Origin of the sequence: Prosthecobacter debontii, from assembly GCF_900167535.1 — a bacterium.
GTDB classification, from domain to species: domain Bacteria; phylum Verrucomicrobiota; class Verrucomicrobiia; order Verrucomicrobiales; family Verrucomicrobiaceae; genus Prosthecobacter; species Prosthecobacter debontii.
Genome location: NZ_FUYE01000021.1, coordinates 1 through 57671 on the forward strand (window position 1 = coordinate 1; position 57671 = coordinate 57671).

A 57671-nucleotide genomic window follows, 5' to 3' on the forward strand; every position below is an offset into this window, starting at 1 on the left:
AATAACCTCTGCTCGTAAGTCTGGTGGTCATGGCACAGTGGAACCACCCGTTCCCATTCCGAACACGGAAGTGAAACGCTGTTGCGCCGATGATAGTTGGACGATAGGTCCTGCGAAAGTAGGTCGCCGCCAGTTTATAAACCCCCTCCCTTCTCACGAAGCCGAGGGGGTTTTTTGTTTTGTTTTTAGCCTAGGCCCCGTGGCTCCGAGCTGCACTGAAAGCTGGGCCGAATGATTCAGAAGGGCTCCTCCCCACGATCCCATTTGGACGAGGCTATGGATCGCAAATAGTTAGAGAAGTCAGGAATCTTGCGAAGCTGCCTCTCTCAATGCTTAAGCAGAGTTCAACGATCCATACTTACAGGCTAACAAACGATGATCAATAGTAGGGGCCTACAGCTTTACTGGCTCACTCTCCACTGCAATTGTTGAGCAAAACGCCATCTCTTACAGGGAGATGGCGTTGGAGAAGTTCACGCCGAAAAAACGTACCCTTCACCGAGCTGCGTGAATCGCTTTTACCACTTGCTCTCCGAGAGCCTGCGAGCCTTCGGCGGTGTAGTGGACGTTGGCAGGCTGGATCTGGATTGTTTTGAGTTGTGGCAGTGCAAAGGTGTAGAGATCGTTCACCTGCACGCCGAGTTCTTTCATGATGCGTAGGGCTGCTTCGTTGTAGCGGATGACATCGGCATTGCTACGGAAGACTTTCATCGGCTCCTCAGGGCAGGGAGTAGTGGTGGCGAAAATGAGCTTGGCGCCGGTGGCTTTCAGTTTCCCCACGATCTCGCGCAGGTTCCTTTCATAGACTTCCACGGTGTTATTGACCGGATCGCTGGCTTGATCGGAGACCTTGCCATCGGCTTTCATGTGCTTCACGTCATGGAGGCCCCAGTTGAAGTGAATGACGTTCCATTTGCCGCCGTCGATTTGCAGCCAACGGTCGATGTTAAGGACGCCTGACTTGGTGTCGCTACAGTTTTCAGCCTTACCGTTCGCAGCCATGGGGCGCAAGACCGTCATCGCATCTGCCAAAAGCTTTTGGACGACGGGAGTGTAACCAATCGAAATCGAATCGCCTAGAATCAGTACGCGCGGTTTGGGGGCATCTGCGGCATGATTGAGGAGACTGAATCCAAGGCTGCTGGCGGCGAGGGTAAAGAGAAAAGGAAGACGCTTCATAGCTAGGAGCAGTGGAACGTCGTTCCGGCTCCAACCTTACGGTAAAGGGGAAGAATCAGAGTCGAGCGATGCGGCTCACTCTCATGAGCCCTCCCATGCAATCCCATCAGGATTTAGGCGTCGGCGCTGCAGTGCTGATCCACAGGCCCTCGGTCGTGACTTTCACCTGACGAATGGCTTTCAGAATGGTGCCGATAGGTTCGACTTTCCGATAGGGAGCGATCCAGGGCCAGATTTCCATGCCAGTGATGAAGCCATCGGGCACGTCTTTGCCGGGGACTTTTACATCCACGACCTTAGCGTCGAGGCCTTCTTCATGCACATGCATATACCAGGTGAGTTGGCCGATGAGGTAGCGCTTTTTATCTTCCCAGAACTTCAGGTTGTTCAGAGGCAGGCAGACATCGCCAACCACGCCGTCTTTCTCTGGGAGCGTGGCGGTCACCCGCAGCAGGCCAGCATAGCTGCCGTAGCCCGTGTCTGGCGCGGTGGCGATGATGGCATTGAGGTCGGCGAGGGTGAGGGATAGCTCCGCAGGTTGATGGGCACGGGCTTTCTCGGCAAAGGCCTGGAGCTTCTGATCCAGGGTGGCTTTGGCTTCCGGGGTGATTTCCACCAGTGGGAGTTGGATCGGCTCAGGAACAGTGATTTTAGCGATCTCCTTGTCTTGAGTGACCAGGGAGTAAAGGCTCCAGCCGATGATGCCAAAGAAGATGCAGGCTGCCATGACCATGATGGCGCAGCCGTAGAAGGGGTTGAAGGGGGCGGTGGGGACTTTTTGAACAGAAGCCATGAGTAGGTCGGGGAGCGGACTGTGGCTCAGCCTGGGGCGGGAGCCAAGCGGGAATCACAGACCTTTACCTGAGCCTAGGCGCACTTGCTCAGGGGTCAGGAGCTCTGCACCTTTGATCAGGCGGCAAAATTCCTTTTTGCTGAGCTGGGTCTCTTTGCCATCGCGGCCTTTGAGATCGCTCATGGTTTTATAGACGATGTAGAGCCGATCCCAGTGGGTGATTTTGAAATAGAGTTCCCCCTGTTTCCAGATCTGGTCCTGCTGCAGTTTGATTTTCATCACTCTCTGTAAGCACGGCTGTCGGAGGCTGCCAGTATGATTGCAATGAAATGATGGGGGTGTTGCTGCGTTGTCATGGTCTTACCTTTTTCCGACCATGCTTAGACACGCTTTTTCGAGAATTTTGTTGGCCGTATCCGCGCTTGTTTGCGCTGCTGCCGAGTTACCTGCAGCCGATCGTCCCAACATCATCTGGATCATGGCTGATGACTTGGGGTATGGAGACCTGGGTTGCTTTGGGCAAAAGGTCATTCAGACACCGAATCTGGATCGCATGGCGATGGAAGGGATGAAGTTTTCCCACTTCTATGCAGGCGCCACTGTGTGCGCCCCCTCTCGCAGTGTGTTGATGACCGGGCTTCATCATGGCCACACACGCGTGCGGGGAAATGCAGGCAAGACCAATCCCGCCGCACAAGCTCTGAAGGAGGGGGATGTTACCGTGGCCAAGGTCCTGAAGGATGCAGGTTACAAGACCGCGCTCATCGGTAAATGGGGCCTAGGTGATGTTGGCGAGGCTGAAACCGGGCTGCCCCGCAAGCAAGGGTTCGATTACTTCTATGGCTACCTGAACCAGACGCATGCTCACAATCACTTCCCGGATTATCTGTGGAGAAATGAGACAAAGGAACCTCTCTCAAACATTGTGAGCCCTTTGGGTGAAAATGGCGGCGGCTATGCCACGGATCCCGTGCACTTCTCTGATGACCTCTTTGCCGATGAAGCCTTGAAGTTTGTCGAGGAAAACAAAGCTTCCCCCTTCTTCATCTACTGGAGTCTGGTGGTGCCGCATGCGAACAATGAGCGCACTCGTGAGTTGAAGGACGGGGCTGAGGTGCCGGACTATGGACCCTATGCCGACAAGGACTGGCCGAATCCCGATAAGGGACAGGCGGCGATGATCACTCGCTTGGATAGTTATGTCGGCCGGATGCTGAAGCTGCTGAAAGCGCAGGGATTGGCGGAAAAGACTCTGGTGATCTTCACCAGCGACAATGGTCCGCACAATGAGAGCAATCACGATCTGACTCGTTTTGCCCCCTCAGGGCCTTATACCGGAATCAAACGCAGCCTGACCGATGGCGGTATTCGTGTTCCGCTGATTGCTTGGTGGCCTGGGAAGATCAAAGCGGGACTGGAAACTCGCCATGTCGCTTCGTTCGCAGATTGGATGGCGACTGCGGCCGAGTTGGCCGACGCCAAAGTGCCTGAGAAGACGGATTCCATCAGCTTTGTGCCCACGCTCATGAGCAATGGGGCCAAGCAGGAGCAGCATGAGTTCCTCTACTGGGAATTTCATGAAGGTGGTTTCAAACAGGCCGCTTTGTATCAGGGACGTTGGAAGGGGATTCGTGCGGAAGGCTCCGACGCACTTGTCGCGCTTTATGATCAGCAGAACGATGTCGAAGAGAAAACCAATGTGGCGGCTGAGAATCCAGACATCGCGGCGAAGATCGGCGAGTATCTGAAGACGGCGCGAACAGATTCAGCGGATTGGGAGCCGCGCTGGAAGGCGGAAGGGAAGAAGAAAAAGAAATAGCACGACCTGAGTGCCCACAGGCTTTCCACATTCGACTTATGAAACATTGCGTCCGATTCATTCTGGCTGGCTGTTTGGGGTTGTGTTTTTTTCAACACCTCCAGGCCGCCCCATCCAAGGCTCCAGATGTCAGTCGGCCTAACATCATTTTCATTCTGGCCGATGATTTAGGCTACGGAGACATCGGCGCTTACAAGAAACAGCCTTCGAAGATTCCGACCCCAAATGTGGATCGCCTCGCGAGGGAGGGGATTCGTTTTACGGATGCGCATTCGCCAGCTTCCGTGTGTTCGCCAACTCGCTACGCCTTGCTGACAGGGCGCTATGCGTGGAGGTCGAGCCTGCAATCGGGGGTCGTGCTGCCATGGGGCGAGCCCCTGCTGAAGCCGGGTCAGTTGACAGTGGCCGAGATGCTCAAAGAGAACGGTTATACCACGGGCTTGATTGGCAAATGGCATCTTGGCATGTCTTGGCCGACTAAGGATGGCAAGCCTGCGGCGGCGGGTGAGGATCGCTTGAGCAATGTGGATTTCACGCAGCCTTTCAAAGGCGGGCCGTTGGATCATGGTTTCGATCATTACTTCGGTGTGGATGTGCCGAACTATCCGCCCTACTGCTTTTTGAAGGATGATCGCACCGTCGGCATCCCGACGTTGCCAGATACGGGGCGGGTGGATGGCTTTAACCGCCCCGGTCCTATGATTCCCGGCTGGAAGTTGGTGGATATCTTGCCAGAGCTGAATCGCCAAGCGGTGTCGTTCGTTGAGCAGTCGGCTCAAAGCGGCAAGCCCTTCTTCCTCTATTATGCCCTGACTTCACCGCATTATCCCGTGGTGCCAGCCAAGGAGTTTCAGGGCAAGACGACTGTGGGAGATTATGGTGACTTTGTGTTTCAGACCGACTGGTGCGTGGGGCAGATCCTTGAAGCGCTCGAGCGTCAGGGCGTTGCGGAGAACACGCTGGTGGTCTTCACCAGTGACAACGGTCCTGAGATAACAGGGGAAGTGAAGCCCGGCGTCTATGACCGAGTTTTGCAATACAAACACCACAGCCTGGATGGGCTGCGTGGAGCCAAGCGGGATCTCTGGGAAGCTGGGCATCGTGTGCCTTTCGTCGCGCGTTGGCCTCGCAAGATCGAGGCTGGGCGGGTGAGTGAGGAGACGATCTGTCATGTGGATTTCATGAGCACTGTGGCTGCGATTCTGGGGACTGAATATGCCAGTGACACGGCCGTGGATAGCCACAACCTGCTGTCTATTTTGTGGAATGAGCCGTTAGGCCGGCCCGTGCGTGAAGCTACCGTGCATCACAGTGGCTCGGGGCGCTTTGCCATTCGCAAAGGCGAGTGGGTGCTCATCGCCCACATCACCGGGGATGACAATCGCCAGCGTGGCGAGCCTGAATGGCTGAAAAAGCAGCGCGGTTATCTGCCCCACAATCAACCCGGGGAGCTGTATCATCTGAAGGAGGACTTGATCGAAAAAAACAACCTCTATGCAGAGAAGCCGGAGATCGTCGCCGAGCTGCGCGCTCTGCTGGAGAAGTATGTGAAGGAGGGCCGCTCAACCCCGGGTCCAGCCCAAACCAATGATGTGCCTGTGATCATCGACAAACCTATTCAAAAGCCTGCTGCCGGTAAAAAACAATAATCATCCATGAAATATCTCGTTCTCGTTTTTTTAGGCTTGGTCGGGCTGAGTCATGCGGCTGACCGGCCGAACATCCTGTGGGTCACCAGTGAGGATAATAGCCCGTATCTGGGATGTTATGGAGACAAGCTCGCGGTCACGCCTCACTTGGATAAGCTGGCTTCAGAGGGGCTCCGCTATCGGCACGCTTACTCGAACGCGCCAGTGTGCTCCACCGCACGCACCACGCTGATCACGGGTATGTATCCCACCAGTCTCGGTGTGCAGAATCACCGCAGCAGTGTAGCCATTCCGGCGGACTTCAAGCTCTACCCGCAATATCTGAGAGAGGCGGGTTACTACTGCACCAATAACAGCAAGACGGATTACAACGTGGCAGGAGCAGGGAACAAGATTTGGGACGATAGCAGCAAGAAAGCTCACTATAAAAATCGCAAGCCGGGGCAACCCTTCTTCGCCATTTTTAACTTCACTTCCAGTCATGAAAGCCAAGTGGCTCCTAAGCCCGGGAAGACCGAGTTCCGCATCGATCCCAAAGAGATGCAACTCCCACCGTATCACCCTGATACGATGACGATCCGTAAGGATTGGGCGAACTACTATGACCAGATCACGGTCATGGATCAGCAAGTCGGAGATGTTCTGGATGAACTGGAGCAAGCCGGGTTGGCCGAGGACACCATTGTCTTTTATTATGGGGACCATGGAGGCGCTTTGCCTCGTGGGAAACGTAACATCCATGACTCCGGCACACGGGTGCCGTTCATCGTTCGCATCCCCAAAAAATGGCAGCACCTCGCCCCAGCTCAGCCTGGAGAGTGGGTCAATGATCTTGTGAGCTTTGTGGATTTCCCTGCTACGGTCTTCAGCCTGTGTCAGGTTCCGATTCCCTCCCAGTTTCGTGGTATGCCTTTCCTGGGGGAAAAGAAGACCGTTCGCGATCATGTCTTCCTTTATCGCGGACGCATGGATGAACGTTATGATACCGTCAGAGCCGTGTGTGATGGTGAGTTCCGATACGTGCGCAATTTCTCGCCGCATCGTCCCTGTGGGCAGCACTACACCTATCCCTTCGATGTGCAGCCAAGTATGGGGTCATGGTATGAAGAATTCGCCGCAGGCCGTTGCAATGACGTCCAGTCGGCCTACTGGCTGCCCAAGGCTTCTGAAGAGCTGTATGAACCGGAAAGTGACCCTTTTGAGATTCATAATCTCGCTAGCGATGCCGAACAAAAAGCACGACTGGAAAAGATGCGTGAAGTGTTGCACCAGGACATGCTCTCTACGCGGGATACTGCCTTCATTCCTGAGGGGATGTATGAAAAGTTGGCGGGAGAGAAGACGTTGTATGAATTCGCACAGAGTGCCGCCTATCCCTTAGAGCGCCTAATGGACATCGCTGAGGCTGCGAGCTCACGGAATCCATCCCACGTGCCTTCCTACATGGGGGCGCTGACGGACAAAGACCCGCTCATCCGCTACTGGGCGACCACCGGTTGCCTGATCCTGAAAGACAAGGCGGCCGAGGCGAAGGAGGCGTTGAAGCCCTTGCTCCAAGATGAATCTCTGGATGTGCGTGTGGTGGCTGCTGAGGCCCTGAGTTATCTCGGCGAAAAAGACGCGGCTCTGACCACCGTCACGGAGGTGATTCGCACTGGCAATACTTATGAGTCTCTGGCTGCGCTGAACACCCTGGAGTATCTCTGGCGCGCGGGTCACATCACCCTGAAGCAGGCTCAGGAGGCTGTGCAAGGGCTGACGCTGAAGGAGCCGAATAACCGCATCCCTAAATACCTGCTGTCTCTTTCTGAAAAATGAAGACGTTCTTGCTCCTGCTTAACCTATCCCTGATTGGCGGTCTTGCTGCGGCGGATCGGCCTAACGTGGTGTTGATCATGGCCGATGATTTCGGTTATGAGTGTGTGCAGGCCAATGGTGGGGAATCTTACCCAACTCCGAATCTGGATAAGCTAGCGGCAGGAGGTTTGCGCTTCGAGCACTGTCATGTGCAGCCCCTCTGCACTCCTACCCGGGTGCAGCTCATGACTGGGCGCTACAACATTCGCAATTACCTCAGCTTCGGCAAGCTGCCCAAACAAGAGACCACCTTTGGTCAACTCATGAAGCAGGCCGGATATGCCACGGGTATCTGTGGCAAGTGGCAGCTCGGGGCGGAGCCGGATCTGCCTCAGCACTTTGGTTTCGATGAAGCCTATCTCTGGCAGCATACCCGTCGGCCACCGCGCTATGCCAATCCCGGGCTGGAGCACAATGCTAAGCCCTTGGACTTCCAGCATGGCGAGTATGGACCTGAATTGGTGAATGACTTCGCGCTCGATTTCATCACGCGGCATCAGACGGAATCCTTCTTTTTGTATTACCCGATGATCCTCACTCACGATCCTTTTCAACCCACCCCGGATAGTCCCGATTGGGACCCCACCACGCAGGGTGAAAAGGCCAAGCAGGCGAACAAACACTTTGCCGATATGACGGTCTTTATGGACAAGATGATCGGTCGGCTGGTGGCGAAGTTGGAGAGTCTGGAACTGAGTGACAACACACTCATTCTCTTCCTCGGTGACAACGGCACCTCCACGAAGATCACCAGCCGCTATCAAGGCGCAGACTACCACGGCGGAAAGGGCGATACCTCACGCCGAGGCACCCATGTGCCCATGATTGCCTCTTGGCCGCGAGTCATTAAGCCAGGCGTGAATGACCATCGGTTGGTTAGCAGTACGGATTTCCTGCCCACCCTCTGCGATGCTGCCGGTGTGTCTGTGCCTCCCCAGATGGATGGCATCAGCTTCATGCCGGAATTGAAGGGTGAGAAAGGGCAGGGGAGAGACTGGCTCTACACGTGGTATTCACCCCGGCAGAAGCAAGACCTAAAGGTCAAGGAATGTGCCTTTACTCAGCAGCACAAGCTCTACCGCGATGGATCGTTTTACGATCTGGTGAAAGACCCCGACGAAAAGCACCCATTGACGGTAGCCGACCTCACGGGAGAAGCCGCCCAAGCCGCCGCTAAACTTGGGGCCGTGCTTGAGCAATTCAAGGACGCTCGGCCTCATGAACTGGATGAAGCCTTCATCCAATCGGGGGGGGGCAAAGAGCCGAAGGCTCAGCGTAAGAAGAACAAAAAGTAATCACGATTTGCTACTGATTCAAAGTCGGTGGATTGCTATTTGCTTGACTGCGCAAATAATCTTTTGTTGGTAGTAGCGTGCTGCTGTCTCTACTCGTTATCGCTGCTTTCGTGGTCGCCTACTCCAATGGGGCCAACGCCAATTTTAAAGGCGTCGCTTCCTTGTTTGGCAGCGGCACGACGAGCTACCGCACGGCGGTGCAGTGGGCGGCTGTGACGACCGCAGCCGGGGCCTTGGCGGCGGCCTTTTTGACCGGTCAGATGTTGCAGGCCTTTTCTGGGAAGGGACTGGTGACAGATGCGCTGGTGACGGACCCTGTTTTCCTGCTGGCCGTGGCCAGTGGTGCGGCCTTGACCAGCAGTTTGGCCACTTGGTGGGGCTTCCCGGTATCGACAACGCATGCTTTGATCGGTGCACTGGTTGGGGCGGGTTGGATCGCCAGTCCTGAGGGAGTGAATCTCAGCCATCTGTGGAAGACTTTTGCGATGCCTCTGCTGCTGGGACCCGTGGCTGCCATCGTCTTGGGCACCTTGCTTTATAGCGTGCTGCGGCCGCTCAAGCTGGCTCCCGATCATCGCACTCGCACGCTGGACGCACTGCATTTCCTCAGCGGTGGTGCGGTCTGTTTTGCACGTGGGATGAATGACACGCCGAAGATGGCAGCTCTGTTGGCCAGCATGGCCTTTTGGGCAGATCTGAAAGGACTCCTGCTGGTGGCTGTCGCCATGACTCTGGGGGGCTTGATCAGTGCTCGACAGGTGGCGGAGACGCTGGCCCATAAGATCACGGGCATGAATCCAGGGCAGGGCTTCGTGGCCAATCTCACGACATCGCTCCTCGTTGTCACGGGTTCCATTTACGCACTGCCTTTATCCACGACGCATGTCACGGTGGGCTCATTGTTAGGCATTGGTATTGTTACTCGTCAGGCCCACTGGCGCACGATCATTCCTGTCTTGCTGGCGTGGATTACCACCTTGCCCTGTGCTGCTCTACTGGCGGCACTCGTCTATCTCGGTGGCCGAGCTGTGTTTTAGCCTTCTCCACCTTTTTTTATCATGAAACCCATCCTCACCCTCCTGGCCACCCTGGCCTTGCTGACAGCTTCGCTTCGGGCCGAGATCGGCCTCATCAGCCCGGCTGACGCCAAGGCCCTCATCGAGAATCCCGACGCGGCCAAGCGCCCCATTGTGCTCGATACTCGTGGCGGTTACAAAGACTACTTCCGTGGTCACCTCCCCACCGCCCACCACATCAACTTCGACACGCTCCGTGGCACCGATCATGCCGTGCCTGTGCAATACCTGCCGGAAGACATCACGCGTGCGCTTCTGCTGCGTGCAGGTGCCGACAAGAACCGCACCCACATCATCTACGCCACCGGTGAGAAGCTGCCGAATGACGAGATCCTCAGCGCCAGCATGGTAGCGCATGTGCTGGAGAAAGCGGGGATTGAAGACATCCGCATTCTCGATGGCGGATTACCCGGTTGGCAAGCTGCGGGCTTTGCACCCACTCAGGAATACTTTGGCAATCCCACGGGTAGTCTTCCCGAGAAAGGGCATCCCGAGATCGCAGCCACCATTGACGATGTCCTCGCGGAGAAAGATCAGCCCGGTGTCATCCTCGTAGATGCTCGCCCTCAGAATGAATACCTGGGCCAAGATGAAATCTGGCTGCGCAAAGGTCACATTCCCGGCGCTGTCAGCTTCCACTGGGCTCGTCTGATGGCATCGGATAATACCCACAAGTTTAAACCTTTCGCAGAAGTGAAAGCGGAGCTGGAGAAAGCCGGGATAACCCCCGATAAAAAAGTCATCTGCTACTGCGGCACTTCGCGTGAAGGCAGCCTCGTCCGTTTTTATCTGGCTCACGTCGCCGGTTACCCCAACGTCCGCCTCTATGAAGGGGCCTGGAAAGAATACGTCTGGGTAAAGAACAAGTCTCTACCTGCCGAAACCACCGCTCCGACAGTGAAGTAGATACTGATGTCTGGGAATCGTTTCTGAGTCGCTTTCTTCTTGCGACTACGTCGGGTTGTATGGGTAGCCAGACATTTTTTAATTTGTCGATCTGTTTATACGAATCGATGCGCTCGGCTCATGGTGTAGCCTTGGGCAATCGGTCACAAAATCTGACCAGTGACGTCCACGCTCAGGTGTGCGTTTAATGGGCTCTCTTCTGACAACCCTCCTATGCCGATCTCACATTCTGAAATTCTTCAACTGAAGCGCTGGAATACTCCGACCATCTACAATGGCTGGGAACAAATCACCAAGGCCGATGTAGCTGCGGATGGGGTTAACCTGGAGGAGACGCGGGATTTCATGCCGCAGATGGGGCCGATGGTGGGCTATGCGGTAACGGTGGTGATCCAGCCTTCCAGTAAGGCTCCTCGCGAAGCAAATCCAAATGCCTGGGCTGAGTATCGCCGCTATGTGGCCAGCCTGCCGGGACCGAAGATCGTGGTGGTGCAGGATCTGGATAAGCCCGCCGTCATCGGCTCCTTTTGGGGGGAGGTGAACAGCAATGCACATCGCGCTCTGGGGTGTGTGGGAACCATCGTGGATGGGGCCATCCGGGATGTGGATGAGATGACCAACGCGGGTTTCAAAGCTCTGGCGCGGCGCTTCTGCGTTGGCCATGCGCATGTGCATCCAGTGCGCTGGGGCTGTGAGGTGGAGGTGTTTGGTCGCAAGATCCAGCCTGGGCAGCTGATTCACGCGGATAAGCATGGCTTTCTAGCCATCCCGTTAGGCGAAGAGGAAGGTTTGCTAGATGCCTCGCGCTTTATGGATGCCAATGAGTGCGAGACAGTGATCCCGGCGGCTCGCGGCAGTGTGGGTTTGCCCATGGATCAAGTGATCGAAAACCTGAGTGCCGCAGGCAAGCAATTCGGCGAAAATGTGCAGAAGAAATTCCGCAGGCAGGGGGAGTGGTGATCGGTCTTCAGCAGGTCGTTGGTTGGCTTAGGCGGCATATGAGACCAAAGAGTCCGGCTGAAGCTGGGGCTCCGAACTTGGGCAGTTGAGCTTTCGTTCGTATCCCCAGTATCTGGACTGATGGCTGAATCGCTAAGGATTTGCACGGCGGAGACGTTGTTGGGAAGTCTCTTATGCCACCTTACGCACCCGATTCTGAAACAAGTCATGCGGATGGTCGCAAACAGAAGCGTGGTTGTGTGATGACGTTTTTGGTTTGGCTGGCCTTGATGGGGGCCTTCTTCGGGATCGGGAAGCTGCCGCCTGTCGAGCGGGAGAAGTGGGAGTGGGTATCGATCATTCTCAGCATCGGCCTCATCTTTGGGGTGCCTGCGATAGGGATCATCCAGGCTTTGGCTCTCAAATCGTATTTGGATTGGAGCAGCGCGGGCAGGGGAGGCAAATTTTTTTATCGAGTGCTGATCTTTCTCGGCTGCTGGTGCTTTGGTCTGATTGCCCTGGGGGTAGCCTTAATCTCGATCATATCGATTTTTGAGACAGAAAAAACAATCCTGTGGTGGCAGGTGGTGGGAGTGCTCGTTTTAACCTTCCTCATCGGGTGGGTGGGAGTGTTCCTGCTGTGGTATCCTTTCAGTCGTAATCGAGAGAAGACGGAAATTCAGGAGAGTGAGGATTGGGCGCTCTATCAGCAGCGGCTGATTCACCCCGAATTTGCAGCCTTAGAGCAGCAGACGAGTCTGCTTTTACCCGCTGCCTATCGGGCGTTGTTCGAGCCGGAGTCGCCTTGGCTAACGAAGTGTTGGACCCTGTATCCTCGTGGGTTGGCGGATGACGAGGAGATTTACGAATGGCTGCAGCTCATGCCAGCACATCCATCGTCGTTGCGGAGCTATCTGGGCAAGCCGGAGCCTTTTTTATGCTTCGGTGAAGGAGAAGAGGAATGCGAGTTTTGGCTCCAGCTTGGCCCCGAGGATCCTTCCGTGTGGCTGCATTTCCCCGAAGCCACCCTTTCGACTCATCAAACCACGCAAATCAGCGAGCGGTTCTCTGAGTTTCTGGCTTGGCCACGGGAGGAGAGCTAGCTATTGAGAATATCACTCCTCTGACGAAAAGTGAAAGGAGTGGAAAATGAAGGGTGGGCGCGTCGTTCCATGGCTTATGTTTCCCTACCTTGCTCTTGCAGACGAAAAGCCCTGGCAGCCTGGACCTTATGAAGGTGTGGAATTGAAGATCCTGCATCAGCATGAAGAAACCCGTGGAGTGGTGGTGCTGAGGAAATTTCATGCGGGTGTGACCGTGCCGGCCCATACACATCCTGCGGCCAATGAATGGGCCTGGATTGTCTCGGGAGAGTGGCAGGAAGGGGAGACGGTGTATCAAGCAGGCACCTTGTTTCATGCTCCGAAAAACACTCAACATGGACCGCATGTGGCGCTGACCGAGGTAGTGAGCCTGACCGTGTTTGATGGACCTCTGACCGTAGTGTGATTGAATGAGGTCATGATAAAGATGCGTTATTTCATCGGGCTGATGGGAGTGGCTTGGCTTGGCGTGAGTTTCTCTCATGCAGAGGAGGCTCCCCCGCCTCTGGGGGAGATCTCTGCCCGGTCTTTCGTGGATCAGGCCGCTCTAATAAGCCGATACACGACGGAGCAGTATGCCCATCAGTCCTCCCTGAAGATCGTGAAAGGCATCGGCTATGCGGTTTACCAATGCAATGAAACGACGCCGGAGGAGAACAAACCGGGGCAGATTGCCCGGATGGCGGTGTTTAACATCCTGAATCCCGCGGCGACGGCGACCTGGGTGGATGTGGCGGCTGCTGGGGAATCCTCCAACGGGCTCTCTCTAGGCGGAACGTATGTTTCTGCGCCGATGCTGCATGTGCTCACTGACCAGACTCTGAGGATCTTTTTCACGGGTCGTTTCGGGGGAGATCCTGTGTCTGGCTACCGGATCTTTTACAAGGACCACGATGTCTCCAGCGGGAGGCTGTCAGGGCTGATGGCGGTGCGTTGTTCCATTGCCAAAGATGCTGCTCAAGTGATGGATCTGGCAGTTCCTGCCATTCAGGCCCATTTGGACTTTTTGTTCGGCCGAGGTTTCGGAGAACAGTTTGCTAAGGGTATCAACACGGCCTGTGATTTTTTGACGTTTGATGGGCAACTTTACAGCACCATCCAGATCAAAAACTCGGAGCAAGGCGTCACTAAACTTATGACCAATGTCCTGATGCGCAGCAGCGATCAAGGGAGCACATGGGAACTGTTAGGGGCTCCTGATCCGCGGCAGCTAAAGACGGAGGTAAAGATCCTGGCGGAGCCTGCCATGACCGAAGACAACGACTTCATCTACCTGCATCTGCGCAGCAATGTACAGGAAAGCGGTTACGTTTTGAGCAAAGTCGGGAAGACTGATCTGTATGCTTTTGATGAGCCCGTGAAGAAGTGGACTTACGGTATCGGCAGGCCGACGATTGCTGATTTTGGTAAACCTATCGGCATGGTGGCCATGTTTACAGCCCCGAGTGTGTCCATGGGCGGTGCCTCGATCACCCGAAACACCTGCGACGTGGTCATGATTGATCGCAGTTACAGTCGTTATCGGCGGGCTTTTTCGGTGACTGACTACAATGCGGTGAATACACCTTTCATGCATCTCTACCATGATGAGGTGTATGTCACTTACTCGACGGGGAGACGACGCTTGTTACCCAAGTATGGCACCTCGGAGATCGTTTTTAGCAAGCTCAAGCGGGAGTTTTTCGTGCCGCTGAAATGAACGGAGGGATGTCCAGCTATGAGTTGGCCTATTCACCCTTTAAGCACTCAGCCGTTGGTGATCGATCAGTGAGTTGGACTGGACCTTGAGCGGCGCTTGTGGTTGCCCCCAGACTTCCTGGCAGATGCTGACCAGAGAGCGGATGAGGGTTTCATCGGCGCGGTCACGTCGGTAGGCGATGTGCAGGGGCATGGCATGGCGGAAGTGAGGCCAAAGCTCGACGCGATCGCGCAGAGGGGACTCCTCCACATGGCGGATGGAGAGCACCGAGAGAGCGACACAACGCGCCACGAGGCTGAGCGAGGCCTGATCCTCACTGACCTCGAAACGCTTATCGAGCTGGAGTTGGTGTTGTCGCTCCAGGCGCTCGATCAGGCGGTAGTAAGAGCATAGCGTGGAGACGAAGACCCAAGGGCGAGACTGGAGGCGACCCCAGTCAGCCTCCTGAAACTCGGACGACCATTGTTTGGGAATGACAATGCCGATGGGGACGTGGGAGAGCAGAGTGCCCTCAATCTCTTCATACTCATTTTCTCCTTCGTAGAAACCGGCATCGAGGTCGCCACGAGCAATGGCGGCGAGGACGGCTCCACTGCTGCCTTGATCGATCTGGAACTTCAGGCGCGGGTAGCGGTCCACCATGTGGGCTACGACTTGATCCGCACGTAGGAAGTCGAGCGCATTGTTGATGCCGAGGCGGAAGAGTCCACCTTCGGGGGCCTTGATGGCGCTGGCCTTGCGGGTCATGCCATCGGCGCTTTTGAGGATCGCACGGGCATGATCCAGCATGACCTGGCCATCCTCGGTAAGCTGCATTCCGCGTGCCGTCCGGTCGAAAAGCCGGAGGCCGAGCTGCTCTTCCAGGGCTTTGATGTGGCTACTGACGGTGGGCTGGCTGGAAAAGAGACGCTCTGAGGCACGCGTCAGGTGACCTTCCTCAGCCACGGCAACGAAAGAGCGGAGTTGATAGAGTTCCATCATCGCCAGCCTAGCGTTTTTTTGATCGTGATGAAAGCGAAGACGGAAGCTGGATGACTCGTCCATTCAAATAGATCCCAGATAGACCACCGGGCCGAGAGGACGGGCTGGTGCTGAGCCAGACGAGAATACGGGGCAGGAAAGCGGTGTGTGGTTTCATGCCGCTAGCAAAGGCGAGTGCCGTGCCGGGCTCCAATCGAGAGAACGGATGCTTGCATCAGGAATTCTGATGGCCCCCAGAGTGGACTAAGATTCGGGCAAAATCTGGGGTTTGATCACCGCCACGCTCAGGGGTTCCAGGCAGGCTTTCAGCTTCTGAAACATGGCTTCATCTGCATAGGTGCCGACGATGGCACCGCCACTGCCGGTGAATTTGGCGCTGGCACCGCAGTCGCGGGCTGCTTCGACCATGTCAATGTTCCCCTGACTGAGCTTATACAGGCGGCGGCGCAGGTCGAAGTTCTCATTGAGCAGAGGACCGATCTCATGCCCGCGTTTCTCCAGCAGCATGTCGCGCACGCGCTGGGCGAGGTTGGCCCACTGATACATCGCGCTGACGATTTCCCGATCCCCTCGGTTCCAGCGACCGCGGATGTCATTGTGAAAGACTTCGGTGCCCTCACTCAGTTTGGTGGTGTAAGCCACAAAGACAGGGGGCAAAAGAGAGGGATCTAGCTCCTCATAGATGCCATAGCCACGTTTCTCAATGGAGGCTCGGTTGAAATCCATGAACACGACTCCCTCATAAGCCTGGATCACGCGATCCTGGAGACCAGCCGGGATACCGAGTTCATCATTCTCAACACTGAGCACTAAGCTGGGGAGCAGGTAGGTGGGAATCTCCACCTGGTAAAACTGCATCAGAGCCCGCCAACAGGCCGTGATGATGGCGCTACTGCCCGCCATGCCCACTTGGGGCGGGATGTTGCTGGTGTAGCGCAGGGTGAAGTTTCGCCCATGCAGGGGCAGGTTTTCCTTCCGGCAGTATTCAAAGAAGCGTTTCACGCTCGCCTTAAGAAGGCGGATGCCACCGTAGTAACCGTGCTGTCGCACGTCCCGGGCCAGTTCCTCGATGCTGCCGAAGACCGAGTGATCCCGCTGATTGGGCTCGATTTTCAGCTCCGGTGTCTCATACAGCGTGATCTCCGCGCAATAATTGCGGATGATGAAGGAGATCGTCTTGCCAAAGTAGCCGTCGGAGGGATTGCCAACCAAACCGGCACGGGCATAGGCTTTCGTGGTGAGGAGCATGAGGTCGGGAAAAGGGCCGGAAACGTAGAAGGTGGCGTGGGAACAAGCAACCTGAATGCCGAACTTTGGGCCATCTGAGCTGAATTTTGCCACGTTTCCTGTTAAAAAAACCTTGCCGTTTAGCCATTTCACTGCACCTTCGCGGCCCCTATGTCCAAAAACGCTGGTCTAGCCAAAACGAGAAAAGCCGTCTCCAAACGGTTCAAAATTACTGCATCCGGTAAGGTGCTTCGCCGTAAACAGGGCAAGCGCCACATCTTGCAGAATAAGAGCCGCAAGCGGAAACGCAATCTCGGTAAAGTCGCCCTTGTGGCAGAAGTGGACGCAGCCGCAGTGAAGGCAAACATGCCTTTCTCACATCGCGGTTAAGCCCCACGATCCCCCTGCCGGGGATCACGATGTTCCGGTCTGGCTTCCTCGCCCGAAGCCTACGATCAGGTGAGGCCGGTCATCGAATTTAAACAACAGCCTGTTCGGAGAAATAGACAATGCCAAGAGCCACCAACGCCCCCGCTAGCCGCAAACGCCGGAAGCGCACACTCGCGAAAGCCAAAGGCTTCCGCGGATTCCGTTCCACCCACTTCCGTTACGCCAAGGACGCCGTCCGCAAGGCGATGACGTATTCCTACCGTGACCGCAAGGTGCGTAAGCGCGCCTTTCGTAACCTCTGGGTGCAGCGTATCAACGTCGCCGCCCGTCCGCTGGGCATCACTTACAGCCGCCTGATCGAAGGCCTGAAGTATGCTGGCATCACGATCGACCGCAAAGTGCTGTCCGACCTTGCCATCAAGGACGAAGCCGCCTTCGCCGCCATCGCGAACCAAGCCAAAGCTGCCTTCGAGAAGAAGACCGCTGAGTTGGCCAAGAACTAAGACGGAGCGGTTCTAAAGACCCTCTTTTAAATGAAGCAGCCGAGGTGTGAACCTCGGCTGTTTTGTATTTGGGTGGCATTCTGAGGCCATCCTCCTCACTCCGGTGGTGAAATGAGGAGGATGTCGAAGAACCATTAAGCCGCTGTTGGGAACGGATTGCGCTCGCCGAAACCGGATTGGTGCCAATACGGGTAGGTCTTGGGCACACTGCTGGCGGCATCGAGTTTAGCCACCTGCTCCTGGGTGAGGTTCCAGCCGACAGAGCCGAGGTTTTGGCGGAGTTGTTCTTCGGTGCGGGCACCGATGATGACAGAGGAGACCGTCGGGCGCTGGAGCAGCCAGTTAAGGGCAACCTGCGGCACCGTTTTTCCGGTTTCAGCGGCCACTTCATCGAGAGCGTCCACGACCTTGTAGAGATACTCGTCGGAAACTTGAGGACCGTTTTCGGTGCTGAGCTTGTGGTTCAGGCGGCTGGTTTCGGGACGGGGCTGGTTGCGGCGGAGCTTGCCCGTGAGGCGTCCCCAACCGAGGGGGCTCCAGACGACGGCACCGACTTTCTGATCCAGGCCCAAGGGCATGAGGTCCCATTCATAATCGCGGCCGATGAGGGAGTAGTAGGCCTGATGCGCGACATAGCGGGACAGGCCAAACTTATCGGCGTAAGCTTGAGCCTTCATGAGGTGCCAGCCGGAGAAGTTCGAGGCCCCAATGTAGCGGATTTTCCCTGCGCGGACGAGGTCGTCTAGGGTGTTCATCACTTCTTCCACGGGGGTCATGGCATCGAAGCCGTGAAGCTGATAAAGATCGATGTAATCCGTGCCCAGGCGCTTGAGACTACCTTCCACAGAGCGGATGAGGTGCCAGCGGGAGGAACCCACATTGTTAGGCCCGTCACCAAAACGGAAGGTGCCTTTGGTGGAGATGAGCACCTGATCCCGGCGGCCTTTGATGGCTTGACCGAGAATTTCCTCGGCAAGGCCGGCGGAGTAGATGTCGGCACTGTCAAACATGTTGAGGCCGTGTTCCAGGCAGATGTCGATGAGATGGGAGGCTTCTGCGACATCAGAGGAACCCCATTCTTTGAAGAATTCCGTGCCTCCACCGAAGGTGCCGGTGCCAAAAGTGAGGGCTGGGACTTTAAAGCCTGAACCGCCGAGTTGTCTGTATTCCATAAGAGGTGAGTTTATTGGTTGAACGAATCGTTAGGTGTGAAAGAGGGAGTGGTGCCTTGCAGGCTTTTGAAAACCTCAGCGGCGATTTCAAACGAACGCAGCCGGGCCTGCTGATCATAGATGTGCGCGGTGACGATCAGTTCATCCGCCTCCGTGTCGTCCAGCAGAGATTGGATCTGGGCACGCAGAGAATCTGGCCCCCCGACCGCAGAGCAGCGGGTCATGCGGCTGACTTGAGATTCTTCCACGGGGTTCCACAGGCGGTCGATGTCATCCACGGGTGGCTGGAGTTCGCGTGGCCAGCCCCGGATGATATTGAGGAACACCTGCTGAAGGGAGCTGAAGAGCCGGGTGGCTTCTTCATCGGTATCCGCAGCGAAGACATTCACGCCGACCATGACATGCGGTTGGGCCAAAGCGGCCGAGGGCCGAAAGTGGCTGCGATAAATGTCCAATGCCTGATACAGCATCTCGGGGGCGAAGTGAGAAGCGAACGCAAACGGGAGTCCCATTTCAGCGGCGAGGTGTGCGCTGAATGTACTACTGCCTAACAAATAAAGTGGCACATTTAACCCCTGGCCGGGAACGGCGCGCACCTTTTGCCCAGGTTCGGTCGGGCCGAGATAACTTTGCAACTCGCGCACGTCATCTGGGAAGGTGTCGCCACTGCTGCCGAGTCCTCGGCGCAGCGCTCGTGCAGTGAGTTGATCTCCACCTGGAGCGCGGCCTAGACCGAGATCGATGCGGCCAGGGTAGAGAGATTCCAGGGTGCCGAATTGCTCGGCAATGACCAGCGGAGCGTGGTTGGGTAACATGATACCTCCAGAGCCGACACGAATGCTGGAAGTGCCTCCCGCGATGTGACCGATGACGACCGATGTGGCCGCACTGGCTACACCGGGGATGTTATGGTGCTCCGCCAGCCAGAAGCGATGATAGCCCCACTGCTCCACTTGCTGGGCAAGCTTCAGTGAGTGGCGGAAGGAGTCAGCCGCTGTCTCTCCCTTGAGGATCGGGGAAAGATCCAGCACCGAGTAGAGAAAGCCTGCGGCGGTTTTCATAACGTTGGGTAATCGGTGTATCCCTTGGCACCGTCCGCATAAAACGTGGTGGGATCAGCTGGATTGAGCGCGGCATGCTGGCGGAATCGCTCCGGCAGATCGGGATTGGCGATGAAGGGCACACCGAAGGCGATGGCATCGGCATGGCCCTCAGCCAGGGCCTGATTGCCGCTGGCGAGTGTAAATTTTTCGTTGGCCACGTAGATGCCGCCGAAGGCTTTTTTCAGTTCCGGGCCGATGCTATCGGGCCCTACGTATTCGCGAGCACAGATGAAGGCAATCTTCCGGCGGCCTAGTTCGTGAGCAACATAACCAAAGGTTTCCAGAGGATTCGCATCCCCCATGTCGTGGGCATCGCCCCGAGGAGCCAGGTGCATGCCTACGCGGTCGGATCCCCACACCGAGATGGCTGCATCGGCGACTTCCAGCATGAGGCGAGCCCGGTTTTCGATGGAGCCGCCGTAGTCATCCGTGCGTTGATTGGTCTTCGATTGGAGGAACTGATCGAGCAGATAGCCGTTGGCACCGTGAATTTCCACACCGTCAAATCCGGATTCGAGAGCGTTTTGTGCGCCTCGGCGATAAGCTTCGACAATACCGGGAAGCTCATTCAACTCCAGAGCACGTGGTGTGACGAAAGCTTTCTCTGGCCGCACGAGGCTGACGTGGCCTGCGGGTGTGATGGCACTGGGGGCTACGGGCAATTCTCCATTCAAGAACATGGGGTCTGAAATGCGGCCCACATGCCAGAGCTGGAGAAAAATGTGCCCGCCCGCTTCGTGAACCGTCTGTGTCACTTGTTTCCAACCAGCCACTTGTTCCGCCGACCAGATGCCGGGGGTATTGGCGTATCCGACGCCCATGGGAGTCACGGATGTGGCTTCGGTGAGGATGAGCCCAGCGCTGGAACGCTGACGATAGTATTCGGCCATCAGAGAGTTCGGGATGCGCTCAGCTCCAGCACGGGAGCGGGTGAGGGGAGCCATGAATACGCGATTGGGCAACTGAAGGGCACCGACTTGGATAGGATCGAGAAGAGAAGGCATAGCAATAGTTCCTTTGTTCATAAATACTGAACTAAAGAAAGATTGAACTGCAAGCGAAATTTGTGTATCATGTTTTCATCAGACCGCTTCACCATCCACCCGTTGAAAGCATCACCGTCGCTGGCATCCTGCATGCCCTCTCCGATCCGGTGCGGCTAGGCATTGTCGCTGAACTCCGTAAAGAGGAACAGGGGCTCAACTGCGTCGAGACGGCTAGCCGCCTCAGTTGCAGCATGCCGAAGTCCACCTGCTCCCAGCACTACCGCATCCTGCGCGAGGCGGGTGTCATTCATAGTGAACGGCGTGGGGTGGAGCTGACGAGTCGCGTGCGGAAGAAGGATCTGGATAGTCGTTATCCAGGACTGCTGGATGCGATTTTGAAGGCGTGGAGAAAGGAGCTGGAGGGGTGATTCATACGTATCTTAGCCAGACATGATCTTTGCTGGCCAAGTCCAACCTCCAGAACGTTCTCTTTCCATCCTGCCCTGGCTCGTGGCGGTGGCTCTCTTCATGGAGCAGCTGGACGCGACCATTTTAAATACGGCGGTGCCGACGATGTCTGCCAGTTTAGGGGTGGAACCTCTGAGCCTCAAATCGGTGCTGACCAGCTACACGCTGAGTCTGGCCGTATTCATTCCCATCAGTGGCTGGATGGCAGACCGGTTTGGCACCAAACGAGTGTTTTCTCTGGCTATTGTGCTGTTCACGCTCGGCTCATTGCTGTGTGCTGTGGCTGTGAATCCCCCCATGCTCGTGGTTTCCCGTGTCATTCAGGGGATGGGTGGAGCGATGATGATGCCCGTAGGGCGTATCGCCTTGGTCCGTTCTTTTCCTCGATCCGAGATGCTACGCATCACCACGTATGTGATCATCCCGGCACTCATCGGGCCTCTGATCGGGCCTTCGTTAGGCGGGGCCATCATTCACTGGTTTTCCTGGCGAGTGATCTTTCTGCTGAATGTGCCTTTCGCCCTCGTGGGGTTATGGCTGGCGCGAGCTCACATGCCGGACTTCCGTGACCCTGAAGCGGCTCCACTGGATAAATCGGGTTTCTTCCTCTTTGGCAGTGGCATCGCACTGCTTTCCTATGTGCTGGAGGTGTTTGGCGAGCACACGCTTTCCCCTCTGACTTTAACGGTGATGACGCTGATCTCACTGGGGCTGCTGTATGCGTATTGGCGAGATTCGTTAAAGACTCAAACACCGCTGTTGGCCATGCACCTGTTTGGCATCCGCACGTTTCGGGTTTCGGTTTTGGGCGGTTTCATCACACGCCTGGGAGTAGGCGGTATGCCGTTTCTGCTGCCGCTGCTTTATCAGATCGGTTTGGGTTTTCCGCCTTGGCAGGCAGGTTTGCTCACCATCCCACTGGCGCTGGCAGCCATCGGGATGAAGGTGATCAGTCGGCCCTTATTGGCTAAATTTGGGCATCGTCAGGTGCTGATCGTGAACACCGTTTTGTTAGGCGTGACGATCACGCTTTTCACCCAGGTGCAGCCCGGTACATCCATCTGGATGATCGTGCCCTTGAGTTTTACCCAAGGGTTCTTTTCCTCTCTGCAATTCACCAGCATGAATACCCTGGTTTTTGCCGACGTGGAGGATCGAGAGGCCAGCAAAGCCAGCAGCATTGCCAGCACGGGCCAGCAGATGTCAGCCAGCTTCGGGGTGGCGTTTGCTTCCATGCTTGCCGCCTGGTTTCTAGGCAATGTGAACCAAACCGACGCCTCGCAGGTGGTGCCCGCTCTGCATCATGCCTTCATCACCATGGGAAGCCTAACCATCCTGTCGTCAGCGACGTTTTGGGGACTCAAAAGCAGCGATGGTGATAATGTGAGCAAGCACCATGCTCCCGCGACAGCCACCTAAACCTCACCCACGTGCGATTCTCTGCTGGAGCAGAACTTCGAAAAACAGCAGGGCAAGGAGGGCAAGGAGGAAAGGTTTCCAGAGTTCGCTGCCGTGACGACGAGTGCGGTCCAGCTTTTGCCAAGCATCAAAAGATTCGACGAAGGCGGCCTGATGACGATCAGCAATGTGCTGCACTTGTTCGGCTGATAGAGGGGCGAGATCGGATTCTGCGGGATCTAGATTGTAGGCTAGCAGACGAGTCGTATTGCCTTGGGTAAGCTTGTAAATACCCGGGCTTGTGATGGCTGGTGTTTCCAGCAGGGCTTTGTCTCCGTCGCTTTTAGCCTTGAGTGTAAGGGGCGGGCTACTAGGTCCTTGGAAGGTGTATTCGACCCCGAGGCGTTCCTTGGGTAAGACCATACGGAATGCGGTGCCGACAGAGTGCCAAGCCGTGGTGGCATCTTGGGTGGCCAAGTAAGTGATCATCCTCTGCATGAGAGGAACGAAAAAGGGTTGGAGGGGAAGGTTGGACCATTCAGCATCAGCCGTGGTTGCGGCTAGGATCACTCGCCCACGTTCATAGGCTTTTTCGACAAACAGCGGGGAGTTACGGTCCAGCATCAAGAGAGGTTTGCTCTCCTTTTGCCCCGAGGTGTCCAGATTGAGCCACGACTGAAAAGCTGCGTCTTGGAGATGTCCGCCCCGAGAGTCGTTAAAATAGATCATGGCAGGATGCGTCAATCGCTGTTGGAGGACCCGTGCAGGTTGTGCGTTGCTAGCACTCAGAAGTCCTTTGATCGAAGCCGGTAGCAGACCTTCACCCTGGCGATAGAGCTCGCGGTTATACCAATCCACATCGCAATGAGGGCCACCGAAGATCACCAGACCTCCGCCGTTCTGAACGAACTTGATGAGTTCATTCAAACGGTTGCCCTGAAGGCGATCCACATCTGCGAGGATGACGATTTCCTTGCCGCGATAATCGTCGTCGCGGAGTCGTCGAGCTTCGACCTTGGTTGTGCGGATCAGGTCTTTTAATGAAGCACTGGCGGATTGATGCGGGGCGAGAGCGAGTTCCAAGAAATCGGCAGCACCACCTAAGGCCTCGAGACTCGGATCACCCTCCACCAAGAGCACGTTCAATTGATTGCGAACCTGAATGATGGTGTGAAAGGTATTGTCATCGGGGAAGCTATCGCCTTCGAGGCGGACCGTCAGAGAGTGGTCTCCGACGGTGTCAAAGGCATGCGTGAAGGCAATGACGGCCTCACCTTCGGGCGGGAGTGAGACTCGGGAAGTGCGGAGGCGCACTCCATCGGCTTCCAGATGGACGGCGACATCTTGCCAAGGCCGCGTGCCATGATTTTGAATGCGTGCACGCAGGCCTACGGGCTGCTCTTCAGCGACAACCAAGGCTGAGACATCGGCACTGGCAATGCTGAGGTTTTCCGTGAGATCGCTGGTGAGGCGGTAGAAGGTGACTTGAGGTTTGGGCTCTTGTTTGAGGATGGATTCCAGCGCTGGCAGAGAAGCCCCATCCGCAATGCTCTTCCAATCGCTGGCCTGGAAGTCTGAGAGAATGGCCAACTCTCGTGCGCCATTGGCTGTTTTGGCCATGGATGCAGCGGCAATTTGCAGCGCCTCGTTGACGCGGACCGGGCCAGCTTGGTTGGGGACTTCGATCAGTTGTTTCGGGATGAGATCAAGCGTGCGGGAGGCCTGAGGGAGTAAGGTGTGGGAATTGCCACCACTCAAGATGACCTGGGCATCAGAGCCTTTGGGCTGACTCTCTAAAATGCGGGTAGTATCGGCACGCGCTCTTTCTGCGGGAGAGCCATTGGGGGCGGGGGCACGCATGGAGAAGGAATCGTCCAGCATCATCACCAGTGAGGTCTTGGCCAAACCAAAAGTGCGGAGAGCCGTTAGCACGGGGCGGGCTAAACACAGAGCCAGCACGATCGGGATAGCGATTCTAACCGCGAGCAGAAGCCATTGCTCGATGTTCATCCGACGCTTCTTCTGCTTGATCACTTCTTGCAGGAGGTGCATGGCCCCCCAGCGGACGGTCTGCACTCGGCGCTTGTTCAGCAGATGGATCAGCAGGGGAACGAGAAAGGTCGCGCCACCGGCAAGGAGAATGGCATTGAGAAAGGTCATGGATTTATCTCATTCTCAATGCCAGATAACTTCTCAAAGCTGCCGTGTGGGATTCATCGGTAGGCAGGCTGAGGTAGTCCACTTGATGCTTGCGGAAGCCTTCCGTGAGCTGTTCTTGGAAGGTCTTCAGCACTTCCATGTAACGTAGCCGGACCGCAGCAGGGTCTAGGAGAAGGCTTTCATCGTTATTCTCCAGATTTTCAAAGCGTGACCACTGACCAAAAGGGAAGTCGAGTTCATCACGATCCCACAACTGAATGGCGATGACCTCATGACCTTTCTTGCGAAGCACGCCCACGGCTTTCATGATGGCTGCGGCATCATCAAAGAAATCGCTGATGAGGATAACCAAACCGCGCCGTTTCAGCCGCTGGGCTAAGGATTCGAGCACAGGAGCTAACGCGGTATCCTGCCCAGGCTCGGTTTTAACCAGCGTCTCCAGCACATGATGCAGGTGGGTGATGCGGGTGCGATTCGGGATGAACTCGCGGATCTTTCTGTCGAAAGTGATGAGGCCCACGGCGTCTTGCTGAGACATCAAAAGGTAGGCCATGGCTGCGGCCAGTTTGCGAGCGTAGTCGAACTTCAGAACGCCTTTCTGCCCGCGGTAATTCATCGAGCCACTGGCATCGAGAACAAGCGTGGCTCTCAAGTTGGTTTCTTCATCGAACTCGCGGATGTAAAAGCGATCCGCACGGCCAAAAATCTTCCAGTCGAGTCGGCGGATATCATCTCCCTGGACATAAGGACGATGCTGGCGGAATTCGACACTGAAGCCCTTGTGTGGGGAGGCGTGATGGCCCGTGGTAAAGCCCTCCACAACGGTGCGTGCGAAGAGCTGCAGGCTCTGCAGACTGGTGATGTCTTCGGCTTCGAGGATGGAGGACAGGGTGGCCATCGAAATGGGCGGTTAGGCACTTTTCAGGGGCAGCCTTGGCTGCCGTGGGGGTCACAGAACCTTGGCTTCAGGTTTCTTTACCTTGGCAATCAGTTCTTTGACAATCATGTCGACAGTCACGCCTTCAGCTTCCGCATGGAAGGTGGGCACGATGCGGTGGCGTAGGGCAGGGAGGGCCAGGGCTTCGATGTCATCCGTGGTGACATGGGTGCGACCTTGAAGAAGGGCGCGGACCTTTCCGGCGAGCACGAGCATCTGGCTGGCACGCGGACCCGCTCCCCAACCGAGCATTTCTTTCACGTACGGCAGGGCATTCGGTTCGGTAGGGCGCGTGGCACGGACGAGATCCAGCACGAAGTCGGTCACATGATCTGGCACCGGCACCTTGCGGCAGAGCGCTTGGGCGGCTTGCAATTCTTCCGCCGTGATGACGGGTTGAATGTCCTCCTGCACGCCTCCCGTGGTGCGGGCGATGACTTCACGTTCTTCGTCCCGAGTGGGGTAATCCACTTTGATGAGGAAAAGAAAGCGGTCCTTTTGTGCCTCGGGTAGGGGGTAGGTGCCTTCCTGCTCAATGGGGTTTTGGGTGGCCAGTACAAAGAAAGGCTTCGGCAGGATGTAGGTCTCCTGGCCCACTGTCACACTCTTCTCCTGCATGGCCTCCAGGAGTGCGGCCTGTGTTTTAGGCGGGGTGCGGTTGATTTCATCCGCCAGGATGATCTGGGAGAAAATGGGACCCTTTTGGAAGACTAGTTTCCGGCGCCCAGTCTCCGCATCTTCCTGGATGATTTCGGTGCCGGTAATGTCTGCTGGCATCAAATCGGGCGTGAATTGGATTCGGCGGAAGCCCAGGTGCATGGCGTCAGCCAGTGACTTGACCAGGAGTGTTTTAGCCAGGCCTGGCACCCCTTCCAACAAGCTGTGGCCTCCGGCCACGATGGCAATGAAGACCTGCTCAATGACGGCATCCTGCCCGACGATGCGTTTGCTGAGAGCGGATTTGAGATTGCTGAATGCTGAAACGAGGGCTGCTGCAGCGGCGGTATCGGACATGGGGGTGAAAATGGGGCGGGAGTGACCTGGAGACACGCTGGAGACACGCCGTTTCTTTCGAAGGGGCGGAAGAATCCAAAGCAGGACAAGATGCTCAGTGACATCAGTCCCCATTTCTGGCGCGTCAGCACCTCAAAAGATACATTTTCCTGAGGATTCTTGTAACGAAAGCAGCTTTTGGGGATGATATCTGGTGTGAGGGAGTCAGACGGTGCCGATGTCTATGAAGCCAGTGAAAAAAATTCTTAACTTTCTCAACCGAGCCTAATAGAATAGATTGCCTCTGAAACCCTGATCGTGATATTTGATCGTTCTCAACCATGAAACGCCTTCTCTTTTTCGTCTCATCTTGTCTGCTGGTTGTTTCTGCAATGGCGCAAACATTGGTTACGACGCCAGTGGTCGGGTTTCTGACGCTCAACCTCAATCAAGGCACCAATTTCATGGGGTTTGCCTTGCAGCCATCCATGGATTTGCAGGGCTTGATCAATATCGGTACGGTTCGCACTCGGGTCTTTCTCCAGGGGAGTCCGCAGGTCTCCTTGACTGATGATCAATTCAATCCCGGCTACATCGTGGAGATCGTCAGTGAAGGCGCGGGTTTGGGATTCACGAGCGTCATAGTGGACACGGTTTCCACCGGTAATGAGATCGTCTTGTCACAGCCCGTTCCCGAGGGTGTGGCTGATGGGGCGACCGTGAAAATTTGGAAGCTGTGGACTTTGGCCGAGGTTTTTGGGGCAGATAACTCAGCGGGATTGACTGCTGGCACGACGCCTGCGGATTCGGATCTCATTCAGGTTCCCAATGGCTCCGGCTTCGATGAGTATTTTTATTCCACTGGCGGAGCACAGGGCACTGGCTGGCGTCAAGTCGGGCAGGGGACTACAGACCAAGCCTCCACTCCCTTGAAATTTGGCGGCGGCTTCGCGATTTTTGCACGATCAGCCAAATCGGTGGTGCTTGTCGGTCAGGTCAAACCAGGGAAGACCGTGGTGGATTTACAGACCGGTAATAATTTCGTGGCTAATTTGTGCCCGGTGAATGCTGGAGGTGATACCCCTTCTTCGGAAGGGCGGACGCTCGCCAATTCAGGTTTGCAGGCTGGTTTGACTGGTGGTGTCACCTCCAATCAGGCGGACCTCGTCATGCTGTGGAATGGCCAAGGCTACAGCCAATACTACTACTCTACGGGAGGTCTCGTCGGGGCTGGCTGGCGTCGCGTAGGTGGTGGTGCCACAGATCAGGCAAGTGTAGCTTTGCCGGACGGGGCTTACATCATCCATCGCCGTGGTGCTCCCGTCAGTTTCCAGCTCAATCAGGGTAACTTCTAGCCGTTGCGTTGTTGACACGCTGTCGCCCTCTTCCCCCCAATCTCTTTCCTCTATGAAAAAGCTTTTGCTGTCGCTCGCGTGCATCGTCTGGAGCTTACCAGTCGTTCAGGCGGCCACCATCACGGTGTCGAATTACAATGGTTTCGCAGTTCATGGCGTTGCGGATAGCACTGGTACCTTGGTGGGTGACAATGGTGGCCATGGTGTCATCGGCCGAATGACGATTTCTGACACCGAGATTCAGGACTTAATCGCCGCCAAAGACTTTGTGGCTCTCGAAGCGGCTTTTGAAGTCTTCGCTCCTGGGGCAGGTGCTTTCTCTCTGGGTAATTTGGAAGCAGGCGCTTTTGAAGCCGAACTCAGTGCCAGCACCGTGCCAGGAGAGACCAATGCGTTTGCTGACAGTGACATCTACATATGGCTTTACACCGGCAATAATCGTTCATCTGCGACGAACTACTTGTTAGCGAAACTGCCCTATCAGTTCCCTGAGGATCCTGCTTCTGGTCCTCCGGCAGGTCCAGTGGAGGTCTTTTTGCGTCCTACGGCCACTTTCTTTGCTGGTGCAGTCAGTGAAGAGACGCACGACTATGGTTTAGGTGATGGGGCTGTGGCGATTCTCCAGATGGAAGTTCAGGATCATAACCAAGCGCCGGAGGTGGAGAATCTGAATATCACGGTGGTCTCTGGCGGAACGGTCAGTGGCCAAGTGGTGGCAACCGATGCGGATGAAGATGAGTTGACCTTTGAGAAAGTCTCCGACCCAACAATGGGGAGTGTGGATTTCGATACCGCGAACGGCACTTTCACCTATACAGCAAACGCTGGAATCACCACTCAAGTCACTGATAGCTTCACCTTTAAGGCGTTTGACGGGACTATCCCTTCTGCTGAAGGAACCGTCAATATCACCATCAATCCGGCAATTCCCGAAGCTCCGGTGATTGACGAGGTTGAGCCTGTCGTGGGTTACGTCGGCACCTCTTACGAATATCAGATCAAAATTGCTAACCTTCCCCAAGGCCAACCCACCTCCTACATTGCCTCGGGGTTACCTGCGGGGTTGAAGTTGGATGCCAAGACGGGGGCGATCAAAGGCATTCCCAGCAAGGCTTACGAAAGTGGACAGACCGCTCAGATCAGTGCAAAAAATGCGACCGGAACCGGACCTAAACAGCCTATTACATTTGTGATCAAATCCGTGCCTGTGGAGGCTATCGGCACTTTTGTGGCTCGGGTGGAACGTGCTTCCGATAATGCAGCAGACCTAGGCGGGCGGATCGACCTGACGACGAGTTCCAAAGGCAGCTTCACGGCCAAGCTTATGGCTGGCACCCTGGCTTACGCAGGCAAAGGCTATATGACCATTACTGAAGAAGACTCGGAGCCTGTGGTCAATGTCAGCATTCAGTTTCTGCGTAAAGGGGCTCCAACCTTGGAGGCCAATCTGACATTGGATCTGAGCCAAGGTCCTGGGTATGCGGAGTTTCAACTGCTGGGTTCTTTGAGTAATCCCGCAATTGAGCAATCAGGGGTGGATGTCAAGGGGGTCCGCAATACGTGGACGAAGCTGGATCAACCCACCGCTTTCATGGGGGCCTACACCTACAGCTTGACTATTCCTGAGGAGGATAAAGGTGATGAAACGATTCCACAGGGAACTGGTTTTGGCGCTCTGACCGTGACGAACAAAGGCACGGCGAGCTTCACGGGTAAGACGGCGGATGGCAAGCCTTTTACCGTCGCCACGATCATTGGTCGTCAAGGAGATATCCCCTTGTATTGCGCGTTGGCGGGTGGAGCTGGTTCTCTGGTCTCGATTCCAGAAATCACCACTCCGGGGGTAGGCACTGGTAATTTGAATGGCCTCTCGGGCATCATGAGTTGGAGTAAGCCAGAAGGTAGCACCAAGGAGCGGGCTTATCGAGATGGCTTCGGTAAGATCAATTTGACCTTGTCAGGTGGGTTGTATCAGGGGGCCCCCGTAGGTGGGATTGTCGCTGGTTTGGTGAATACGGGGCCAACAGACATGACTGCTAAAAATGCCTGGATTTCTTTTTCTGAAGGTGGTTTGGCCGATGGAGATATCGAGACTTTCTCTTTCCTCATCATGAACAGGAAGGTGACTTCTGTCGGACAGACAGTAGTGGTGGCCAAACCCAATCCCAAGGCAGGGATAGACGACCCCAATCCGAATAGCATTTCTTTCAAGCTGCTTTCCAAGCCCGCGGGGTATTTCACTGGCAGTTTTGTGATCCCCAATGCGGTGAAGTCCAATGTTCGCAAAGTCACCTACCAGGGTACTTTCGTTCGTCATCCTGATGGCAGCTTTGATCGTGTGGGGTACTTCCTTCTCCCTGAATTGCCCGACGTGGGGGAAAAAATTACGACGACTCCAATGCTGAGTGGGCAGGTGCTGCTGAGCGATTCGGAGCCAGAGTCAGATCCAGAACCGTGAGTCGTTGTAAATAGCTTTCTGCACTTTGATCAAGGTGCAGAAAGAAGCCGGGATGGATCTAAAAGGCAGTAATTTCGAAAGAAATCACAGACAGAGGAAGCGCTTGGGACGTAGGTAGTGCGTGTTGCTATTGATGGAAGCCTTGGCAGAATCTCCCGTCACCGTTGCTCGGTGGCTCTGCGCGTGGGCTATTCTCAAGACCAGGCTATTTGGCTGAGTTTGAGACTTCTTTAGTGCGACTTTCCTTACTGCATCATGTTCTCGAACACTTCTCGGACTCACACGGGCGGCCAAGTGCCCGCATCTCGTATTTTGATCGTCGGTGCGGCCTCTTTGGCGATGGTCTCTTGCACGATGGGACCGAACTATAAGTCCCCAGAAATCGGTTTCCCCAAGTTCTGGAAACAACAGGCCTCAAATGTCGCTGATTTGCCTGTGCCCGATCAGTGGTGGACCTTGTTCAAGGACCGCACTCTGACTTCGCTCATCGAGCAGGCTCTGGCCAATAACCAGGACCTCAAAGCCGCCCAAGCTCGGGTGACGACTGCGCGTGCGTTGTCTGGGGTGGAGCGTGCGGATTGGTTCCCTCAATTGAACCTGCAAAACAATGCCACTTATGAGCACTCGTCAGCGAATTCCATCGGTGCCAATCTGCCTGCGGGAGCCACTTTGCCCAACTTGGAGCGTGATCGCCATACGGCTTATTTAGGCCTTAACTATGAAGTGGATCTGTGGGGACGTGTGCGTCGGCGTGTCGAAGCCGCACGTGCTCGGGAGGATGCCTCTGCGGATAATCTGGCAGCACAACGCCTCGTCATTGCTGCCGAGGTCGCTCGCAATTACTTCTTGGCGGCTTCTCTGGATCAGCAGGAGCAGATTTTGCGTGAAACCATTTCTCTCCGTGAAGAAGCACGAAAACTCCAGCAGTCCCGATTTGAAGGTGGTCTAGCCAATGAAATGGATGTGGCTCGTGCCCGCACGGAGCTGGAGTTGGCCAAAAGTGATCTAGCCGCTATCGAGAGGCAGCGTGGAGGCGTGGAGCATGCGCTTGCCGTTCTCTGCGGAGAGATGCCCGCGAATTTCTCTTTGGCTGAAAACCGCCGTTTGCCTATGCCCCCGCGTGTGCCTGCTGGTCTGCCCAGTAATCTGATGCAGAGACGCCCTGACGTCCGCTCTGCGGAGCAGGAACTGCGAGCTACCAACGCAGAAATCGGCGTGGCAAAGGCCAACTTTTTTCCAGTCTTCAGTCTGACGGGCAGCGGTGGTTTGGAGAGTGTGGGGGCGGAGGATTTCTTGGAGTGGCGCAGCCGAACAGCCAGTATTGGTCCACAGTTGACCGTGCCGATTTTCCAAGGCGGACGCCTGCGGGGGAATCTGCGTGCTGCGTATGGCCGCTATGATGAAAGTTTGGCCAGCTATAAACAAACCCTGCTCACCGCGATGCGTGAGGTGGAGGATGCCATGCTGGACTTGAAGGCCTTCGGACGCCAGAGAGCTGCGGTCGCAGCGGCAGTCGCCGCTTCTCAAGACACCAGTCGGTTGGCCCGTCTGCGTTATGACAAGGGGCTTGCCAGCTACTTTGAGGTGGTGGATGCGGATCGTGTGGTGCTGACCACACGTCTGACACTGGCACAGCTCGATGGGCAGAGGCTGACGGCGACGGTGCAGATGCTGCGCGCCATCGGCGGCGGTTGGGCGGGCGCAGGAAAGTGAGCACTCAAAGAATGGTCACGACATTGAAGGCAGGAGCTAGCTTCTGTTAAATTCAGCGTGAGCGGGAACAATTTCAGTTCGCGGGAGTCTTTCCTTGCGGTCTGGGCTGCTTGAGTGCTGGACATCCCTTTTGATTTGAAGGATCGTTCGCTCCCACCCATGCGTTTTTTGTTACCGCTTGTCTTTTTGTCCCTTCCGGTTGTGGCCGCGGAGGTTTCTTTACATCGCTGGTCAGGTGATCTTAACGTTCCGGATCCAGTGGCGTGCTCGGTCGATGAACAGGGGCGCGTGTATGTGGCTGCGACCACACGTCGAAAAGTGGGTGATCTGGATATCCGGGAGCATATGATGTGGATTCCTGACGATGTCAGTTTCACAAGCGTTGAAGATAAAAAGGCGTTTTATCATCGCGAGTTAGCGCCGGGGAAAATGCGCTTGCCGCGTGGCAGTCTGAAGGATCACAACAAAGATGGCTCCATCGACTGGAAAGACCTCACCGTGCACAGTGAGCGCATTTACCAGCTCCGGGATACCGATGGCAATGGCACAGCCGACAAGATGACCGTTTTTGCGGAGGGGTTTAATACGGAGGTCACAGGGATCGCAGCAGGTATCCTCTATCACGATGGTTGGGTCTATGTAACCATCGCACCTGATTTGTGGAGATTGAAAGATACCGACGACGATGGTGTGGCGGATATTCGCGAAGTGGTGGCCCATGGTTTTGGCATGCACATTGCCTATGCGGGGCATGACATGCACGGACCACGCTTGGGGCCGGATGGCCGTATCTATTGGAGTATCGGTGACAAAGGGGTGAACGTCACCGACAAGGCTGGCAAGAAATGGTATTATCCGCATGAAGGTGCCGTGATGCGGGTGGAGCCTGATGGGACTGGCTTCGAAGTGTTTGCCCATGGCCTGCGGAATGTTCAGGAGGTAGCCTTCGATGATTATGGCAACATGTTTGGCGTCGATAACGATGCCGACATGCCTGGCGAAAAAGAACGCTTCGTTTACATCACCGAGCGCAGTGACAGTGGCTGGCGCTGCAATCATCAATACATGAAGATGGAGAGCCGTTGGATGCGTGAAAACATCTGGCAGGCAGGTGCGCAGCAGCCGCTATTCATCACGCCGCCCATGGCCAACTACTCCAATGGGCCCGCAGGATTCCTGCACGAGCCGGGCACCGCTTTGGGCAAGCACCTGCGGGGCCATTTCATTTTGAATCAATTCCCTTCCGGTAAGATGGAGGCTTTTACCGTGACGCCGAAAGGAGCGACCTTTGAGATGAATCCAGCGCGTTTGATCAATAGCGGTATCATGGGGATCGGCATGAGTTGGGCGCCAGACGGCAGTTTCTACATGGCCGATTGGGAGGGCGGGTATCCTTTGGATGAAAAGGGCGCGGTGTGGTCGGTGGATGAAGATAAGGCCGAGAAGCACCCCGAGCGTCAGCGCACAGGTGAACTGTTGAACGCAGGCTTTGCTCAGAGCAGCCTCAACGATTTGCAGGTTTTGTTAGGCCATGCCGACCAGCGTGTTCGTGTGGGGGCTGAGTTGGAGTTGGCTAAACGAGCCGAGTGGAAAACTCTGGCCAAGGTCGCTGGAGATGTGAAGGCTTCCTTACTCGCTCGCATTCATGGCATCTGGGGATATGGCATCGGTTTCCGCCGAGGGCAGGTGGATGATGGGCCGCTTCAGGCGATCCTGAAGCTCGAAATCGACCCCGAAGTGCAGGCTCAACTGGCCAAGGTACTGAGTGAGGGGCAAGCGAGCGAGGCTAGCCAGGAGGGGATTCTCAAGCTTCTGGCTTCATCTTCACCGCGTGTGCGTTTTCATGCAGCGATTGCGGCTGGGAAACTGGAGATCACCACTGAGGACGCAGCCAAGGCGCTGCGTGAAATGGCGATTCAGGATGCTGGAGATGCTTGGCTACGGCATGCCGTCGTGACAGGTTTAGCCGGATGTGTGAAGTCTGAGATCCTGGCTGCTCAGACCAGTGCCGAGTCAGACAATCTGCGAGTGGCCGCAGTGCTGGCACTGAGCCGTCAGCGCTCACCGTTGACTGCGGAGTTCCTTGATGATGCCAATCCTGCTGTGGTCACCGAGGCTGCACGTGCTATCCATGATGATCAGGGTATTCCGGAGGCATTGCCAGCCTTAGCTGCTCTGCTGGATGAGCCCCAGACCCTGGCCGAGGCTGCCTTACGTCGAGTGATCAATGCAAACTTGCGGTTAGGTCAGGCCGACAATGTGGCACGCCTCATGAAGCATGCCTTGGCGGATCAACCTCTTTCGATCGAGTCTTTCCAGTCGCTCCTGGTATTCACTCAGCCTCCGGTGTTGGATCGTGTGGATGGAGTTTATCGCACCTATGCACCACGGGATGTGGAGACCGTGGCCGATGGGGTTCAGCCGCAAGTGCAAGCTTTGCTGACGCTGGCCAATCCCGATCTTAAAGCGGCAGCCATCGAGCTCATGATTAAGCTTTCGCTGAATGTGGCCGCGCCAGCGTTACAGTCCATCATTAGCGATGCAAAGGCCAAGCCCGAATTGCGCGTCGGTGCTTTGAAACTGATGTCGTCTCAGCATTCGGCGAGTCCGGCATTTGCAGAGGCCTTGAAGCTCGCTGGGGAAAAAACGGCTCCAGTGGAATTGCGGATCGAGGCCCTACAGCAGGCTTTCGATCATGAGCCCGTCAAGGCTGTCGCAGATGCTTCGCGTGTCTTGGAGCAGGGGAGTCTGGTGGAAAAACAAGCCGCGATGAAACTGTTGGGCAACACGAAAGGCAAAGCCGTTTCCGATCTCCTCGACAACTGGCTTCAGCGACTGATTGCGGGCAAGGTCGAGCCGGGGCTGAAGCTGGACACTTTGGAGGCTGCTCAAAACCATGAGGAATTGGCCACCCGACTGGCATCCTATCAGCAGAGCCGCACGACCGCACCCCGAGATGATCTCGTGGAGGGTGGCGATACCCAAAATGGCCGTGATATCGTGACCAATCACCTGGGGGCGAATTGTCTGGCTTGTCATACGGTGGAAGAAAAAGAAGGCAGCCAAGTCGGCCCTCTCCTGAAGACCATCGGCGGTCAGCGCAGTAAGGCGGAGTTGTTGGAGTCCCTTGTCAATCCCGTGGCGAAGATCGTGCCGGGTTATGGCCTTGTGACGGTCTCGCTCAAAGATGGCTCCAATGTGGCGGGAGCATTGGCTAAGGAAGACAAAGGCTTTGTCACGGTTCGGCTAGCCGATGGCACCGAGAAAAAGATTCCGCGCAGTGAGATCAGCATGCAGACTCCGCCCATCTCCATGATGCCCCCGATGCTGGGGATTTTGACCCCGCGTGAGGTGCGTGATGTCGTGGCCTATCTGAGCGGCCTGAAGCCGAAGAAATCTTCTTCGAAGAACTCGAAGAAGGCGGATGACGAGCACTGATCCTACTCGTTAAGTGACGGCAAGAAATTCATCTGCTCAGCAGATGAATGCGGGTCATTGATCATGCCGTGTGAAGTGTCAAAATACCGGACTACTTCACTTGCGCGAGTTGGCCTAACTCCTTGTCGGATAAAACGCGCGAGAAGAGCATGAACTCATCCATGGCTCCGCTAAAGTGACGGATGGCCACGCGGTCGCGGCGGCCGTCGTCGTTCCAGTTTCCTAATTCGGCCATACCGAGGCGCACGGGAAACAAATGAGCGATAGGCACGGAGGCGACGAGATCGCCGTTCATGTAGTGCCTCACTTGCTGAGCTGTCGGATCGATGACGGTGGCCAGATGCACCCATTGGCCAAAACGTTCGGGCGTGAATAAAGGCGGTGTATCATGGTCTCGTGAGGGTTTTCCTCCACGACCGGCGATGCCCAGCCGTAGCTTGCCTTCCCGAGTGATCTGCCAGTGCACGGCTCCGTCTTCATAACCTTCGATCATGAAGAGCGAGTTGAACGCACGGTCAAGGCCATGCACCCTTATCCAGGCGCTCAGGGTGAGCGCGGGGTATTCTCCAGGCACGATCAGCCGGACACGGTCGCTGACGTTACGAAATTCCAAGGCCCGCTTCCCAGGCCAGCGGCCCTCTGTCCAATCGCACCCCACGATGCTGCCAGCGGGAACATTCGAGGCCTGTTGGGCGTGATTGCGCAGGGATCGTGTGTCGCTCCGATCCTGAAAGTCGAAACGAATGAGCAGCGAAGGATCTGAGTTCCACAGAGGGCTCTGCACCAGCCAGTTTTCAAATGCTTCTCTTTGCGATTCAGCGGTGCGTTCATCCACCTGTCCCAGGGAAGCAAACGCGGCCTGACTGGCGGTCAACGGGCGGTTAGCTTGATCCAGCGTGATGGCCTGTCCCTCTCGCAAAGGTTTCATCGGCAGTCCCGAAGCATGCAACTCCACCTCCCCTTTGAAAACGTGCAACTCGGCGGAAGGTGAATTCATGTCCAACCCGAAATCCGTGCCCAGGTCGACAATGGCACCTCGGGGCGTATCAATCCGAAAGCCCTTGGCTTGAGGCGGCACATGGGCACTGAGGCGACCTGCCGAACAAAAAGCCTCGCTGGAAGAAACGAGCCTGAATGCGGCAGGGCCTTCCAAGGTGACTCGCGCTCCTTGATAAAACTCAATCTGAGCCAAGCCTGACCGCAAGCGTAACCATCCGGGTGTCAGTGGGCTACCCGGGGCATGAGGAGCGCTCTCCCATTCCAGATTCACCGCACGGGCCAGAACAGCCACGGCATTCGTGGTGGCCTCATCGTCTTCAGTACGGCTTTCTTCAGTGACCAAGAGCCAGTTAAGCCCCAGCGCAATACAAGCGGCCAGCGCAGCCACCGAGGCGAGCGTGCTCAGGCTAAATCGAGCACGGGGCTTCGTTTTGTGGAGGGGAGGGAGCGGCAGAAGCTCTGGCACAGAAGCCATGGCAGCTTTGGATTCCCTCAACATCGCATCCATCGAAAGATGCTGGAGCAAACGCTGCGACAACTCATGGGCTCCAGGCTCGGTTTTCTGCAAAAGCGCCAGCAAGTCGGCAGCTTCCGCTTCGGTCAGAGCGTCCTCCAGGTAGCGTTGAATCAGCACCTCAAGATCGGTCGAGGATTCAGACATGGGCTGGACCTCCTTGTTGAATGTGCCGCTGGATACATTCCCTGAGTTTATCTCTCACACGTGAAAGCGCACGGCAGACGGTGTCCGCTTTCATGTCGAGTTGGCCTGCGATCTCAGGAGTTGAGATGTCGCGGTAATAATAGAGTTGAATGAGTTCACGGCTTTTGTCGGGAAGTTTTTGCAGGCAGCCACGCAGCACGCCGATCTCCTCCTCGTAGCGAGGCGGCAGGTCGCTTTCTTCTGCCAATTGCCGGATATGATCCGCCAGCTTCTGCACCACCTCAGGTCGTGAGCGAGTGCGATCTCTCCATAGTCGCATGGAGATGTGGCGGGTCATGGTGGCCAGCAGGGGGCGGACATCTTTTTCCAGATCCCAGCGCTCTTCCTTGGCCATGAACTCCAGAAACACCTGCTGGGTGATGTCTTCCATCAAGCCCGGCCATGGCGCATACTTTAGGGCCACGCCTTTCACGAAGTCGTGATGGGCAAGGAAAATCTGGGCGGCCTGGGTTTCGTGACGATTCATGCTTCTCGGACTATCTCACAAGAACCGAGGAAACCGGACAACAAAGTCCGAGAAATCAGGTTCCATCGAGAGCTCGAAAGATGAAAAGCTTGCAGGAAGGAAGTCGATCCGGCATCTCTTAAAGCTGGCTGCTTTCCGTGGCTCACTTGCCTCATCATGTCCTCCGAAACTCCCCCCGATGATTTCAGTCAGCTACCCACGGCGGATGGGGGATTGTCTTCGGCTTCTGAAATTCAACCGCAAGCAACCAGAAAGCAGACGCGGATCGGGCCGCGCAGTTCAGCCGCTCTGCCACAAACGCCTGCGGACGAGAGCCCTGAGTCGATATCCAGTGAGTGGAGTGACTTGATTCACCATGCCCAAGTGACGGAACCTTTCACCCCGGCTCCGTCAAGCCAGCATCAAAAAGCGGACGTGCCAGCCGAAACTGAGACGCTTGCGCCTACACCTGCGCCCAAACGCACCGTCGTTGGTCGCCGGGTATCTGCTCCTGCAACGGATGACATCGCTCAAGAGGCTGCCATCAGTCCTCACACGGCCCCGGCTTCTGAACTTTCCGATCTGCCGCTGCAAACTCCCTCCAAGCCGAATTCAACCGCTGGCGCAGCTTCCCAACAACTGGCGGAATCACCTTCCGCTGATCCCGCTGCCGAAGGTGAAAAAGCTGCGCCGTCTCCAGCGGTGGCGCCAACTCGGTCGAGCGCATGGCGTGTGCGTTGGGAGCGTTGGGGCGGGCGAGCACTCACCTTGAGTGTGATCATTCACCTCCTGCTCATTGCAGGTGGGGCCACCTATGTGGTGAAGCAGGTGATGACGCCTAAACAGGTGGATTTTCTGCCAGGCGGAGGTTCCCAGCAAGGTCAGGCGGCATCCCAGGCTCTGGAGCATAAAATTCAGCAGAAAAAGACTCCTTGGCTGAAGAAGCCGATGCCGATGCAGAAAATCGGCGTGGCCAATTCCGTCTCCGACATCGTTCTGCCAGACGATGTGCCGGACCTGATGAATCTACCAGATTCGAAGGATTTCCTATCGAGCAAACTTAGCGGCGGGATGGGCCTCAGTGGGCTTGGCAGTGGCATGAATAAAGCGATTGGAGCCGGCAGCCAAGCGGGCATGGTTTTTCAGCCCTTTTCGTTGTTCGGCATGCAGATCAAATCGAAACGGCTGGGACTAGTCTTGGATGTCTCCACCTCCATGGCACCGCATTTGCCACGGGTGATCGAAGAGGTGGACAAAGTGGCCAAGGGCAGTGTGGTCATCCTCTATTTCGGCTGTGGTTTGACCGCACCGCCCTCCCGTGGGCTTGATGGTGAAGAAGTTTATTCCACGGCGGGAAGAGAGTTTGAGAAGTTTTGGCGGCTGGGAGGAGTCAGCTTGGATGAAGCCCGCAGAACTTCCGTGGACAGCAAGCAACCCATCCCGAGTGAAGATATCTATCGGATGCTGGCGAAGCGTTCGCAGACTTACTTCATCCACAATGTCGGGTTGGGTTACACGTGGTTGGCCTTGCTGAATGACAAGCTGCGGACTGCCGACGGTATCTATTGGTTTTCCGACTTTCAGGACACGGTTGATTTCAAACAACTCATGATCGTGCGTGAAAATCTGTTAGGCCGCAAACAGCGCCTCTACATGCATGCCTATGAACGCGGTCCTTCGTTTGATCTGGTGAAGACACAATTGGTGCATCCCACCCAGGGGGATGCCACGGTCGAAGAGTAACGATTTTTCGTCGCCTTCACCAAGGTTCTCGTTGGCGCTAAGTCGTCCAGAAGATGATCCGATACTGACTACTTGATCGTGCCCCAATGCTTGGTTAGCGGCCAATAGCAGAACAAAGCTGGCCCCACGAGATTCCGCTCAGGAACATGCCCCCAGGAGCGGGAATCGCTACTGTTGTAGCTGTTATCTCCCATGGCGAAATATTGTTCGTCTTTCAACTCGATGTGAGTGATGCCCAGTCCCGCAAACATCCGCGGATCGGAGTAGCCGCGGTAACCATCCACGGGGTTCTCATACGTGCCCTGCATCACTTTTTGAAAGCCCTGTTCCTGAGCTTCCTGGCCATTGATCAACAGCTTGGGGGATTTCACATCCAAGGTGTCTCCAGGCACACCGGCGAGCCGCTTGATGTAGTGCTGGGAGCCCCAGCGAGGATCGAAGCTGCTTTGATCCTCAATGCCACGGATGTGCTTGGTGGTGAAGACAAACACCTCACCGCGTTTCGGGGTGCGAAAATGATAGGAGACTTTATCGACCAACACATGGTCGCCGTTGTGGACGATGCCTGAAGCGAGCAGTTGCCCTTTCTGCACATAAATGCCACCGCCGATGGTCGAAGTTTGTTTCATGTCCGGGGTTTCATTACCCGTTACGATCTTCGGTGCACGCAGATTGGCAGCTAAGCCCAACTCTTCCGTCAACTGACGCATGGGGGCCATGATCTTGATGGTGTGCCCATCTTCAAAATGAAGTCGGCTGTAGGGCATAAAGATCAGAAACTGATGCTCAGTGACCGGATCTTTTTGGCGCAGGCGTCCTGAATAATCAGACACGGCATAAATATGGCGGGTGCTGGTGAGGAAGGTGCCCAGGTAGCCCAACAGACCGGGCCGAGGATCTTCCTCAGTGGCCTCAGCGGTTCGTCCATTCAGCGTCGGCTGCATGGAGCCGGTGGGAATCTGGAAAGGTTGGGTAATGTAACCGCGGATGCCGAGAGCGATGACGATGGCGACGAAAAACACCTCGACATTGTCTGCGATCTCACTCGGAGCTGCCTCAGGCAGAGCTTTTTCACACACTCGGTTGATCTTTTCATTAAGAGCCGTCAGGGCCTCCCGATCCCGCCGCTTCATGGCTTGCTCCAATTCAAGGCGCAGCCCTTCGATTTCCTGGAGCTTCGCTGCGGGTAATAAATCCCGCTTGTAATTGATAAATCGGCTGACGCCCTTATGCAGCAGCTTGGCGTGCTTCAAATAGCGGGGAGTGAGGAAAAACATGCTGGCGGATGGTCGGAGACCTGCTGCGATCGTCAAGCTCGACCTGAGTCTGAGAGGAAAGAATGTCTCGACCCGCTCATTTTCTGCTTCGTAAACGTAATTTAACAAACATCGCTCTTGCCAAACCTATAGGCTTTGGATTCTCCTTACGATTCAGATCAGCATACCCTCAAGACACCGGATGGCGGAACGATACAAGATCTATGACAAGCTCGGCGCCGGTGGCGTAGGGGCGGTTTACCGTGCTTACGACAACGAACTTAAGCGCTGGGTCGCTATCAAACGCCTGATGTCGGCATCGGACGAGAAAGGCGATCAAAACCTAGCCACCGAGCTGCGGCGAGAAGCCGATGCGCTGGCGTCACTCCGTAACCCCAACATCGTCACGATCTTCGACGTCGCCAGCGATGCTGAGGGCCTTTTCATGGTGATGGAGTTGCTGGAAGGCGAAGATCTGGCTGATGTGGTGGCCCGCGGTCCGCTTCATTACGATGATTTTAAGGAACTCGCCTCCCAGACACTCGAAGGTCTGCTGGCTGCCCATGAGCGCCACATTTTACACCGGGATATCAAACCGGAAAACATCAAGGTGGAGCGCCTGCCAGGCGGGCGTATGCAGTCCAAGATCATCGATTTTGGCCTAGCTCGCGCCGGGATGAAAGCCCGCAAGCAGACGGAGGATCAGGAAGGCTCCGTGATGGGATCCATCTTTTACATGGCACCTGAGCAGCTCACCCGGGCCCCGGTGGACGTGCGCACGGATCTTTATGCGCTCGGCTGTGTGTTCTACGAGGCGCTTTCAGGCAAGAAAGCCTTCGATGGGGAATCTCTCAACGACGTCATCGATAAGCACATCAATCACGACATTGTGCCGTTGAATTTGGTGGCTCCGCATGTGCCACCGTGGCTCGGAGCCTGGGTCTTGAGGCTCATGGCCTTGAATCCCGAAGATCGTCCGGCCACAGCTCAGCAAGCCATCGAGGAATTTCGTGCCTGGGAAAAGATGTCGGCTGCTCCGCCGATGATGCCCTGGATGCCGCCTAGCCACGGCCAGCAAGGTGGAGCCTATACGCAGCCCATGTATCCCACGGGCAGCCTCACGACAAGCACAGTGCCGGTTCAGTCGGGCTACTACCAGCCTCCCGCAGCGGAAGTCTATGCGCAGCCTGTGCTGGAAGTCATTCCAGATGCTGAGCCTATCGTTGAGATCGCGGCTTACACCACCCCCTTGGCCCGGCAGTCGCCTACTGTCCAGCCCGCGAGGACAGGCGTCCAGCCCGCGAGGACAGGCCAGATCAAACGCACAGCTTCAACACGTGTGCACGCCCTGAGTCATCGGGATGAAGTGCCCAGCGGAGGTCCGAACATCAAACTCTTTGCCGTTATCGGCGGACTTGTGGTGCTTATCCTTGTCGCCGCTTGGTTTATTTTTGGTGGCAAAGGGGATCCATCCAGTGGTGGTGCAGCCTCAGATTCTCTGCTGGGGAGTACGGGTCAGCCCGAGGTCACCTTCAAGCTGCCTGAAGACCGCATCGTGCCGCCCGTGGATAGCGACCTCTGCCTGCACTTGATCGCCGGAGTCGGCTGTCTTGATCCTGAAGGTCAAATTGCAGGCCCCAGTAAGGAAGTGATTGAGTGGCATGATCTGGCCACGAGGGGCGACGACAACTTCCTGCGTGCCTACGATAAAAGTGCCGACTATGCCCCACGACGTATCTTTTGGCCCCCGACCAAAGGTGGCTTCGGGGCCAAGGCCAACCGCAGTGTGCTCGATTTCCACCCCCGTGAAGGCCGTCCAATCGCCATGGCGCTAACGGATCTTGCCGACGCCAAGGGGCTATTCCCATTTGGAGAAATCGTGCCTCCAAAGGGTGACCCCGGCCTCACTCTGGCGGTGGTTTTCCAGGCCGATGAAAGCCGCCTGCCCATGCGTGTCTTCACCCTCTTTGGCGAAGACGACATTTCGGTGAGTCTGCGTATCGATAAAGATCGCCGAATGATCGCCGAGTTTCGCAATGGCCCCTCCCTGGGCACCATCACCAGTCGTGATGTGAATCCCACATTGCCCTGCACGGCGGTTTTCACCTGGGATAAAGCGACCGGAGCGACGGAATTTCGAGTCAAGGATGCCCCTGGCAAGGTCTTCCAGGTGAAAGGCAAGACTCGCCCGCCGACGAAACCCCTGACTCGTCTCCAGCTTGGTAAGGTCGTGGATGCCAATCACAGCGATGCTCCTTCGTCGGAGCAGTTCTCCGGCTATCTGGCGGAAGTCATTGTTTACGCCTCTCAGCTCAAACTCGATCAAGTTCAATTGGTCGAATCCCAAATTCTACGCGATCACTACATGCAAGGGCCTCCGCCCGCTGCACCCAAGAAATAGTAGATGCTTTCAAAGGGGTTGCGACCCAGCCCTTTCGCGGCTTTCTTAACTTTGAATATTTCTCCCAGCTTTCGCTGTCTCATTGCCCATGAACCCTTCTTCTTTCTACAGTTTGTTTGCAGCCACTGCCCTCACTGCCCTGGCTACCGTGAGTCCTGTGGTCGCTCAGGCAGCCAGTTCAGGCGTCCAGGAGTTCGATCCACAGGCTTTCCCTGGCCAGGTCGTGGATGATGTGGTGGTGCCCGTGCCCAGCGAGGTGTTCTCGGTGCTGGACAAGCTCGGTGAACCCAACTGGCGTCAGGAGATTCGGGAGGCTGATATGCCGAAAACGGCAGATCGCACCAAACTCTCTCTGATGTTCGGTCTCGTGGTCGCAGAGGGTTTCGTTGCCGTGCAGGCTGAGGATAAGGAAGCTGTGAAGGACATCGGACGTGAGGTGATCGATTTGGCCACCGCTCTGGGTTTGATCAAGGCGGTCCGCCCGCATGCACAGGCCATCTTGGATGCCGCCGATAAGTCTGACTGGATCAGCATCCGAAAGGAATTCGACCAAACTCAGAAAACCGTGCGTGATTCCATGGAGCAGATGAAGGACATCGACCTCTCCCAATGCGTGAGCATGGGCGGTTGGCTTCGCGGCACAGCATCTGTTACTTCGGTGATCGGCAAGAGTTTCTCTGCAGACCGTGCTGAACTGTTGAATCAGCCCATGCTGGTGGAGCATTTTATCAATTCCATCGATAAGATGGGCAAGGATAAGAAGGAACATCATACCGTCAGCGACATTCATAAAGGCCTCAAACAGATCATGGCTAAGATGGAAGGCGCTGTGGATGGGTTCACCAAAGATGGCGTCCGTGAAATCAGCAAGATCTGCGAAGGCCTGCTGACCGAAATTCAGAATGTGAAGTGAGGCTCCTGCCTCTGCACCAACCCCTGACCGGTCCTTCTTCCCATGTTCCTTTCATCCACACGATTCATCCACCGCGCTGCCGCCCTGCTCACGGCGGTGGCCCTGCTGGCCAGCACTCCGCTCCATGCCACCATTGACGATGCGCACAGCTTCGCCATGGAGGCCGCCATGCCCTTTGTTGAACAAGGTTTCATTGTCCGTGAGGACTATTGGAATGGCGAAGTCAAAAGCGGTCAAAAGCTCATGGTCCGCCACCAGATGTTTAAAGGCAATGAATATGCTTTCTGGCTGGGGGCGGCTCAAGAAGACATCGAATTCGAACTTAAAGTCCTGGATGAAAAGGGCAAGGAGATCGAACTCGATTTCAAGAGCAAGGGCATGTATGCCACTGTGCGGGTGAACCCACCCAAGACAGGCACTTACAGCGTGGTCTTTTCCCTCACCTCAAAGAAGGAAAAAAGCGTCTATTGGGCGCTTGCCTACGGCTATCGCTGAAGAGCCTGGAAGCAGAGGGCGGTGAGCTAGCAGAACCGGTTTTTCCACCGGATTCTCCGCCTATACACGTATCCTATTCTGCCCCTCCAATCCAAGCTTTTCATTTTTCATGTCAGTCGAAACATTGACTTACGAGTCACCTCAATTTTTGCAAAAACTCACCGGACACGATCTCGCCGGTCTCAAGACCATCGCAGAAGCCCTCCATGTGCAAATCACCAGTCGAGACGCATGGGTGCGTATCGAAGGTGAAGAAGCCGCCACCTCGGCCACCAAGGAAGTCTTCTCCCAACTTGAACGTGTGCGGCGCCAAGGGGGGGAAATCACCCCCTCAATGCTACGGCTTATCGTTGAAAGCGTTCTGGTTGAGCATCATGACGGTCCTGCCGATGCCATTATGAATCTGAAGCTGGTGCCTTCCTCGCGGAAACCGCCCGTGACGGTCAAGACTCGCGGTCAGATCGCCTATGTTCAGGCCATGCGGGATCACGAGGTGGTCTTTGGCGTCGGGCCAGCCGGCACCGGGAAGACCTACCTGGCCATGGCGCAAGGTCTCCATCTGCTACGCGAGAAGGTGGTGCAGCGGCTCGTTCTCACCCGCCCTGCGGTGGAGGCCGGAGAAGCCTTGGGCTTCCTGCCTGGCGATCTCAAAGAGAAGATCTTTCCTTACCTCCGTCCGCTTTATGACGCGCTCTACGATATGCTGGAGCCTGATGAAGCAGAGCGGATGATCGAACGAGGAGCTATTGAAATCGCCCCCCTTGCTTACATGCGAGGACGCACACTCAAAAATGCCTTCATCATCCTGGATGAAGCCCAGAACACCACCACTGAACAGATGCTCATGTTCCTGACTCGACTCGGTGAAGGTGCGCGCTGCGTCATCACCGGGGATCCCTCGCAGGTGGACCTGAGACGTCATGTGCGCTCGGGTCTGCGTGAGGCCGTGGAAGTGCTTCAGGGAGTCGAAGGCGTAAAGTTTGTGAGCTTCCTGTCGAAAGACATCGTCCGCCTCCCGGTCGTGCAAAGAATCATCGAAGCCTACGATAAGCACCGTTCTCAAGCTTGATTGCTGCTGGCTCGAAATATGTTCTTATGAACATATTTCGAGCAAAAACGCCTCTTGTAGGTCGTAGAGTCTGTGTTAGTCTGGCATTCAGACTTTCTCGAAAATCCCACTCATGTTCGATTCCATTCGCCGGGCAAAATTGCAAAGAGCGGGGCTTTCCTGTGGGAAACGACGGCTCAAGCATCAAGAGGGAGATCTGGTGGATGAATTACGGACTCATCCCGCGGCGACCGTGGCGGTTTATGCCGCGTTTTTCCTCGTGCTGGGTTTGTTGATGAAAATGGGGGCAGCCGTGATTCCGGGCACCGTTACTCCACAGCCAATCGCCTACATCTGCATGGCGGCCATCGCTTCGGCCTTGGTCGTTCATCTGCGGGTGGCCTTACGTGAAGATGTGGAGGACAATGCGGAGCTAGCGCTGGTGCTTGGCACCATTCTCCTCCAGATGGCGGCCAACGTGGCGATGCTGGACTACGGTAACCAGCAGAGTTGGACAGGGGCGCTCTTAGTTGTGGCCATGCCACACGCCTTTGCACCGCTGGTGCTGTCCGTGATTCTGGGCCGCCGCATGGGGCTTTTTGCCGCGATCTACTCCACGCTACTGGGCTCGATGGTCTGCGTCGCCGTGAATCCCATCACTTATCTTGCGAGTTCATCGCTGATCGGTTTCTTGGTGGTGCTTTTCACCAAACGTGTTCGCCGCCGTAACCGCCTGTTCATGTCCGGCCTTTACATCGGTGGAGTCGCCTCGCTTTTTTCATTGCTGCTCTATGAGGCCTCCGGCACCGGGCTCGGGGCTGTCTCAGTGGGCCGCATGCTAGGTGTGCCTTTGGCCACAGGCATGATCACCGGCTTGCTCGTCGGGGGCTTGCTGCCTGTGATCGAGAGTATTTTCGGCGTCACCACTGAGATCTCCTGGCTGGAACTTGCGGATCTGAACCACCCGTTGATGAAACGCCTCAGCATCGAGGCTCCCGGCACCTATCACCACAGCCTCGTCGTGGCCAATCTTTCTGAAGCCGCCGCCGAAGCCATCGGTGCCAATGCCGCGATGACTCGCGTTTGCGCTTATTTCCATGACATTGGCAAGCTCACCAAGCCAGAGTATTTCATCGAGAACATGGATCCGTCGGATAATCCGCACGATGATCTGACGGCGCGGATGAGCGCCCTGATCTTAATCGCCCATGTCAAAGACGGCGTTGATTTGGCCATTAAGCACAAGCTCAATGTCAGCATCATCGATGTCATCGAGCAGCACCACGGCACCTCCTTGGCCTGGTATTTTTACAAGCGTGCCCTTGAGCAAAAAGCCGAAATGATTCGTCTGGTGGAACAGGGTAAATCCAAAGAAGACGATGTGCCTCAGGTGAGTGAAGGCGTCTTCCGTTATCCTGGCCCAACACCACAGTTCAAAGAATCCGCCATCATCTCTCTGGCAGATGCCGTTGAGAGCGCCTCTCGCACCTTGGAGAAACCCAATGCCTCTCGCATTGAAGCTCTGGTGGATGACTTGGTCATGGACCGCATGAAGGACGGCCAGCTTGATGAGTGCGACCTGACCATTGCCGATCTCGCCAAGGTCAAAGCCAGCTTTGTGAAGACCCTGCTGAGCATGATGCACAGCCGCATTAAATACCAAAAAGCAGCGGAAACCTCAAACGTCAGCACCAACCTCATTCCTAAAGAAGGCAGCTCGACGCCTGCCCCTGCGGTGCATGATGGCAACACACTGGTCATGGACTCTCCCTATGCAACTGGTGATAAAAAACGCCAGGGGCGCAAGCCGCCTTCTGCCGCCTAACCATTTTTGGCAAGGTTCTCGATAAGGCGAGAACTGATTCCCGCTCCGCTTTGATCCTGCCCATTCAGCAATGGCCAAGCTATCCCTTTACAACCGCCAGAAAACTCATCGACCTGATCTGCCCTGGTTACGCCGCATCGTCAAAGCAGCTTTTCCTCTTTGCCTCGCTCAAACGAGATCTCCTGACGCCCCGCTGCACCAATTGGAAGAGATCGAGATCACCATCATCTCGGATGAAGCCATTGCTGAGGTTCATGCCGAGTTTCTCGATGATCCCACCCCTACGGATGTGATCACCTTTCATCATGGAGAGATCCTGGTCAGCGCAGATACGGCGCTTCGCCAAGGGAGTGAACATGGACAGGCATTGAATCATGAACTCGCCCTCTACATGATCCACGGCCTCATGCACCTCGGAGGTTGGGACGACCATGAAGCTGAAGAAGCCGCCGAGATGGCGCAAAGACAGCAGGTCGTGCTAGAGAGTTGTTTGGGATAAGCAGAAGAACAAACGCATGGGTTGAACCTGCGTCCCCACTTCTCTTTTAAACCGCAATCGGTGCCTTGATGGCCGGATGCGGGTCGTAGCCTTCCAGCGTAAAGTCCTCGTAAGTGAAGGCAAAGAGGTCTTTGACCTCAGGATTGATCTTCATCACAGGTAAAGGACGTGGCTCACGGGTGAGTTGGAGTTTAGCTTGCTCCAGGTGGTTGGCATACAAATGCAAATCCCCAAAGGTGTGGACGAAGTCTCCGGGTTCCAGATCGCAGACCTGAGCGACCATCATCGTCAGCAAGGCATAACTAGCGATGTTGAACGGCACCCCAAGAAAGAGGTCGGCACTGCGCTGATAGAGTTGGCAGCTTAATTTACCCTGATCGACAAAGAACTGAAACAGGCAATGGCAGGGAGGAAGTGCCATCTGATCGACCACGGCGACGTTCCAGGCGCTGACGATGTGCCTCCGGCTCGAGGGGTTTTTGCGGATGCCTTCCACCAGCTTGGTGATTTGGTCCACAGGTGCGGCCTCCGGTGCCCCCTGCCAACGGCGCCACTGGGCTCCATAGACGGGACCAAGATCACCGCTTTCATCGGCCCACTCATCCCAGATGGTGACTTTGTTTTCCTGAAGGTAACGAATGTTGGTGTCACCTTTGAGGAACCAAAGCAGCTCGTGGATGATGCTACGCAGATGGAGCTTTTTGGTCGTGACGACGGGAAAACCCGCCTGGAGGTCATAGCGGCTTTGTTCACCAAAGACTGAATAGGCGCCTGTGCCGGTGCGATCTTCACGGTAGCTGCCGTGGTCGAGGACTTTCCGGAGGAGGCGGTGATATTCGTTCATGGCATCACGGAAGCGGAATGGAGGGCGTTTGGCGTCTGCCCTCCATCCTTTCAGACTGCAGCTTTAGGCAGAGTAGGGGACAGGGGTGCCTGTGGAGTTTGCCAGAGCTTTGAACTTCTGGATGATCTCCAAAGTCAACTTACCTGGCTTGCCATCACCGATAGGGCGGCGATCATATTGAACGGCAGGGATGACTTCAGCGGCGGTGCCAGTGAGGAAGCACTCGTCCGCTGTGTAGATCTCATGACGGGTCATGGTCACTTCGTGGACCGTGAGGCCCATCTCGCGCATGACCTCAATGACGGCTTGACGGGTGATGCCATCCAGCGCGCCACTGGCGATGGTGGGGGTGTAAACTTGCCCCTTCTTGATGATGAAGATGTTATCGCCCGTGCACTCAGCCACATAGCCCTGTTCATTGAGCATGATGCCTTCTTCACATCCGGCCTGGATGCACTCGATCTTGGCCATGATGTTGTTCAGGTAGTTCAGGCTTTTCACCTGTGGGCTCAGGGCCGCCGGAGTCGGACGGCGGGTGGCACAGGTGATCAGGTTGAGACCGGTCTCATACTTCTCTTTGGCATAGAGTGTGATGCCGCTGGCGATGATGATGATGCCTGCTTTTGGGCACTGGTAAGGGTTCAACCCCAGGGAACCCACACCGCGGGTGATGACGAGGCGGATGTAGCCATCGCGCAGATTGTTAGCTGCCACGGTCTCCACGGTGGCCTTTTCCATTTCTTCGATGGAGATCGGGATGGTGAGGCAGATGGAGCGGGCACTTTCATAGAGACGCACCAGGTGCTCTGTCAGGCGAAAGACGCGACCGTTGTAAATGCGGATGCCCTCGAAGCAGCCATCACCATACAGCAGCCCGTGATCGAAGACCGAGACCTTAGCCTCGGATTCAGGAACGAGTTTGCCGTCGAGATAGATGAGCAGGTTGGAGGTGGCCATGATAAAGGGTGGGGAGGGGCGTGAGAATGCCAGTGAGAAGCTTCTTTGCAAGTCTGTGCTTACAGAAGCTAACAAAGACGCGTGTGGGGACGAGAGTTTATCGGCTAAGATCACTCTGGCAGAGCACCCGGAACCCTGCACCGCCGAGGACGTCCCCGGCCATTTCCACATCATCACAGTGGAGCACGAAGAGTGGGAAGTGGTTCGGACGCACCAGCATCGGGTAACAGAATTCAATGTTGAGCTCCGCAGCCAGAAGGGCGGAGAGGCATTCTGTCAGTCGATGCACGGTTTCATTGAGCTCCACGACGATGATTTGGCAGTCGATGTAAGGGATGCCTTTCTCAATGAATAGAAGGGCTGCGCCTTCGGGGTCACTCAAGATCAAGCGGACGAGGGTCATTTCCGTCGTGTCCTGCATGGACAACCCCAGGACCTCGATTGAGTTTTCCTGAAGCAGTTTGATGAGGGCCATCAAGGACCCGACACGATTAGGCAGAAAGACAGAGAGTTGCCGGATGGGACTGCCTTTAGTCGTGGCTTGAGCGGTTTCTTGCAGGGAATCGGACTGCATAAGGAGAAGATGGAGAGCGAAGTTACCAAAACGAAAGCTAACCTCTAACCTGCCGGACCGATGGCAGAGCGAGATTCATCAAACAAGGTGACACGCATCGGGATCGTCGCCAGAGACTGACCGGCGAGATCTAAAACCCAGCGGTAAACCCCCTGTTTCTCAATGCGGAGACGTTGAAGATTCAGCACGATGTTACGGGTGACGAAGGGCACGAAATTCGAAGGGAAACTGACATCCACCACGGACTCGAGCGCAGGCAGGCATTCCTGGCCGGAGGGATCGATGCAACGAATGAAAAACTGGTGCCTGCCGCTATCCATGGGCTCGAACATGAGCCGAATGACCAGGGCGCAATGCGGGTGCACGACGGGAAACTCACGGGCGCAGAGAGTATCGAAGGCCCCGAGAACGCAGAGCTTGCCGGAGTAGTCTGAAGCGGAGTCGCAGAGGGTAGCGAGCTGGACTGTCATGAAGGTTAAATACGATCTGAACTCAAGGGCCGCGCTTGAAGAGTCGGCGGAAGAAACCTCCGAGCGTTTTCTGCTCAGGTGGAGGGGGCGGAGGGGCTGCTTCAGCGGGACGTGCCGTCTCGGCGGCGGCGACCCCATCCATCTGCCCTTCATCCACAGGAACAGCTTGGGGCACATCTTTCATCGCGTTTACGAGGGGGTCGTCTGTCGGAGCGCCCTCAAAGTATTTGGTGAACACCTCATTCACAATCGGGGCCGCCACCGCGCCACCGCTGACAGTTTCCCCTGGGCTACCTTCATAGACCACGGCAAAGGCCAGCACTGGCTGGCTGGCTGGGAGGAATCCGGTAAACCAAGCGAGGTTTTGATCCGTGGGAATACGCCATTGCGCCGTGCCGGTTTTACCAGCGATCTGCGCCTTTTTGATACCAGCTGCACGGCCCGTGCCGCCACTGCCAGACACCACCGCGACCATGCCTTTGATCACGGTATCGCGAGCGATAGGATCGAGGTTGACTTGACGACGGACGCTGGGTTCGGCGGCATCGACGACGATTTCGCCAATGGTCTGCACCTGTTTCACAAGCCGAGGTTGAGGCATATTCACCCCGTCGGCGAGTGCAGCCATGGCTTGGCAGGTTTGCAGGGGGGAGACGAGCACGGCACCCTGACCGATGGAGATGTTAGCCAATTCACCGCCGAGGATTTTATGGTCGGCATTGGTTGGAACATTGCCTTTGGCTTCCGCCTTCAAGGGAATCCCAGTGCGCTCACCGAAGCCCATGCGGAGAGCCATGTTGGTGATCGGGTCTGCACCTGCTTGCAGGGCAGCTTGGTAGAACCAAGTGTTGCACGAACGCTTGATGGCCGTGATGACGTTCATCGGCCCTTCATCGGATTTGGTGTTCCAGTTGTTGAAATAGCGGTCACCGACTAGGAACGAAGTGCCGCAGTTAAAGGCCGTGGACGGGCCCACCTGTCCGCTTTCCAGGGCTCCGAGGGCGGTGATGATCTTGAAGGTCGAAGCTGGCGGATACTCGCCACGGAAGGCACGGGCCAGTGTGGGCTTCTTGGGATCGTTGGCCAGTTCTTCCCAGCGTGCGCTGCGGATGCCTGGGATGAATTCGTTGAGGTTGAATCCTGGATTCGATGCCATGGCCAGAATGTCACCGTTACGCACATCCATGATCACCATCGAGCCCCCATTGCGGGCAGATTTTTTCAGCGCGTTTTCTGCATACTTCTGAAGGTTGAAGTCCAGGGTAGTGACGACCGTGCGGCCGGGGGAAGGGCGGCGCAGCACCTCATCAGCCAGGAGTTTACCATCGGGATCGAAGAGCAGATTGATCTCGCCGGGGAGGCCCTTGAGCCAAGTGTCGAAGGTGACTTCAAGACCTTCACGGCCTTCCATTTCCTCGAACAACTGATCTCCGTCCGCAATCGGACCTTGGGGCAGGGGGCGAGTCTTGCCCGTGTATCCGATGATGTGGCAAGCGCAGTCGTCTTTGGGGTAAGTACGAATGTAGGCGGGTTGAAGTAGAAGGCCCTGACCCAGATGTGAAGCCAGTAGCTTTTGTTGTTCAGGGGTGATTTCGACATTCAGGCCCTCTTCAATGCTGAAGACCAGAGGTAACCAGCGACGGTGCTCATAATGGCTGAGCAGACGATCATCAGGCAGTGACCAGTTTTTCCCGAGGAGGCGGTTCGCTTCCGCGATCTTGCCCTTCGCGTAGTTCAGGATGGCCTCAGGCGTCGCCTTGGGCATGAAGGGGAAGTTGAGCGCCAGATAATGGACCACTCGATTGGTTGCTAAGGCCACGCCATTGCGATCCACAATCTGTCCACGGGGAGCCGGGATGCTCAGCCGCATGGTGCGGGCTTCTTTCTGGGTCAGCAAAGTGGCTGAAAGGTCGCCCTTTTTTTCGTCATTCTTCTGCGATCCAATGGCGGAGACATTCTGCATCGGCACAGCCTTAGGGACATCCTGAGCTGGGCTGTCAAAGGCGGCAGCGACGGAAAGACAGGCAAGGACAACCAGCGGATGCCTGGAGCGGTGATACACAGTCTGCATGATTGGAAAGCATACGTCCTAGGGGCGGAATGGACGTGTGGCAAGATGCGGGGAGACAGGGGGCGCGTCAAGACACACCTCAGGTTGCAGCCTGGGCCTGCATCAGATTGCGCACATATTTTCCGAGGAGGTCAAACTCCACATTCAACCGTGCTCCGGCTGCTTTCGTGTGGAGGTTGGTCACCTTGAAGGTGTGGGGGATGATCCAGCAGATCACACTCGTGGGGGTGACCTCGGCCGCTGTCAGGGAGATGCCATCCAGGCAAATGGACCCTTTGGGGATCACCAGTCCGGCTGATTCAGGGGGTAACTCCACCTCCAGGCGGTGGTCCTGGCCCGCTTCGCTCCAGTCGAGGATACGCACGGTGGCATCCACGTGACCCTGCACAAAATGACCCCCAAATCGGGCGCTCATGCTCATGGCTCGTTCCAGATTGACCAGACTTCCTGACTGTAGATCCCCCAGGCTCGTCACCTTGAGAGTTTGCATCAGGAGATCAAAGCTGGCGGTTTGAGCCGACACATCCCACTCCGTCACCGTTAGACAGCAACCGTTGACGGCCACACTCTCTCCCTCGGTCAGCTCCGCAGCCATGGCACCCACTTGCACGATGAGTCGGGCACTATCGCCTTTCGGCTCCAGGGAAACAACGGTGCCGGTGGCTTCAACTAGACCAGTAAACATAGTGCCTTTCAGCTACACAGGGATCGTGGAAAGTCGAATGAATGCTGGGGCGCGGAGAGCGTTCGTGACAAAAAAGAGCCCTGGATAAACCAGGGCTCCAGAAGTTGATCTCAACGCAGGGAATAACACCTTGCTTAGCCCACGATAATGCCCTTCGCCTTGCGCTCTTTTTCGCGCTCCAGCAGCGGGATTTTCTCATCGGTTTCGACCAGCGGAATGCCGAGGTCACCGATCTTGGCAAAGCTGAGGCCATTGAATAGGGCCACATCATTGCTCAGCGCACGGAAGACGTCTTCGATGCTGTAAAGACCGTTGGAACCGCCACAGGCCACGACGATGTCACGCAGGATTTCCCAGGTGTCACGAGCATTTCCGGGGGTATTGACCGCCTTGTTCAAGCGCTGCAAACGACCAGTGACATTGATCATGCTACCGCGTTTTTCCGCGTAGGTGGTGCCTGGAAGAACGACGTGGGAGAGCTCAGCTGTGGCATTCGCCAGCACATGGAGAGTGGCCAAGAACCCAACTTTCTCCAGGTCACGACGTTCAAAGCCAACCTTGAGAAGGTTTTCACCGAGGGCGAGAACCGCACGGAGGCGACCACGACTCATCAACTCAGTAATGCCAGCGATGCGGCTACCGGGCTCAATGCCGAGGATTTGTTTGGCGCCCAGCGTGTTGGGATTCTTGTCGGCGGCGGAGAGATAGTTATCACTTTCACCCAGACGTGGGATCACATCCACATTTTCGGTGCCCAGAAGTTTGGCCAACTGCTTGACGAAAAACAGCTCCTCATTGGTCATGCGTGCGCTGGCGATGATGGCGATTTCGTCGCCCTTTACCCCAGCGACTCCGGCGGCGATGGCTTGGAGGGCTTTCTTCCAGGTGGTGATCTCGTGATTGCCGGAGGTCTTGGCCATCGGATCCGTCAGACGGAACTCACTGTTCACGAAGTGGAAGTCCAGGCGCCCCCGATCACACATCCAGGAGGAGTTGACGTCATTGTTGTCGCGGGGCGTTTGACGATAGATTGTGTCACCGCGGGCGCCGATCTCCATGTTGCAGCCGCGTCCGCAGCCTGTGCAAACACTGTTAGTCTCACGCAGGAACCAGACGCGCTGTTGGAAGCGGAAGTCGGTGGAGGTGAGGGCACCAACAGGGCAGATGTCCACCGTGTTCAGAGAGTAGTTGTGCTCCAGGCGCTTGCCAGGATGCACGGCGAGCGTGGTGTAGCTGCCACGCTCAGTGAAGCCCAGCACCGGTTCATCGGCGATTTCAGCGGTGAAACGAATGCAACGGCTGCACATGATGCAACGCTCGTCGTCCAGACGGACACGTGGCCCGATATCCACATTCTTCGGTTTCTTGACCTTGTTTTCACGGAAGCGGCTTTCGCCTTTGCCGTGTTCGACACTGAATTCCTGAAGGCGGCACTCACCCGCTTGGTCACAGATCGGGCAGTCCAGAGGGTGATTGATCAGGAGAAACTCCATCACGCCTTTGCGGCATTCCTGGGTCAGGACGGACTCCGTGCGGATGCCCATGCCTTCAGCCACCGTGTTGGCGCAGGCAATCACCGGACGCGGCATCCAGCCGATCTTCGGCATGCCATGCTCATCTTTCTCCGGCTCTTGGCCAGGGGCTGGGCGCGGGGGCATCCCCATTTCCACCAAGCACATGCGGCAATTACCTGGGCTGGAGAGCTTCGGATGATAGCAGTAGTGGGGGACTTCGGCTTTGGCCTGTCGGCAGGCCTCAATCATGCGGGTGCCCTTGGGAAACTTGTGCCAGACACCATCAATTTGCACATTCACCAGATCAACGGGTGGAGGTGCGGCGGGAGTGGCGGCAGCAGCAGGAGCAGACATGGATGGAAAACGAGGGTTATGCGATTATCGGAGCCGTGAGGAGAGGGGCAACCCGAATTTGTGAAAAATTTCACAAGCGCGGTGCGAGGGCCTTCACGGCAGAGCTTTCAGGCGCCAGAGACAGGCAAGGCATGAGCCTGGAGATCGGCCAGATCCAACCACTCTAACGTGGAGGAATGCGTGGCCTCCAAACAAACCGGGGGTGCGACTCCGGCATCGAGAGCTTCCTTCCAGCGCGCCGCACAGAGACACCAGCGATCTCCAGGCTTTAGGCCGGTGAAATCCCACATCGGGGCAGGGCTTGTCAGATCGTTGCCCCGAGCTTTGGAAAACGCTAGAAACTCCTCATTCACCTGCACGCAGACGGTGTGGACGCCCTCATCTCCTGGTCCGGTGTGACAGTAGCCGTCGCGATAGAAACCGGTGATCGGTTGTTTGCAGCAGCATTGGAGAGCTTGTCCGAGAACGTTGGTGGCCATGAGAAAGAAGGAAGCAGAGGCGTGTTAAGGTTTGGCATCCCAGAGGAAGTGCTCCAGGCGGATGCGGGTGGCCAGTTCTTTGGCTTCGGCGGCACGGTCTCCGGTGGAAAGGGCGAGCTTTTCCGCCAGGCGGGCTGCTGCTTCCCACTCCTTTTGAGTCTCCAAAAGATCGATGCCAAAGAACCCGGCTCGGTAATACCAGCGGAATTCGGGGGGGCTGGAAGGCCCAGTGAAACCACTGGCCTGGACGACATCGTAGCAGGCCTCCAGCGCCTCGGTGGTGCGATTCGAGGCCTGGAGAACAGCGGCCAAGGTGTAACCGGCTCGGGCACTCCACAGGTAGGTGAGATCACTTTCACGCAGCAGGTCCCGCAGGGAACTGACGGCCTTTTCGAGTTGGCTAGGGTCAGTTTTGCCCAGCAGCATGAGGATCTCCGCCCGCTCACAGGTGAGGGAGCGTTTCATGTCTTCAGGGAGATTTTTCTCTGTGAGCAAACTGTCCAGTAGTTTCAGCGCCTCGGTTTCCTCCCCGGCACGGCGTTTGGCCAAGGCTTGCTGCTGGCGGGCTGGGATGCTCAGGGGCCCCCCACGCTCGGCCACTTCCTGCCAGAAATTGATCGCGGCTTCTCGGCCTTCATCGCTCATCATCGAGATGGCCGCCATCCCGGCAAAGTAGAGCGCGGTATCCGCAAATGGGGAACTGGCATGCTCCTGGGCCACCAGCTCAAACTCGGTGCGGGCACTGGCGAAGTTTTCCATCCGGTAAAAGGCATCGGCCACCTTCATGCGGACGCTGGCTGCTTGGGAAGACTCAGGCCAAGCCTTGAGATACTCGGCTCCGGTCTCCGTCACTGCTTTCAGTTGACCTTGTTTGTCCAGCATCCACAGCCGGGTCAAGGAAATCTGTTGCTTCTGCTTATCCGTCAGATCCGGCGCGGCAGCCGCTGAAGCGAGGGACGCCTCAATGGCGGCAAAGTCCGTGGGCACCTGCACGAGAAGAACCTCGGCCAGAGCAAGGTGAGCCTGAGCGAGGCGAGGATGCCCGGTATGTTTGGTGATGAATGCACGCAGTGATTGGACAGCGGAGTCCTGCCCTCGCGCGGCTTGGTCCAGGGCCTGATCCAACTCCAGATCGGCCGCGGTATCCCCGGTCTGGAGGCTGCTTTGCGTGCCCGAGCTGACGATCTCCAGTTGCCCAAGCAGACCTTGATAGAGCATCCACTCGCCCGCCCGCAGCGCTGCCACAGCGGCATTGTAGAGGGCCGCCCGCCGTTCAGCCAGAGTCGCCGCCACATTGGCTGCGGTCTCGAAGAGGCGGATGGACTGCGTGTATTCGCCTCGATCAAAGGCGGTGCTGCCAGTGACAAAGTCCACCATGGCGGATTGACCCGCGCTGTAAGTCTTCCGCCATTGGTCGGCCAGAGCCGTGACCCGGGTATCGGCCTTGAGAGAGCCATAGGTTTCCAGAGCCAGACGCATGGCCTCCGCTTCCTGCGGGTGATCTCGATGCATCTGAATCAATGCCTCCAGCAGTCCCAGCGCCTCCACGCGGCGATTTTGATGCAGCATCCAGCGGGCAGCTAAGAGCAGGGCATGCCCACGAAAGACCCCCGTGGATGCGGGCGGTAGCAGAGCTTGTTTTTGCACCCCATTGCCTTCGGAAATCCAGCGCAGGCAGGCATCAGGCAGCACGATGGGCTGGAGGTCACTGTCTAGGGCCTTCGCCAGGAGATCGAAGGCCTCCGTCCAGATCTGACTCTCCAGAGTATTGTCTAGAAACT

48 protein-coding genes and 1 rRNA gene (1 of these 49 running past the window's edge) are annotated in these 57671 nt (G+C 56.2%); 26 read left to right on the forward strand and 23 right to left on the reverse strand.

The genetic code is table 11. From position 1 onward, the window contains the following. Nucleotides 1-19: 19 nt before the first annotated feature. Nucleotides 20-135: ribosomal RNA gene (rrf, locus tag B5D61_RS22150) — 5S ribosomal RNA — on the forward strand. A gap of 360 nt (nucleotides 136-495) precedes the next feature. Here the strand turns inward: rrf and B5D61_RS22155 are convergent. The 3 genes from B5D61_RS22155 to B5D61_RS22165 all read right to left on the reverse strand — a co-directional run bounded on the left by B5D61_RS22155 (nucleotide 496) and on the right by B5D61_RS22165 (nucleotide 2251). Beyond that, nucleotides 496-1179: an SGNH/GDSL hydrolase family protein gene (locus B5D61_RS22155; protein WP_078815633.1), complete on the reverse strand. Its 684-nt coding sequence runs from the start codon at nucleotides 1177-1179 to the stop codon at nucleotides 496-498. A 106-nt stretch (nucleotides 1180-1285) separates the two neighbouring features. Beyond that, a complete protein-coding gene (locus B5D61_RS22160; RefSeq protein WP_078815634.1) occupies nucleotides 1286-1972 on the reverse strand; it encodes a hypothetical protein in 687 nt (228 codons plus the stop codon). Between the two features lie 54 nt (nucleotides 1973-2026). After that, complete coding sequence (locus B5D61_RS22165; RefSeq protein ID WP_245846586.1) at nucleotides 2027-2251, reverse strand: hypothetical protein; 225 nt, start codon at nucleotides 2249-2251, stop codon at nucleotides 2027-2029. Between the two features lie 97 nt (nucleotides 2252-2348). Between B5D61_RS22165 and B5D61_RS22170 the strand changes: the two genes are divergently transcribed. The 10 genes from B5D61_RS22170 to B5D61_RS22215 all read left to right on the forward strand — a co-directional run bounded on the left by B5D61_RS22170 (nucleotide 2349) and on the right by B5D61_RS22215 (nucleotide 14315). After that, on the forward strand, nucleotides 2349-3791 hold the full coding sequence (locus B5D61_RS22170; RefSeq protein WP_078815635.1) for an arylsulfatase: 1443 nt from the start codon (nucleotides 2349-2351) through the stop codon (nucleotides 3789-3791). Nucleotides 3792-3829: 38 nt separating this feature from the next. Further along, a complete protein-coding gene (locus B5D61_RS22175) occupies nucleotides 3830-5440 on the forward strand; it encodes a sulfatase family protein (RefSeq protein WP_078815636.1) in 1611 nt (536 codons plus the stop codon). 6 nt (nucleotides 5441-5446) lie between these two features. Then, a complete protein-coding gene (locus B5D61_RS22180) occupies nucleotides 5447-7258 on the forward strand; it encodes a sulfatase-like hydrolase/transferase (protein ID WP_078815637.1) in 1812 nt (603 codons plus the stop codon). Then, nucleotides 7255-8592: a sulfatase family protein gene (locus B5D61_RS22185; protein WP_078815638.1), complete on the forward strand. Its 1338-nt coding sequence runs from the start codon at nucleotides 7255-7257 to the stop codon at nucleotides 8590-8592. The genes B5D61_RS22180 and B5D61_RS22185 overlap by 4 nt, the downstream gene beginning before the upstream one ends. A 77-nt stretch (nucleotides 8593-8669) precedes the next feature. Beyond that, the gene (locus B5D61_RS22190) at nucleotides 8670-9629 is read left to right on the forward strand and encodes an inorganic phosphate transporter (protein WP_078815639.1); all 960 of its coding nucleotides are present in this window, start codon (nucleotides 8670-8672) and stop codon (nucleotides 9627-9629) included. A 21-nt stretch (nucleotides 9630-9650) separates the two neighbouring features. Continuing rightward, nucleotides 9651-10574 carry a sulfurtransferase gene (locus B5D61_RS22195; protein WP_078815640.1) on the forward strand — a complete coding sequence of 308 codons (924 nt, stop codon included), beginning with the start codon at nucleotides 9651-9653 and terminating at the stop codon, nucleotides 10572-10574. A 213-nt stretch (nucleotides 10575-10787) separates the two neighbouring features. Beyond that, a complete protein-coding gene (locus B5D61_RS22200) occupies nucleotides 10788-11534 on the forward strand; it encodes an RraA family protein (RefSeq protein ID WP_078815641.1) in 747 nt (248 codons plus the stop codon). A gap of 173 nt (nucleotides 11535-11707) precedes the next feature. Beyond that, nucleotides 11708-12616, forward strand: coding sequence for a hypothetical protein (locus B5D61_RS22205; protein ID WP_078815642.1), 909 nt, complete (start codon nucleotides 11708-11710; stop codon nucleotides 12614-12616). Between the two features lie 76 nt (nucleotides 12617-12692). Beyond that, nucleotides 12693-13022: a cupin domain-containing protein gene (locus B5D61_RS22210; protein ID WP_078815643.1), complete on the forward strand. Its 330-nt coding sequence runs from the start codon at nucleotides 12693-12695 to the stop codon at nucleotides 13020-13022. Between the two features lie 21 nt (nucleotides 13023-13043). Then, the gene (locus B5D61_RS22215) at nucleotides 13044-14315 is read left to right on the forward strand and encodes a hypothetical protein (protein WP_078815644.1); all 1272 of its coding nucleotides are present in this window, start codon (nucleotides 13044-13046) and stop codon (nucleotides 14313-14315) included. Nucleotides 14316-14354: 39 nt separating this feature from the next. On the opposite strand, the gene B5D61_RS22220 is transcribed toward B5D61_RS22215, so the two are convergent. Further along, entirely contained in the window at nucleotides 14355-15359 is a 1005-nt protein-coding gene (locus B5D61_RS22220) for a LysR family transcriptional regulator (RefSeq protein WP_078815645.1), read from the reverse strand. Between the two features lie 180 nt (nucleotides 15360-15539). Next, entirely contained in the window at nucleotides 15540-16544 is a 1005-nt protein-coding gene (locus B5D61_RS22225) for a mevalonate kinase family protein (protein ID WP_078815723.1), read from the reverse strand. Between the two features lie 150 nt (nucleotides 16545-16694). Between B5D61_RS22225 and rpmI the strand changes: the two genes are divergently transcribed. Further along, the gene (rpmI, locus tag B5D61_RS22230; protein WP_078815646.1) at nucleotides 16695-16913 is read left to right on the forward strand and encodes a 50S ribosomal protein L35; all 219 of its coding nucleotides are present in this window, start codon (nucleotides 16695-16697) and stop codon (nucleotides 16911-16913) included. 119 nt (nucleotides 16914-17032) lie between these two features. Beyond that, nucleotides 17033-17416 carry a 50S ribosomal protein L20 gene (gene rplT, locus B5D61_RS22235; protein ID WP_078815647.1) on the forward strand — a complete coding sequence of 128 codons (384 nt, stop codon included), beginning with the start codon at nucleotides 17033-17035 and terminating at the stop codon, nucleotides 17414-17416. 134 nt (nucleotides 17417-17550) lie between these two features. Here rplT and B5D61_RS22240 read toward each other — a convergent pair whose 3' ends face one another. The 3 genes from B5D61_RS22240 to B5D61_RS22250 are packed head-to-tail and all read right to left on the reverse strand — an operon-like array spanning nucleotide 17551 to nucleotide 20695. Next, the gene (locus tag B5D61_RS22240; protein ID WP_078815648.1) at nucleotides 17551-18588 is read right to left on the reverse strand and encodes an aldo/keto reductase; all 1038 of its coding nucleotides are present in this window, start codon (nucleotides 18586-18588) and stop codon (nucleotides 17551-17553) included. Nucleotides 18589-18599: 11 nt separating this feature from the next. Continuing rightward, nucleotides 18600-19649 (reverse strand): LLM class flavin-dependent oxidoreductase, encoded by a 1050-nt coding sequence (locus B5D61_RS22245; RefSeq protein WP_078815649.1) that lies wholly within the window; start codon nucleotides 19647-19649, stop codon nucleotides 18600-18602. After that, nucleotides 19646-20695, reverse strand: coding sequence for an alkene reductase (locus B5D61_RS22250; RefSeq protein WP_078815650.1), 1050 nt, complete (start codon nucleotides 20693-20695; stop codon nucleotides 19646-19648). The genes B5D61_RS22245 and B5D61_RS22250 overlap by 4 nt, the downstream gene beginning before the upstream one ends. Nucleotides 20696-20757: 62 nt before the next feature. Between B5D61_RS22250 and B5D61_RS22255 the strand changes: the two genes are divergently transcribed. Further along, nucleotides 20758-21105, forward strand: a complete 348-nt coding sequence (locus tag B5D61_RS22255; protein ID WP_245846587.1) for an ArsR/SmtB family transcription factor — start codon at nucleotides 20758-20760, stop codon at nucleotides 21103-21105. A gap of 22 nt (nucleotides 21106-21127) precedes the next feature. Continuing rightward, nucleotides 21128-22564, forward strand: coding sequence for a DHA2 family efflux MFS transporter permease subunit (locus B5D61_RS22260; RefSeq protein ID WP_078815651.1), 1437 nt, complete (start codon nucleotides 21128-21130; stop codon nucleotides 22562-22564). A gap of 3 nt (nucleotides 22565-22567) precedes the next feature. Here the strand turns inward: B5D61_RS22260 and B5D61_RS22265 are convergent, their stop codons facing one another. Genes B5D61_RS22265 through B5D61_RS22275 form a run of 3 tightly spaced genes read right to left on the reverse strand, consistent with a single transcriptional unit; the run spans nucleotide 22568 to nucleotide 26654 of the window. Beyond that, nucleotides 22568-24703, reverse strand: a complete 2136-nt coding sequence (locus B5D61_RS22265) for a BatA domain-containing protein (protein ID WP_078815652.1) — start codon at nucleotides 24701-24703, stop codon at nucleotides 22568-22570. A 4-nt stretch (nucleotides 24704-24707) separates the two neighbouring features. Then, complete coding sequence (locus B5D61_RS22270) at nucleotides 24708-25601, reverse strand: DUF58 domain-containing protein (protein WP_078815653.1); 894 nt, start codon at nucleotides 25599-25601, stop codon at nucleotides 24708-24710. Nucleotides 25602-25652: 51 nt separating this feature from the next. Further along, complete coding sequence (locus B5D61_RS22275; RefSeq protein ID WP_078815725.1) at nucleotides 25653-26654, reverse strand: AAA family ATPase; 1002 nt, start codon at nucleotides 26652-26654, stop codon at nucleotides 25653-25655. A 320-nt stretch (nucleotides 26655-26974) separates the two neighbouring features. Between B5D61_RS22275 and B5D61_RS22280 the strand changes: the two genes are divergently transcribed. The 4 genes from B5D61_RS22280 to B5D61_RS22295 all read left to right on the forward strand — a co-directional run bounded on the left by B5D61_RS22280 (nucleotide 26975) and on the right by B5D61_RS22295 (nucleotide 35597). Beyond that, the gene (locus B5D61_RS22280; protein ID WP_078815654.1) at nucleotides 26975-27988 is read left to right on the forward strand and encodes a hypothetical protein; all 1014 of its coding nucleotides are present in this window, start codon (nucleotides 26975-26977) and stop codon (nucleotides 27986-27988) included. A 52-nt stretch (nucleotides 27989-28040) separates the two neighbouring features. Then, on the forward strand, nucleotides 28041-30446 hold the full coding sequence (locus B5D61_RS22285; protein WP_078815655.1) for an Ig-like domain-containing protein: 2406 nt from the start codon (nucleotides 28041-28043) through the stop codon (nucleotides 30444-30446). Nucleotides 30447-30701: 255 nt separating this feature from the next. Then, on the forward strand, nucleotides 30702-32159 hold the full coding sequence (locus tag B5D61_RS22290) for an efflux transporter outer membrane subunit (protein ID WP_078815656.1): 1458 nt from the start codon (nucleotides 30702-30704) through the stop codon (nucleotides 32157-32159). 159 nt (nucleotides 32160-32318) lie between these two features. Next, a complete protein-coding gene (locus B5D61_RS22295) occupies nucleotides 32319-35597 on the forward strand; it encodes a PVC-type heme-binding CxxCH protein (RefSeq protein WP_078815657.1) in 3279 nt (1092 codons plus the stop codon). Between the two features lie 91 nt (nucleotides 35598-35688). Here B5D61_RS22295 and B5D61_RS22300 read toward each other — a convergent pair whose 3' ends face one another. After that, the gene (locus tag B5D61_RS22300; RefSeq protein WP_078815658.1) at nucleotides 35689-37257 is read right to left on the reverse strand and encodes a LamG-like jellyroll fold domain-containing protein; all 1569 of its coding nucleotides are present in this window, start codon (nucleotides 37255-37257) and stop codon (nucleotides 35689-35691) included. Further along, nucleotides 37250-37783, reverse strand: coding sequence for an RNA polymerase sigma factor (locus B5D61_RS22305; RefSeq protein ID WP_078815659.1), 534 nt, complete (start codon nucleotides 37781-37783; stop codon nucleotides 37250-37252). The genes B5D61_RS22300 and B5D61_RS22305 overlap by 8 nt, the downstream gene beginning before the upstream one ends. A 156-nt stretch (nucleotides 37784-37939) precedes the next feature. Between B5D61_RS22305 and B5D61_RS22310 the strand changes: the two genes are divergently transcribed. Next, nucleotides 37940-39505 (forward strand): hypothetical protein, encoded by a 1566-nt coding sequence (locus B5D61_RS22310; protein ID WP_078815660.1) that lies wholly within the window; start codon nucleotides 37940-37942, stop codon nucleotides 39503-39505. 68 nt (nucleotides 39506-39573) lie between these two features. On the opposite strand, the gene lepB is transcribed toward B5D61_RS22310, so the two are convergent. Next, a complete protein-coding gene (gene lepB / locus B5D61_RS22315; protein ID WP_078815661.1) occupies nucleotides 39574-40782 on the reverse strand; it encodes a signal peptidase I in 1209 nt (402 codons plus the stop codon). A gap of 181 nt (nucleotides 40783-40963) precedes the next feature. On the opposite strand from lepB, the gene B5D61_RS22320 reads away from it, so the two are divergent. The 6 genes from B5D61_RS22320 to ybeY all read left to right on the forward strand — a co-directional run bounded on the left by B5D61_RS22320 (nucleotide 40964) and on the right by ybeY (nucleotide 47942). Next, complete coding sequence (locus B5D61_RS22320; RefSeq protein ID WP_078815662.1) at nucleotides 40964-43162, forward strand: serine/threonine-protein kinase; 2199 nt, start codon at nucleotides 40964-40966, stop codon at nucleotides 43160-43162. Nucleotides 43163-43250: 88 nt separating this feature from the next. Next, the gene (locus tag B5D61_RS22325; RefSeq protein WP_078815663.1) at nucleotides 43251-44075 is read left to right on the forward strand and encodes a hypothetical protein; all 825 of its coding nucleotides are present in this window, start codon (nucleotides 43251-43253) and stop codon (nucleotides 44073-44075) included. 42 nt (nucleotides 44076-44117) lie between these two features. After that, entirely contained in the window at nucleotides 44118-44570 is a 453-nt protein-coding gene (locus B5D61_RS22330; RefSeq protein WP_078815664.1) for a hypothetical protein, read from the forward strand. Between the two features lie 109 nt (nucleotides 44571-44679). Beyond that, nucleotides 44680-45639 (forward strand): PhoH family protein, encoded by a 960-nt coding sequence (locus tag B5D61_RS22335; protein WP_139373429.1) that lies wholly within the window; start codon nucleotides 44680-44682, stop codon nucleotides 45637-45639. A 112-nt stretch (nucleotides 45640-45751) separates the two neighbouring features. Beyond that, nucleotides 45752-47443: an HD family phosphohydrolase gene (locus tag B5D61_RS22340; protein WP_078815665.1), complete on the forward strand. Its 1692-nt coding sequence runs from the start codon at nucleotides 45752-45754 to the stop codon at nucleotides 47441-47443. 70 nt (nucleotides 47444-47513) lie between these two features. Then, nucleotides 47514-47942 (forward strand): rRNA maturation RNase YbeY, encoded by a 429-nt coding sequence (gene ybeY, locus B5D61_RS22345; RefSeq protein WP_078815666.1) that lies wholly within the window; start codon nucleotides 47514-47516, stop codon nucleotides 47940-47942. A 46-nt stretch (nucleotides 47943-47988) separates the two neighbouring features. On the opposite strand, the gene B5D61_RS22350 is transcribed toward ybeY, so the two are convergent. The 9 genes from B5D61_RS22350 to B5D61_RS22390 all read right to left on the reverse strand — a co-directional run. After that, entirely contained in the window at nucleotides 47989-48786 is a 798-nt protein-coding gene (locus B5D61_RS22350) for a thymidylate synthase (protein ID WP_078815667.1), read from the reverse strand. A gap of 63 nt (nucleotides 48787-48849) precedes the next feature. After that, nucleotides 48850-49743: a branched-chain-amino-acid transaminase gene (gene ilvE, locus B5D61_RS22355; protein ID WP_078815668.1), complete on the reverse strand. Its 894-nt coding sequence runs from the start codon at nucleotides 49741-49743 to the stop codon at nucleotides 48850-48852. A 97-nt stretch (nucleotides 49744-49840) separates the two neighbouring features. Continuing rightward, nucleotides 49841-50317 carry a hypothetical protein gene (locus B5D61_RS22360; protein ID WP_078815669.1) on the reverse strand — a complete coding sequence of 159 codons (477 nt, stop codon included), beginning with the start codon at nucleotides 50315-50317 and terminating at the stop codon, nucleotides 49841-49843. A gap of 44 nt (nucleotides 50318-50361) precedes the next feature. Next, entirely contained in the window at nucleotides 50362-50787 is a 426-nt protein-coding gene (locus tag B5D61_RS22365) for a DUF6941 family protein (RefSeq protein WP_078815670.1), read from the reverse strand. A 22-nt stretch (nucleotides 50788-50809) separates the two neighbouring features. Further along, entirely contained in the window at nucleotides 50810-52858 is a 2049-nt protein-coding gene (locus B5D61_RS22370) for a penicillin-binding transpeptidase domain-containing protein (protein WP_078815671.1), read from the reverse strand. 79 nt (nucleotides 52859-52937) lie between these two features. After that, complete coding sequence (locus B5D61_RS22375) at nucleotides 52938-53543, reverse strand: riboflavin synthase (RefSeq protein ID WP_078815672.1); 606 nt, start codon at nucleotides 53541-53543, stop codon at nucleotides 52938-52940. 134 nt (nucleotides 53544-53677) lie between these two features. Then, nucleotides 53678-55411 (reverse strand): NADH-quinone oxidoreductase subunit G, encoded by a 1734-nt coding sequence (locus B5D61_RS22380; protein ID WP_078815673.1) that lies wholly within the window; start codon nucleotides 55409-55411, stop codon nucleotides 53678-53680. Nucleotides 55412-55518: 107 nt separating this feature from the next. Next, nucleotides 55519-55890: a DUF2237 family protein gene (locus B5D61_RS22385; protein ID WP_078815674.1), complete on the reverse strand. Its 372-nt coding sequence runs from the start codon at nucleotides 55888-55890 to the stop codon at nucleotides 55519-55521. A gap of 24 nt (nucleotides 55891-55914) precedes the next feature. After that, on the reverse strand, nucleotides 55915-57671 hold the 3' portion of the coding sequence (locus tag B5D61_RS22390; RefSeq protein ID WP_139373430.1) for a tetratricopeptide repeat protein. The gene runs 718 nt beyond the window's last position; 1757 of the gene's 2475 nt are visible here — the last part of the coding sequence; the start codon falls outside the window, past its right edge; it ends in the stop codon at nucleotides 55915-55917.

What these genes read in the sequence shown, in the direction of transcription:
- B5D61_RS22385 (WP_078815674.1), bottom strand. Translation starts at nt 55,890, where the DNA reads ATGGCCACCAACGTTCTCGGACAAGCTCTCCAATGCTGCTGCAAACAA.
- B5D61_RS22335 (WP_139373429.1), top strand. Translation starts at nt 44,680, where the DNA reads ATGTCAGTCGAAACATTGACTTACGAGTCACCTCAATTTTTGCAAAAA.
- B5D61_RS22275 (WP_078815725.1), bottom strand. Translation starts at nt 26,654, where the DNA reads ATGTCCGATACCGCCGCTGCAGCAGCCCTCGTTTCAGCATTCAGCAAT.
- B5D61_RS22320 (WP_078815662.1), top strand. Translation starts at nt 40,964, where the DNA reads ATGGCGGAACGATACAAGATCTATGACAAGCTCGGCGCCGGTGGCGTA.
- B5D61_RS22325 (WP_078815663.1), top strand. Translation starts at nt 43,251, where the DNA reads ATGAACCCTTCTTCTTTCTACAGTTTGTTTGCAGCCACTGCCCTCACT.
- B5D61_RS22155 (WP_078815633.1), bottom strand. Translation starts at nt 1,179, where the DNA reads ATGAAGCGTCTTCCTTTTCTCTTTACCCTCGCCGCCAGCAGCCTTGGA.
- B5D61_RS22180 (WP_078815637.1), top strand. Translation starts at nt 5,447, where the DNA reads ATGAAATATCTCGTTCTCGTTTTTTTAGGCTTGGTCGGGCTGAGTCAT.
- ilvE (WP_078815668.1), bottom strand. Translation starts at nt 49,743, where the DNA reads ATGGCCACCTCCAACCTGCTCATCTATCTCGACGGCAAACTCGTTCCT.
- B5D61_RS22370 (WP_078815671.1), bottom strand. Translation starts at nt 52,858, where the DNA reads ATGCAGACTGTGTATCACCGCTCCAGGCATCCGCTGGTTGTCCTTGCC.
- ybeY (WP_078815666.1), top strand. Translation starts at nt 47,514, where the DNA reads ATGGCCAAGCTATCCCTTTACAACCGCCAGAAAACTCATCGACCTGAT.
- B5D61_RS22170 (WP_078815635.1), top strand. Translation starts at nt 2,349, where the DNA reads ATGCTTAGACACGCTTTTTCGAGAATTTTGTTGGCCGTATCCGCGCTT.
- B5D61_RS22270 (WP_078815653.1), bottom strand. Translation starts at nt 25,601, where the DNA reads ATGGCCACCCTGTCCTCCATCCTCGAAGCCGAAGACATCACCAGTCTG.
- B5D61_RS22220 (WP_078815645.1), bottom strand. Translation starts at nt 15,359, where the DNA reads ATGGACGAGTCATCCAGCTTCCGTCTTCGCTTTCATCACGATCAAAAA.
- rplT (WP_078815647.1), top strand. Translation starts at nt 17,033, where the DNA reads ATGCCAAGAGCCACCAACGCCCCCGCTAGCCGCAAACGCCGGAAGCGC.
- B5D61_RS22260 (WP_078815651.1), top strand. Translation starts at nt 21,128, where the DNA reads ATGATCTTTGCTGGCCAAGTCCAACCTCCAGAACGTTCTCTTTCCATC.
- B5D61_RS22375 (WP_078815672.1), bottom strand. Translation starts at nt 53,543, where the DNA reads ATGTTTACTGGTCTAGTTGAAGCCACCGGCACCGTTGTTTCCCTGGAG.
- rpmI (WP_078815646.1), top strand. Translation starts at nt 16,695, where the DNA reads ATGTCCAAAAACGCTGGTCTAGCCAAAACGAGAAAAGCCGTCTCCAAA.
- B5D61_RS22295 (WP_078815657.1), top strand. Translation starts at nt 32,319, where the DNA reads ATGCGTTTTTTGTTACCGCTTGTCTTTTTGTCCCTTCCGGTTGTGGCC.
- B5D61_RS22365 (WP_078815670.1), bottom strand. Translation starts at nt 50,787, where the DNA reads ATGACAGTCCAGCTCGCTACCCTCTGCGACTCCGCTTCAGACTACTCC.
- B5D61_RS22205 (WP_078815642.1), top strand. Translation starts at nt 11,708, where the DNA reads ATGCCACCTTACGCACCCGATTCTGAAACAAGTCATGCGGATGGTCGC.
- B5D61_RS22380 (WP_078815673.1), bottom strand. Translation starts at nt 55,411, where the DNA reads ATGTCTGCTCCTGCTGCTGCCGCCACTCCCGCCGCACCTCCACCCGTT.
- B5D61_RS22340 (WP_078815665.1), top strand. Translation starts at nt 45,752, where the DNA reads ATGTTCGATTCCATTCGCCGGGCAAAATTGCAAAGAGCGGGGCTTTCC.
- B5D61_RS22175 (WP_078815636.1), top strand. Translation starts at nt 3,830, where the DNA reads ATGAAACATTGCGTCCGATTCATTCTGGCTGGCTGTTTGGGGTTGTGT.
- B5D61_RS22210 (WP_078815643.1), top strand. Translation starts at nt 12,693, where the DNA reads ATGTTTCCCTACCTTGCTCTTGCAGACGAAAAGCCCTGGCAGCCTGGA.
- B5D61_RS22265 (WP_078815652.1), bottom strand. Translation starts at nt 24,703, where the DNA reads ATGACCTTTCTCAATGCCATTCTCCTTGCCGGTGGCGCGACCTTTCTC.
- B5D61_RS22305 (WP_078815659.1), bottom strand. Translation starts at nt 37,783, where the DNA reads ATGAATCGTCACGAAACCCAGGCCGCCCAGATTTTCCTTGCCCATCAC.
- B5D61_RS22290 (WP_078815656.1), top strand. Translation starts at nt 30,702, where the DNA reads ATGTTCTCGAACACTTCTCGGACTCACACGGGCGGCCAAGTGCCCGCA.
- B5D61_RS22300 (WP_078815658.1), bottom strand. Translation starts at nt 37,257, where the DNA reads ATGTCTGAATCCTCGACCGATCTTGAGGTGCTGATTCAACGCTACCTG.
- B5D61_RS22330 (WP_078815664.1), top strand. Translation starts at nt 44,118, where the DNA reads ATGTTCCTTTCATCCACACGATTCATCCACCGCGCTGCCGCCCTGCTC.
- B5D61_RS22245 (WP_078815649.1), bottom strand. Translation starts at nt 19,649, where the DNA reads ATGAAAACCGCCGCAGGCTTTCTCTACTCGGTGCTGGATCTTTCCCCG.
- B5D61_RS22200 (WP_078815641.1), top strand. Translation starts at nt 10,788, where the DNA reads ATGCCGATCTCACATTCTGAAATTCTTCAACTGAAGCGCTGGAATACT.
- B5D61_RS22225 (WP_078815723.1), bottom strand. Translation starts at nt 16,544, where the DNA reads ATGCTCCTCACCACGAAAGCCTATGCCCGTGCCGGTTTGGTTGGCAAT.
- B5D61_RS22285 (WP_078815655.1), top strand. Translation starts at nt 28,041, where the DNA reads ATGAAAAAGCTTTTGCTGTCGCTCGCGTGCATCGTCTGGAGCTTACCA.
- lepB (WP_078815661.1), bottom strand. Translation starts at nt 40,782, where the DNA reads ATGTTTTTCCTCACTCCCCGCTATTTGAAGCACGCCAAGCTGCTGCAT.
- B5D61_RS22195 (WP_078815640.1), top strand. Translation starts at nt 9,651, where the DNA reads ATGAAACCCATCCTCACCCTCCTGGCCACCCTGGCCTTGCTGACAGCT.
- B5D61_RS22240 (WP_078815648.1), bottom strand. Translation starts at nt 18,588, where the DNA reads ATGGAATACAGACAACTCGGCGGTTCAGGCTTTAAAGTCCCAGCCCTC.
- B5D61_RS22310 (WP_078815660.1), top strand. Translation starts at nt 37,940, where the DNA reads ATGTCCTCCGAAACTCCCCCCGATGATTTCAGTCAGCTACCCACGGCG.
- B5D61_RS22165 (WP_245846586.1), bottom strand. Translation starts at nt 2,251, where the DNA reads ATGAAAATCAAACTGCAGCAGGACCAGATCTGGAAACAGGGGGAACTC.
- B5D61_RS22185 (WP_078815638.1), top strand. Translation starts at nt 7,255, where the DNA reads ATGAAGACGTTCTTGCTCCTGCTTAACCTATCCCTGATTGGCGGTCTT.
- B5D61_RS22215 (WP_078815644.1), top strand. Translation starts at nt 13,044, where the DNA reads ATGCGTTATTTCATCGGGCTGATGGGAGTGGCTTGGCTTGGCGTGAGT.
- B5D61_RS22360 (WP_078815669.1), bottom strand. Translation starts at nt 50,317, where the DNA reads ATGCAGTCCGATTCCCTGCAAGAAACCGCTCAAGCCACGACTAAAGGC.
- B5D61_RS22250 (WP_078815650.1), bottom strand. Translation starts at nt 20,695, where the DNA reads ATGCCTTCTCTTCTCGATCCTATCCAAGTCGGTGCCCTTCAGTTGCCC.
- B5D61_RS22350 (WP_078815667.1), bottom strand. Translation starts at nt 48,786, where the DNA reads ATGAACGAATATCACCGCCTCCTCCGGAAAGTCCTCGACCACGGCAGC.
- B5D61_RS22280 (WP_078815654.1), top strand. Translation starts at nt 26,975, where the DNA reads ATGAAACGCCTTCTCTTTTTCGTCTCATCTTGTCTGCTGGTTGTTTCT.
- B5D61_RS22160 (WP_078815634.1), bottom strand. Translation starts at nt 1,972, where the DNA reads ATGGCTTCTGTTCAAAAAGTCCCCACCGCCCCCTTCAACCCCTTCTAC.